This is a genomic window from Bacillus sp. FSL K6-0138, assembly GCF_037982765.1.
In the GTDB taxonomy this organism is placed as follows: domain Bacteria; phylum Bacillota; class Bacilli; order Bacillales; family Bacillaceae; genus Bacillus; species Bacillus glycinifermentans.
This window is the reverse complement of the sequence record NZ_CP150286.1, coordinates 3,173,734-3,230,769: the sequence shown is the minus strand read 5'-3', so window position 1 is coordinate 3,230,769 and position 57,036 is coordinate 3,173,734. Positions and strand designations below refer to the sequence as shown.

Genomic DNA, 57,036 nt, shown 5'->3' with positions numbered 1-57,036 from the left:
GAATAACTGAATTAGAAATGGAAAAGTTATTTTTGTTCATATTCATTCGGGAGGTCGGACTATTGAGAAAAACTTTTTTTGTTGCTTGTATTTGCATCGTGCTCTCATTTCTGAATTCTGTTCATCTGGAAGCTCAGAATATTAACAACAAAGATATGTATGATGCATTTCTCACCTTATTATATCCTTATGCAAGCAAAGTCATTAAACAAAGCTATGGGTTATATGATGCAAAAATAATATCCATTGAACGTGTGAACATGGGGAGAACAGAAGATGAGAAAAGAATAAATGATGGTTCATTCGATTTTATAGTAAAGGTTCAATACAGAACTTTCACTGGTCCTCATCACCCACCTGAAACAATTGAGGAGCTGACCTTTAGAATTAAACCAGATGGTGTGAAATATTGACAAGCAGAGCGGTTTATATAGCGAGGGAGATGCGACGGTTACTTCATTCTGTATGACAACTGTCAGGAAGCGGAACGTATATCGTCCAGGTGTTCTGTTTTAAGAATTCAAAAAAGAAAATCGATTGGAAGCTTTAATTCTGAAAAGGTTCGGATAAAAGAGGGCTTCTCTTGAGATGAAGCCCTCTTTTAAGGCTCTCTAGTACTTGGATACCTCATAGGTCAGACCATTAGACAAGTTCCGTCGTTGTTTTCATTTTTCGAGAAGATGTTATAATGAAAAGCCATGAATTGATTTGAAGAGGGGAGTTTCGATGCATTGCATAACTGCATGCTTAAAAATCAAAAACCTGGGTGAAATAATGAAGGAATTCAAAAAACTTGAGGAAGAAACTAACAAAGAAGAAGGATGTATTAAATTCCATGCTTATCCGCTTGAACCATCAGAACGCAAAATAATGCTTTGGGAGATTTGGGAAAACGAAGAAGCTGTTAAAGCCCATTTCACAAAAAAACACACAAAAAACGTTCAAAAACAAAAAATAACGGAAGTAGAATGGTTAATGAAAAGCAATGTAAATGATTAAAAGGCTCCTTAACATGCGACATTCAATGACTAGAATCAACCACTTGTAGTTAATTGGTAAATTGTTGTCCAACTCTGCCAACAATCAGACATCATCAGATGTCCAACAAAAGGCTCTGAAATAAAAGAGCTGATCAGAATCGAATATACTCGTTCAGAAGGCGACAGGAGAGAGGCCTCTGGCTCTTAGCACGGTCAGTAAAAAGCCATTCTTGAGATTCGAGAATGGCTTTTTATTTTTTTTCACGATTCAATCGGGGTTAAAAAATCCGACTGTATATGGTCATCTCCCATTAAGTAAATATTTTTTATCTATAAACAAGACCGCCATCGGTCAATATCGCCTGACCAGTAATATAATCCGAATCATCTGAAGCTAAAAAAGACACTAAATTAGCAACATCTTCAGGTGTTTGATATCTTTTTAGAGCAATTTCTGAGGAGAATTTTTCAAAAGCTTCCCCTGGTTTAAGGTCACTGCTGTATTTCACCATTTCTTCATCAATTCTATCCCACATTTTTGTTTTTGCAACGCCAGGACAGTATGCGTTTACAGTTATTTTATATTTTGCCAGCTCTTTAGCGGCTGAATGTGTGAAAGATTTTACAGCATGTTTAGTCGCAGAATATGTGCCAAGCATTTCAAATGATTCGTGACCTGCTATGCTGCAAGCATTAATGATTTTTCCTTTTGTTTCTTGCTGAATAAATTGTTCAGCGGCAGCTTGAGTGCCAAAAACCACGCCATTTACATTAATTTTGAATAATCTATTAAGCTGTTCTTCAGTAATTTCCAAAAATGGAGAAACTGCATCGATACCCGCATTGTTTACAAAAACATCTAAACGGCCAAAGGCATCTACCGATTCTTTAACTAAATTGAATTGATCCTCTCGTTTAGATACATCCCCTTTAACACCGATAACATCAAAGTTCTTTTCTTTTAATTCTGAAACAGTTTCGTTCAGTAATGCTTCATTTATATCATGTAGTACGACACGAAAACCGTCGTGGCATAGTCTCTCCGCTATGCCTTTCCCTAATCCTCCAGCAGAACCGGTAACAATAGCTACTTTTCTCATGGAGATCTCTCCTTTTGTTAGAAAATTATGATAGGTTTTGTCTATTTTAGTATAACAAAACATACGGGACGAGTCCGAAGCAAAGCTAATGTATAACTTGACATTGTTGCTTTGCTGCAATGATTAAGTATCTCTCTTTGTTTAACAACAAAAAAGAGGCGCGTTTTTTATCTGATCGCCATTTTTGCTCCTTTTTTAGCTTACTCAAGGCATCAATGTACGATTTCTTTTTATCCCGCGTATAGTTTAATGATGAAAACAAAGTTAACTTGGCAAGAAACCTTCGTTAGGCAATTGCACAATTATCCATAGACAATCTGCAAGAACGCAAACAGTCAAATACAATCTTAATAATATAAAAAAGGAGTGATAGGCTTGTTTCATCGTCAATATCCTGTACCCGCATATTCCTATCCTATAAACCCGTCTTTTCCCATAAACCCATATCCCGTTTATGCCAGTGGCCGTCCGTGTCCCGTATTGCCTCCCGGGGCCTGCCAATATATATTGAATGATGAAGGTTATTGTGAATTGGTTTGTATCCAGTAGAAGCATGCTCTTTAAATGAGGAGTATTGCAGCTTTCCGCCAGTGATCAGCTATCGGTGAAGGCAAAATTGCGTATGTGACCCACAAGGGGCTGCAGCCCTTGCCTCTACAAACGCCGAGGAAGCGCTGCCCATATATGATATCGATCATATAAACCACTAATAAAAATATTTTCAATAGAAACTGAACAAATGGCAGCCTTTATGAATCCTCGCATGCCGATGGAAATGGCGAAAGCGTTGGCTTCATTTCGATACCGCGCGGCAAAAGAGAAGCGTGCTCAGACGTCTACAGCAGTTCAAGAGTTGACTTGCAATTCTCCGACAAGCTTGAAGCAGTTTTAGAAGAGAATACTCGAAGGCGCTTTGCTGCTCGCATCTATCAAAGTAAAAATGCAATTGATAATGCAAGAAAGACAGACAGTTCCTAAAAAAGAACCTGCCTGTCTTCTGCTTACCCTTTTAAAAGAAATTCGTTGCCGTCTTCATCGCTGAATTGCACGTATGTGCCCCATTGCATTTCCTGCGGCTCTCCTTTAAACTCCACTCCATTCGCTTTCATCTTTTTATATGTTTCGAGAACATGATCGCATTCAAATACGATGGATGCTCTCATATTTTCAGAGCCTTTCATCATTGCCTTCGGGTAAATGACTAAACGAGTCTGGGCATTTTGCGGGGCGACTTCAAGCCAAAATGCTTCCGGTCCCATCGGGTGTTCTGCCACAACGTCAAAGCCTGCTTTGTTGGTCCAAAAATCCTTCGCCTTTTGTTGATCCTCAACGTATACTGCAACAGTTCCTACATTCGTGATCATCAGAAATTCCTCCTTCAATCAATGTCAATTCCTATAGTAGTAAAATCCGCTTTATTCATCTTGTAAAAAAACGACGTTGGTTCTTTTTTTCTAATATCCAGTTTTTATACTCTTTCGGAGTCAGACCTATACATTCTTTAAAGTCTTTTGAAAAATGAGCATAGTCATAGTAGCCGAATTCGTGCATACAATCATGAAGGTCTATTTCGGGAGCGAAAAATATCTTCAACCGGACTTGATTAAACCTCGCTACTTTGCTGAGCTTTTTTGGAGACAGACCCGTCAGCTCCAGTACTTTTCGTTCAAATTGCCTTTGAGAATAATGACTCCTTGAAACCAAAGTTTGTATGTCTTGTTGAACAGGGAATTCATATAATTCAGTTAAAATTCGAATAAAATGTTTATCAACAAAATGGTTTTGTTTGAATGTATCTAACATAAATTCATGAAGTAGCGTCATTTCTTCTATTTCAACGCCCTTTAATCGGCTCTCCATTTGTTCAATGATGCTTTGTTTAAATAGTGAGTCAAGAGGCAAAAATTTGTCCCTCAGTTCCTTTATATCTGTATCAACCCAAAACTTTAACCCCCAAGGTTTTAGACGAATGCCGAATAAGCGGATGTTGCCGTGTGCGGTTAATCGATGGTAATGCGTTAATGACCCTATTAAAAAAGAAGTATCCATTAATTGATTTTGAACTTTGTACTTTGTGCCAAAATGAAAAATCATTTCATAGCATCCATCCGGCCAAAGTACTTCCTCATTGTCGGATTCATCATATTCCCTATTTAAATACCAGAAGCATTTGATATACGGTTCTAATGCAGCTGGCGGTTTTTTCTCTTCATACCTCATTTGTTTTGCTCCATTATGTAATGATCGTTATTCCGAATTATTATAATCCATTCTCTTCTATAAGATCTTTCACTTTAAAATATTTTTATTTTATCCAGCCTTACTTGTCCTGAAAAAGCTCTGCAAATTGAATATGAAGGAGGAAACGTAAAGGAGAACGACTGGGAAGCAATCTCGTTTAGGTTGGCAAGCCGGCAAATCAAAAATCCAAAACTTTATTCATTCGTATTCCGGGCGCGGAAAACTCACCTCGAGGGGAACCAGCATGAATCGCGTATGACAGTTATCCATGCATTGATGATGAGCGATCATTAGCCGGTCGAACTCAGGCTGTTCATCGGATGGGATGATCTGACTCCGGCTGCAGGAAATGCCTTACATACGGGAAATAAAAATGTTGCGATTTATACAGAAAAAAATGGTTTGAAAAGTTGACGGCCTTTTTTGCGACTACATATAGCATATCCCCCAGATTTCTTTATTATTATGGAAAATCCTTCATCATACTGGAATTTCCTTACATCGTTTTTGGCATTAAGAAAATCATAAAGGATGTGATCAATTAAAAAGGAGGATTTTTTTCTGATGACCAAAAATAATCAACAACAAAATCAGCAAAAGCAAAAACAAAAGCATGCCCAAATGCTTGGGGCGAATATTACGGATACTGAGCTTGCCCAAGAACTCGGCAGCCTTCAGCAGCAGCTTGCTCAATTAGAGCAAAATGTATCCCAGCTTGGAATGTCTCAACAACAAAGCGGCCAGGCTCAGCAAGGTTCTCAAACGAATCAGGGAATCAATCAATTAAAGCAGCAAATTCAGCAATTCAGTTCTCAATCTCAGCAGCAAATGCAGCAGACTGATCAACAAATTCAGCAAAACATCCAGCAGGCTGTTCAACAGCTTAATCAAGCTCTTCAAGGGATTCAAACCAATCAGGCGATGAACCAAATGAGCCAAGCTCTTCAACAGGCTCAACAGTCATTCAGCCAACAGGGCAGCAAGGTCAACAAGGGCAGCAAAAGCAGCAAAACCAACAGGCATCGCAATAAAGTCTTAAAGCCCTTTTCTGGAAAGAGAGGGCTTTTTTGATTATCGTTCAATTTGAAAAAAATGGATCGGATAGAATGCGGAAAGTAATTCATTCTACATGTAGATACATCAATTTTACAAGCGAAGGAGGAAGAAAACATGACTGTCGTCAATCAAGTGAAACAGGCCATTGCAAGTCTGAAAAGCGCCCAGGCCAGCTTTGAAACATTTTCATTGAATACTGATAATCAGAATGCAAAGCAGCTTTATCAGCAAGCTGCTCAACAAACCCAGACGCTTGTTGATTCGCTTGAACCGCGTCTTCAGCAAATTCAACAAGAAGAGCCTCAATATAAACAGCAGTAGGTTGAAAAAGGTTGGTGAAGTGCCAACCTTTTTCTATAAACACATGCGATAAGGAATGAGAATGACGACCCTTTGAGAGATCAAGGGGTTTTTTTGACCCGCAGCATTCACCTATATTTAACCGCCCGAGTATCTTATTGTGAAAAGACGTTTTATGGAGGGGAATGGCGTGGGCTATTTTGTTGAAGTCGAATCAGGGGTTCATTTATATGTGGAGGATATAAATCCTGAAAGCAGCGAAGCGGTCGTTTTTTTGCATGGCTGGCCGTTAAGCCATAAGCAATTTGAGTATCAGTTTAACGTTCTGCCGGCACAAGGATACCGCTGCATAGGCATTGACTGGAGGGGGTTCGGACATTCGGATAAGCCGATGGACGGCTACCGTTACAACCGCTTGGCTGATGACATCCGCATTGTGGTTGATGCCCTTCAGTTAGACAGCTTCATACTTGCCGGCCATTCTACAGGGGGATCTATCGCGATCAGGTATATGTCCCGGCACAAAGGCCACGGCGTTTCAAAACTCGTCCTGATCGACGCTGCAGCTCCTGTAGGCTTTACGAAAGAGAATGCTGACCATTTGCTTAACACAGCGCTAAATGACCGACCGAAGATGATGCGAGAAGTAACGGAAACGTTTTTTTTTTCAATATATCACACAACCATTCTCAGACTGGTTTTTTCATCTCGGCTTACAGGCAGCGGGATGGTCGACCAAAGCTGTCATCGTTATGCTGAGGGATGAGAAGCTGTATGCCGATTTGCCGAAAATATCTGTTCCTACTTTAATCATTCACGGCGTTCATGACAAAGTCATTCCGTTTGCACAAGCCTGCGAGCTGCATCAAAACATAAGGAATTCAGAGCTCGTTCCGTTTCAATACAGCGGCCACGGGCCTTTCTGGGAAGAGCGGGAAAAATTCAACCGGATCTTGACGCAGTTTGCTTAGATGATTAAAGAAAGTCTTTAACGTTTGAGGCAATTTGTAGGATAATATCAACGACATCTAAAAAAGAAAACAAAGCCGTTTTTGCTTTGCTGAAAAATCGGCATTCGTACGAATGAATAGCAGATCAGCATTAGTCTATTTTACAAACGCATATTCATAGCTTGAACGAATTCATGACAAAACGTTTGGATGAACCGGTCACAAATGGTGAACGACGCGAATTGATGACAGCTGCATCGAAATGATGACAAAAAGGCCTGCTTCCGAAAGAGGGGGCGATTCATAGAATCATTGAAAGCAGCGGCGGTTTTTGAAGAGGAATGACTGGATGCAAAGGGAGGGGAAGACAGAATCATTCTCACTCCAAAATGAAGTAAAAATCGAGGAAAAGATATGAAAAAGTTTTACAAACGATTACTGTATGGATCTATTTTCTTATGTATCATAGGAGGAATCATCGCCGGCTTTCTCGAAGAGGGGATGAAAAAAGGAGATGAACTGAAACTCGGCACATCGATTTACGGTGCTGACACGATTGAAAATTGGAAGGAAGCCAAGAAAAAAGGGAGATTTACTGTATTTAACGAAGATGGCGTCACCATAAAATCAATCCCGAGGTATCAACGGGTAAAAACCGTGAAGCTCATCAATAAAGAGGACATGGCTTTGCTGGAAATACTGGACGGCGCTTATAAAGGAACAAAATGGTGGGTGAAAAAGTCGGATATAAAAAAGGAAAAAAGCACAACCGGCAGCCATACTCATAAATTCCGAAAAACGAGCCACAGCCACCATCATTGATGTATAAGAGTGAAGAGAATACACCCTCTCGTTTTAGATGAATGATTACATATAGTCAGGTTATAGGAGGTTTATCATGACTGAAGATTTTTATTGTGATGAAGTGCTGAGCGGGAAAACAAAGGTCAATAAAGTGATGGAAACCGAGAATGTACTAGCCTATTATCATACAAGACCTTTTTATCCTGTTCATATTGTGGCCATCCCTAAGAAGCATATCCCTTCTTAGATCACGTTGGAAGAAGAGGATCAAGAATTATTACTCGAATTACTGGATGTTATTAAAAAAGTGGCTCAAATGGTGACGGAAGAAAACGGTGCTTGCAGAGTGATCACAAATTTGGGCGCCTACCAGGATTCAAAACATCTTCATTGGCATATCGTTTCAGGAAAACCTTTGAGATAAAAATACGCTATTTGGCGCGTGGTTGTACGCGCTGCACACTTAGCCCGCACGGATGGAAAAAAGTTATACAATCGGCCGGAACCGGTTTTTCTTTATTTAACAAGCTATTACAGAGGATTTTTTCCTCTGTTTTTTATTGCGGGGCATACCGATGGCGAACGGCATGAAGATTAACGGGCCATCGCCTCCCATCGGTCCGGATCCATGAGTGAGAGTCGCACATGAAAAATGATATCGTCTGCACTGAAAGTTTCCTACAGGGGGGATAAATGTTGACTCAATATTTTGTGAAACGACATTTGAATCAAAGCTTTGATCACGGTTTGATTCCTCAATTGCTCTATATTTGCAATGTTGGCGATACCCATACAAGATTACCCCGAACGATGCACATGCACGATGATGTGATAGAAATCATTTTTATAAAAGAGGGGAATGGCACGCATATCATTGACGGCCGTAATACCGTATTATGAAAGGTGATATTTTAATATATAATAACGGTGTTCTTCACGATGAATACGCTGAATCTGAAGCGGATATGAGCGTTTTTTGCTGCGGCATTACGAATGTGAAAGTGCCCGGCTTGCCGAGAAATCATTTGGTTTCCGGCGAACATTCATGCGTGCTGCACAGCGGGGAGCATAGATCGGATATTGAATCATTGCTGGAGATGATGTATTTGCAAATCTCTGAAGAAAAACCCGGTGCAGAGGAGATTTGCAGCTACCTTCTTTGCGCATTGATTGCGATCATTTTGCAGATTCCAAAGGAAAACGCAGCACTATCAAAATCAGAAGAATCAGAATTGACAAACGTAATTAAAGCCTATATTGATGAGCATTATTCCGAGGATATCACGCTGCAATTGCTGTCGCAAAAATTCCACATCAGCTCATATTATTTGGTTCATGCTTTTAAGAAATCCACCGGCTTTTCGCCCATTCAATATATTATCCGACGCCGAATCGGGGAAGCGCAGTCGCTGCTTATTAACACAAATGACAGCGTGACAAAGATTGCCGGCACGGTTGGCTATGATAATATGAGCTACTTTACGACCCTTTTTTCTAAAATCGTTGGCATATCTCCGAAAAAATACCGCCAGCACTGGACGAAAAACAAGTCTTCCAAAAACTAAAGTCCGTCAAACAAGATCGTGAACATTTTCGGTCGAAATAGCAGAAAAAGCTGCTTAAATAAAACAAGAATATGAAAGCGTTTCACTTAAGCCGGGCTTAAAATAAAAGTATCGGTTTTGGAGGTGTTTCAAGTGAGTATGAAAATTTCCGGAGCCCCGTGCTGCTGGGGTGTCGACGATCCGAAGAACCCTTTTCTGCCGCCGTGGGAACAGGTTCTCTCAGAGGCATCACAAGCGGGATTCGACGGGATTGAATTAGGACCGTATGGATATGTGCCAATGGATGTCAAGAGGGTTCAAGCAGAGCTATCTAAACACGATTTGACCATCATTGCGGGAACCATTTTTGATGATCTCGTATCAGAGAGCAACGTAGAAAAGCTATTGCATCAGGTCGACGATATTTGTTCATTAATTACGAAGCTGCCGCGTTCGCCGCTGAAAGACGAAATCCCGTTTCCGCCTCCGTATTTGGTCATCATCGATTGGGGGCATGAGGAAAGGGATTATCACGCAGGGCATCCCGATCAAGCCAAAAGGCTGTCTGAAAAGGATTGGAGCAAGATGATGCGGCATATCGCTGCTCTTTCAGAACGGGCGTGGAACCGCTATAGGGTGCGGCCGGTCATCCACCCGCACGCCGGCGGTTATATCGAATTTGAAGACGAGATTAAGAAATTGCTGAAGGACATCCCGTATGAAACGGCAGGGCTCTGCCTTGATACCGGGCACCTGTACTATTCGAAAATGGACCCGGCCCAGTGGCTAAGAGACTGTGCAGACCGGCTTGATTATCTTCATTTTAAAGATATTGATCCCGATATGTATCAACAGATGATGGGCAAACGAATCCGCTTCTTTGACGCCTGCGCAAATGGAGTGATGTGTCCAATCGGTAAGGGAATCATCGATTACGGCTCGATTTATTCTTTATTGAAAGAAATCAATTATCGCGGATATATCACGATTGAGCAGGAGCGCGACCCGAGAACCTGCGCTTCGAGTTTACTTGATGTAAAACAAAGCATTGACTATGTAAAGAATATCGGTTTTTAGATGACGGCAAAAGGAGGAATGAAAGATGATTCAAGGTGAAAAAAATGTTGAGCAGCCGATACGCTGGGCGATGATAGGCGGGGGACGCGGAAGCCAAATCGGCTACATTCACCGTTCATCTGCGCTTCGCGACCATAATTTTGAATTGGTGGCCGGCGCCTTCGATATCAATCCAAATCGCGGAAAAGACTTTGGCGTCAATTTGCACGTTGAACCTGAGAGGTGCTATGCCGGCTACAAGGAAATGTTTGAAAAGGAAGCAAAACGGGAAGACGGTATTCAGGCTGTTTCAATCGCAACGCCAAATGGCACGCATTATGAAATGACGAAAGCGGCTCTTTATGCAGGCCTGCATGTTATATGTGAGAAGCCGCTGGGCTTTACGGTGAAGGAAGCAATCGAACTGGAAAAGCTCGCGAAAAACAAACAGCTGGTGGTCGGCATTACATATGGATACGCAGGACACCAGATGATTGAACAAGCCCGCCAGATGATTGAAAACGGAGAATTAGGTGACATTCGCATCGTAAACATGCAATTTGCACACGGTTTCCATTCCGCACCCGTAGAAGCGGCAAATGCTAGTACGAAATGGCGCGTTGATCCGAAAATGGCGGGTCCGAGCTATGTTTTGGGGGATTTGGGAACACATCCGCTATATTTATCAAAGGTTATGCTGCCAAACTTCAAAATAAAAAAACTGATGTGTACACGCCAAAGCTTTGTAAAAAGCCGGGCGCCGCTCGAGGACAATGCATATACCATCATGGAATATGAAAACGGTGCTATCGGGACGGTGTGGTCTTTTTGCGTGAATGCCGGTTCTATGCACGGGCAGAAGATTCGGGTTATAGGTTCAAAAGCCAGCATCGAATGGTGGGATGAACATCCGAATCAGCTAAGGTATGAAGTTCAGGGTAAACCGGCCATGATATTAGACCGCGGCATGAATTATCTTTATCCGGAAGCGCTGGCAGACGACCGGATAGGAGGAGGCCATCCTGAGGGCTTGTTCGAAGCGTGGTCAAATTTGTACACCCGGTTTGCCAAAGCCATCGCTGCGGCCGAGCGCAGAGATTGGCGCGAAGACCTTTGGTACCCGGGAATTGAGGCGGGAGTAGAAGGCGTCAGGTGGGTTGAGAACTGTGTACGATCTGCAGATAACGGCGCTGTGTGGGTTGAATACCAATGAGAAAAGGCGCGAAGGAAACAAAAAACCTTACGACCTGCCGATCGTAAGGTTTTTTCGTTACATTTCTTTGGATGCAGCGGCTTCCGCTTGCGATTCCTGGAGTTCTTGATTCATTTTTTTGGCATCTTCCAAATACTCGGTTCTGAATCCGCTCTTAACCGCCCAAGTGTAAAAACCTAAGGAAACAACGGCGATCAACAGCATGTCCCAGCCGTAATGAACCACATTTAAGCCGCCGAATTTGTCGCTGCCCAAGAAGGAAATGAGCATCATCGCCAACAGGTAGAAAGCCATCCACATGCCGGCTTTGAAATGCTTGCCAAAGCCTTTCCAGCTTGCTTTTGCCTGATAGTAGAAATAAACGGGCAGACCGATCAGGATAATGAATAAAACTTGTCCTGTCAGCGGCCAGCGCGCCCAGTACAAGACAAGCGACGCGAAAATAAATCCAAGCGGCGCGATTATGCTTAATCCTTTCAGGCGCAGCGGTCTGTGTAAATCGTGTCCAGTCCGTCTCAACGTCATGACGGTCACAGGACCTGTAACATAAGAAATCAATGTTGCAACTGAGATGACTTCTGCTAAGGTACCCCAGCCTCTAAATAAAAACAGGAAGATAAACGATACAATCAGGTTGAAAATCATCGCCTGGCGCGGTACGCCATAGATCGGATGAAGTTTGCCCAATATGCTAGGCAGGTATTTGTTCTTTTCCATTCCGTAAATCATCCGCGATGTTGTCGCCGTATATGTGATGCCTGTTCCCGACGGGGAAACAAAAGCGTCTGCATACAGAACCAAGACGAGCCAGTTAATATTTAAAGCGATTGCCAAATCTGCAAATGGAGAGTTGAAATTCAAATGGCTCCATCCGTTTACAATCATCGAAGGGTTAACAGATCCGATAAATGCGACTTGCAGCAGCACATAGATCACGGTGGCGACCAAAATAGATCCGATCACGGCAATCGGAATCGAACGCCCGGGGGTTTTCGCCTCGCCCGCCATGTTAACCGGGCTTTGAAATCCGTTAAATGCAAACACGATACCTGACGTTGCCACGGCAGTCAGCACACTTGCCCATCCGTTTGGCGCCATGCTTTCGCCGGCAGTGAAATTGCCGCTGTGAAAACCGGCAAATAAAAGAGCGCCAATCGTAAGACCCGGAATCACGATTTTAAAGACGGTAATAAACGTGTTAGCCTTGGAAAACAGGCTGACCGTCCAATAATTTAATAAAAAGTAGATGATGAGTAAAACAGAAGCAATGGCCAGCCCTTCAATCGTCAGCTGTCCTTTATCGACCAAACGGCTTGTCCATTTTGCCCATTCCCAAGGCCAGGAGCTCATATATTGAACAGAAGCGACAGCCTCTACCGGAATAACGGATACAATCGCGATCCAGTTCGCCCACGCAGAAATGAATCCGACAAATGAACCGTGGGAATATTGCGTATATTTCACCATTCCTCCCGCTTCCGGAAACATCGCACCAAGCTCACTGTAAGACAGTGCGATAAACAATATGACAATCATTCCGATAATCCACGAAAATATAGCGGCCGGACCTGCGATCTGCGCGGCTCTCCACGCTCCGAACAGCCAGCCTGAGCCGATCATTGAACCAAGACCGACCATCATAAGTGAAAACGTTCCCATCTTTCGTTGTAAATTCATATTGATGTCACCCTTCATGTCGTGTAATAAAATATAACATTCATTTTCATTATTATCTTTCGAAATCTTCTGCCTTGTCAATATCTTTTTTTTTGGATGAAGAAACATGATCATTTCGAAGCCCGAAAAATAACTGAAGGGAAGCGATTTGAGGGGAATTTTAGTATATCAATATATCTTAAAATCGATCGGAATTTTGGAATATAGATATTTGGCAGATGCCGTCCTTAAAACGGGGAAATAGTCGGATCGATAAAGATTTGCATGTCAGGCGATGGTGCTATTTGAGCGGAAAGATGGACCGGGCTCAGACAGCAGGGCGGGAACGTTTCTTTAGCCATTTTTGATTGCATTGATGGTGTTTCTCCTTTTGCACGCTTCCTTTTATCCTGCGCTTGATAAGGCGGGATCCATAGCCTTCTGAATTTAAGTTTTGTCATGCGTTTCCCACCTCTATATGAAAGTATTTCTTGAAATAAAATGTGAGAAAGGAGTAATGTAATGGCGAAATTTCGGGGGGAACTTTGCTTTGGCAGGGACTGGTTTTGTGCAAATGATCCATTATCTTGAGGCAAAAAAAATCATAGCTGAATCACCAAAGCGGTTTGAGGCAATCGGAACATACAACCATCAACTTGGACAATGTGAAACTTACAGTATTTTTAATACGATATAAAATTTTCCCTTCCATAGCTGAAGGTTTTGGTTTGTAAACACAGCGTAAATGTACGGTAAGGACATTACTTAAGCAAAGCACCCGAATGAATCGGGTGCTTTCTTCCTTTTTAGAGCTCGATAACAAAATACTCTTAATTATTCTCTGTTTTTTCAGTTAGCACAGCTTTTTATAGTATTGTTTTTAAATATTTCACTTTTTTCATTAAAATTGAGCAGATTTGTCCAGCGCATTGATAAACGTCTTCACGTTTTTCTTATCCTGCATAATGGGGGAATAAATATAGGAAAGGGTTCTGTTAAACGTTTGGTTTTTCAGCTTGATTAAGGAAAGGTTTCCGTGCTGGACGTCTCTGTCGATGACGCTCCTAGACAGCAGGGAAAGCCCGATGCCCGTCATCAAGGTTTCTTTTATGCCTTGATTGCTGCTGATCATAAGAAACGACTTCACTTTTAAACCGTTTGACCGAATGACGTGATTAAGGTATTCGCGGGTTCCTGATCCGACTTCCCTCGTTACCCATGTCTGATTCTGAAGATCGGCCATCGTCACTTCCTGTTTTTTTGCGAGCGGATGATCGCTTGAAGCGGCGATGTACAGTTCGTCCTGCATGAAAGCATGGACGGAAAGATCTTTTTCGTTTGTCTGCCCTTCAATTAAACCGATGTCAACCTTATACAGACGGACGGATTGCACGATTTCTTCCGTATTGCCGATGACGACTTGAAGTTCAAGCTCCGGATAGTCGTTTTGGAGGTCAAACAGCAAAGCGGGCAGAATATACTCGCCGATCGTAAAGCTAGCCCCGATTTTCAACTCGCCTTTAATGGAATTGTGATGGTCGAGAATGTCCTGTTTTGTCTGTTCATATATCGTGATCATTTGTTTTGCCCGGTCGTATAGAATTTCACCTGTAGGGGTGATCTTTAACAATTTCGGTGAGCGTTCAAACAGCTTTGTCTGGAATTCTTTCTCAAGGTTTTTAATGTGCATGCTCACGCTTGGCTGCGACATAAGCAGAATTTCGGCAGTTTTTGTAAAGTTTTTCACTTCGGCAAGGGTGACAAATGTCTTTAGCGCATCATAATGCAAAAGAATCCCACCTTATCTATTAAAAATATTAATAGCTGCAATAATTAATATATATTTTACTAATGCCGCGTATTCCAGTAAACTTTAAATTAGAATCTTTTTTAGGAAATGTTCATCAGACCGCAGGTTACGAGTCATACGAAGATACGCGTTGAACATTTTTGCGTCATTAAAACCGATTTGATTGATGGGAATAGTGGTGCTTGTTATTTTTTTATTCCATAGCGAGGTGGATATCGTTGCAACTTCAGGTAATGAACAGTCCGTTTAATCAGGAGCAGGCAGAGCTCCTCAACCGTCTTCTGCCGACATTGACAGAATCGCAGAAAGCCTGGCTGAGCGGTTATCTGGCGGCGTCCCAGTCCTTTGAGGCAGCGGCCGCGCTGGAGGCGCCGACGGCGGAAGCTCCGGCGGCTCAACCGGTGCAGTCTGTTTCAAAAGAAGTGACCATTCTTTACGGATCACAGACAGGAAATGCCCACGGACTTGCAGAAAATGCCGGCAAAAAACTAAAGGAGCACGGCTTCGAAGTAACCGTTTCATCCATGAGCGACTTTAAGGCGAATCAGCTGAAAAAGATCAAAAACCTGCTGATCGTCGTCAGTACGCACGGTGAAGGGGATCCGCCGGATAACGCGCTGTCCTTCCATGAGTTTCTCCATGGCAGACGGGCGCCAAAGCTTGATGATCTCCGTTTTTCCGTATTGGCCCTCGGAGACACTTCGTACGAGTTTTTCTGCAAGACGGGAAAAGATTTCGATCAGCGCCTTGAAGAACTCGGCGGGAAAAGGCTTTATCCGCGCGTTGACTGTGATGTTGACTTTGACGAACCTGCGTCCGCCTGGCTTGAAGGCGTTCTCGGCGGTCTGAGTGAAGCCGGGGGACAAAGCGGAAGCCCGGTACAAAGCCAGGCTGCAGCTCCTCAAGCCGCTGAAACGGTCTATTCGAGAAAAAACCCGTTTCGGGCAGAAGTGCTGGAAAATATCAATCTTAATGGACGCGGTTCAAACAAAGAAACGCGCCATCTCGAACTATCGCTTGAAGGATCAGGCCTCACATATGAGCCGGGTGATGCGCTCGGCATTTATCCGGAAAATGACCCGGAGCTTGTTGAGCTTGTGTTGAAGGAGCTCAAATGGAATCCTGAGGAAGTCGTCACCGTTGATAAACAAGGGGAGCGCCTCCCGCTTAAAGAAGCGTTGACTTCGCACTTTGAAATCACTGTTTTAACGAAAAAGTTTCTTCAGCAGGCTGCTGGATTTTCTGAGAATGAAAAGCTGCAAGAACTCACGTCGCCGGGAAACGAAGCACAATTAAAAGAGTATCTACAAGGGCGCGATTTGCTTGATTTTGTGAGAGATTTCGGGCCGTTCAGCGCATCAGCGCAGGAGTTCGTTTCGATTCTCCGGAAAATGCCTCCGCGTCTTTACTCAATCGCGAGCAGCTTTCAAGCGAACCCTGACGAAGTGCATTTGACGATCGGCGCCGTCCGCTATCATGCACACGGGAGGGACAGGAAAGGGGTATGCTCCGTTTTGTGCGCCGAACGCCTTCAGCCGGGGGATACGCTGCCGGTATTCATCCAGCCGAACAAACACTTCAAGCTTCCGGAAAATCCTGATGCGCCGATTATCATGGTCGGACCCGGCACAGGTGTCGCGCCGTTCCGCTCGTTTATGCAGGAGCGCGAAGAAACCGGGGCAAAAGGGAAGTCATGGATGTTCTTCGGCGACCAGCATTTCGTTACAGATTTCCTCTATCAGACGGAATGGCAAAAATGGCTGAAAGACGGCGTGCTGACAAAAATGGATGTCGCATTTTCCCGCGATACGGAAGAAAAAGTGTATGTACAGCACCGGATGCTTGAGCACAGCAAAGAACTGTTTGAGTGGCTTCAAGAAGGGGCGGTATTCTACGTTTGCGGCGATAAGAAAAACATGGCGCATGACGTTCAAAACGCTTTGCTGGACATTATCGAAAAAGAAGGCGGCATGAGCCGTGAAGAAGCGGAAGCTTACTTAGCCGAGATGAAGCAGCAAAAACGCTATTTGCGCGATGTATACTGATTTTGACTGAAAGGGGTTTTTCCAACATGGGGAATCAAATATTAAAAGCGCCTGAAGGCCCGCCAAGCGATGTTGAACGCATCAAAAGGGAAAGCGACTATTTGCGCGGCACCTTGAAGGAGTCGATGCTGGAGAAGATCTCAGCCGGAATTTCCGATGACGATAACCGTCTGATGAAGCATCACGGCAGCTATTTGCAAGATGACCGCGACCTTCGCAATGAGCGCCAAAAGCAGAAGCTTGAGCCCGCGTATCAGTTCATGCTTCGCGTGCGCATGCCGGGCGGAGTGGCCACGCCTGAACAATGGCTTGTCATGGATGAGCTTGCCCGCCAGTACGGTAACGGCACACTGAAGCTGACGACGAGGGAAACCTTTCAAATGCACGGCATTTTAAAATGGAATATGAAAAAAACGATTCAGAAAATCAATTCGGTATTGTTGGATACGATCGCGGCATGCGGCGATGTCAACCGCAATGTGATGTGCGCTTCAAATCCGTATCAGTCTGACGTTCATGCCGAAGTCTATGAATGGTCGAAAAAATTGAGCGATGACCTGCTTCCTAAGACGCGAGCATATCATGAAATTTGGCTTGATGAGGAAAAGGTCGCCGGAACGCCGGAAGCGGAAGAAGTCGAACCAATGTACGGACCGCTTTATTTGCCCCGGAAATTCAAAATCGGAATTGCCGTTCCGCCGTCAAACGATATCGACGTGTTTTCGCAGGATCTCGGTTTTATCGCGATCGTCGAAGACGGCAAGCTTATCGGCTTCAACGTGGCGATCGGCGGCGGAATGGGCATGACGCACGGGGACAAAGCGACATATCCGCAGCTTGCCAAAGTCATCGGCTTTTGCAAACCGGAACAAATCTATGATGTAGCCGAAAAAACGATTACGATTCAGCGCGACTACGGCAACCGCTCCGTCCGCAAAAACGCCCGCTTCAAGTACACGGTTGACCGCCTCGGGCTTGAAACGGTCAAAAACGAGCTTGAAAGCCGCCTCGGCTGGAGTCTCGCTGAAGCAAAACCGTTTCAATTTGATCGTAACGGCGACCGCTTCGGCTGGGTGAAAGGCGTAAAAGGAAAATGGCATTTAACGCTGTTTATCGAAGGCGGACGCGTCACAGACTACGATGACTACAAGCTGATGACCGGCCTGCGCGAAATCGCCAAAGTCCATACAGGCGAATTCCGGCTGACTGCGAATCAAAACTTGATCATCGCCAATGTCTCAAGCCAGAAAAAGAAAAAAATCAGCGAGCTGATCGAGCAGTACGGCTTGACAGACGGCAAGCATTATACGGCGCTACGCCGCAGCTCGATCGCGTGCGTCGCGCTGCCGACGTGCGGACTGGCTATGGCAGAATCGGAACGCTATTTGCCTGTTTTGATTGACAAGATCGATGAGATTATCGAAGAAAACGGACTTCGCAATGAAGAGATCACGATCCGGATGACCGGCTGTCCGAACGGCTGCGCCCGGCACGCGCTCGGCGAAATCGGGTTTGTCGGCAAAGCGCCCGGCAAGTACAACATGTATCTCGGCGCCGCGTTTGACGGCAGCCGCCTGAGCAAAATGTACCGGGAAAACATCGGCGAGGAAGAGATTTTAAACGAACTTCGCACGATTCTTCCGCGCTATGCAAAAGAGCGCGAGGAAGGCGAGCGTTTCGGCGACTTCGTCATCCGCGCGGGCATCGTTAAAGAAACGACAGACGGCACGAATTTTCACGATTGATGAAAAACCGCCTTGGCTTATTGGCCGAAGCGGTTTTTTTCGGGTATGACACAGGCTTTATCGGACTGTACATTGGCTCAAGACCTTGATAAACTCATGCGCCGCCGGGGAGATTTCATCGAATGAGTGCGCAATAATGCCGATCTCGCGGGTGATTCGGGGAAAGATATCCTTTTTGACCAGCTCATGTGATACAGACGAAAGCGTAAAGTTTGAAATGATGCCGATTCCTAATTGATGTTTGACCATATTCATCAATGTTTCTGCGTTTTGGACCGTCAAGGTTTCCCTTAATTCGATTCCGTGCTGCTCTAGCGTTTGCGATACGGCGATTTCATGGCCGCCTTTGCAAAATATTATATCGTCCCGGTACGCTTTAAGGTCGACGAGTGCAGCGTCCTTTAAGCCTGCATGCTCCTCAGGGATGACGGCTACCATGTAATCGCCGAACAATACTTGACGGTCAAACGGTTCAAACGGGGATGTGACGATCCCGAAATCAACCGTTCGATCCTCTACCCATCCTTTGATCTGCTCTGACGTCCCTTCGGTTATTTCGATGTGAACGAGCGGGTATTGCGCTCTAAATGCCGCGATGGCCTGCGGCAAAAGATTCGTCGAGACGGCAGGGAACGAACCGATCTTCACCTTCCCGCTTAACAGTTTGTTTTCCCGGTCGGCCACTTGCTGCATTTTGCTTTCGATTGCTTTCATTTGCCTTGCCAGCAGCAGTATTTCCTTTCCGACATCAGTCAGGATTAAGCCATTCTGTTTATCCCTAATAAATAATCGGACATGCAGCGCGTTCTCCAGATTTTTAATCGCTTTGCTTACTGCCGGCTGTGAGATGAACAATTCTTTGGCGGCTTCTGTAATATTCAGTTTTTCTGCGACCTTCACAAATATGTGCAGGTGATTCATATTCATAACCAATTGGTTATACCCCCGATAATTAATATGTATTTCAGTTATATGTAAAGGTAGCATATCATAAAAACGAGCACAACATTTTACAAGAAAGGCGGCTGGATTTTATGATCAAGGTCATACTTGGAATCGTTTCGGTTACGCTCATTTGGGGCTATACATGGGTGACAATGAAACTGGCGATCCACGACATTCCCCCGTTGCTGTTTTCAGCTTTGCGGCTGTTCATCGGAGCGGTTCCTTTATTTTTCATTCTCTTCATCAGAAGGAAAAAACTCTCGATCGGAAAAGCGCATCTAAAAAACTATATCATCATGAGTCTGCTAATGGGTCTCGGATATATGGGGATCTTAACGTACGGCATGCAATTCGTCGATTCGGGAAAAACGTCTGTTTTGGTGTATACCATGCCGATTTTTGTTACCGTGATCAGCCATTTTACATTAAACGAGAAAATGAACGTTTATAAAACGCTCGGCTTGATATGCGGTTTCATCGGGCTTTTATTCATATTCGGCAAAGACAGTTTCAATGCCGGCCACGGTGCGATCATAGGGGAGCTTTGCGTCCTTACGGCGGCGCTCAGCTGGGGGATCGCGAATGTTTTCAGCAAACTGCGATTCAAGGATATTGATATCATTCATATGAATGCCTGGCATCTCATGATGGGAGCTGTCATGCTGCTCGCCTGTTCCTTTATATTGGAACCTGCTCATGCAATCGAGTGGTCAAGCAGCGCTGTTCTGTCATTATTATTTAATGGTTTGTTTTCGACCGCTTTTACATTTGTCGTTTGGTTTTGGGTGCTCAATCAAATCGAAGCGTCTAAGGCATCCATGGCTTTAATGTTCGTCCCCGTGCTCGGACTCTTGTTTGGGTGGCTGGAGTTGCATGAGCAGATTACGATCCAGATCATGATCGGAGCAGTCTTGATATGCTGCGGGATCTTCATGAATACGTTCAAATTTGCCCAAAACAAAGCATGAATTTTCTATGTCGATACATCTCCCTCTAAGAAAGATATGGTAATATCAAATGGGGGGATGAAAAATGAAAATTGAACATATTGCAATTTGGACGAATAACTTAGAGGAAATGAAAGATTTTTATACGCGGGTTTTCAACGGCACGGCAAACGAAAAATACGTCAATCCGAAAAAGCAGTTTGAATCATATTTTATACAGTTTGAATCAGGAACCCGGCTTGAGCTGATGAGGCGGCCGGATGTCGCAGACGGAAGCGGGGAAAAAGAAGGCTATGCGCATATGGCGTTCTCTCTGGGTTCACGTGAAAAGGTAGATGAAACGACCCGCCGGTTAAAAGAGGAAGGCGTCCGTATCGCCGGAGAGCCCCGGTTGACCGGAGACGGCTATTATGAAAGCGTCATTCAGGATCCGGACGGCAACCTTGTTGAACTGACGGTATAACGGTGAAAAAAGCTAATGTCTTTTTTAGACATTAGCTTTTTTGTTTAGATGGCGGCATCCAGCTGATTGATTTTCCACTTGTTGTTTTCCTTTACGAATGTGATTTTTCTTTTTGCAGAAGGCGATCCGTCCTTGGCAGGCACGGTAAATTCATACGTGCGGGCATTGCCTTTTTTGGAGATCAGTTTGAATGTTGCTTTCTTCCAATCTAACAGGTTGTCCCCGTCGCCGACCGGAACGGCCATTTTTCCTTTATAACTGATGATATTGTATTTTTTTAATCCGGTCGTGATCGCATCTTTTGTGAAAACGGGGGTCAAGTAATTCGTCAATTTTGCTTTCGTGCCGAATTCACTGCACATGTAAACATAAGGCAAATTTTGATATTCAAACGTTTTCGTTACGCATGTCGAGTGTTTTGCTTTCGGATTGTGGCCGGTCATTGTATTCCAAAAATGTTCGCGTGCCTGTAATGTCATCGTCAAAACCTGTTGTTTCGTTAAGTCACCTGATGTATGTTTCGCGGCAATTGTCGTATGGATCGGCAGAATCAAGAAGGCAGTCAAGGCAAAAACGATAAATTTTTTCAATGTAACTCTCTCCTTAAGAAAAATAATATCTCTTATGTTACAAATGTTACAATAATTACGGTTAGATTACAATATGTTTTCGAAGAAAATTTTTCCGTCCGCTGTTTTGCTGAAAAAATCTTTTTTTCTCCTTGATAAATGATATAAAATGAGACTTCGGCAAACATCGGCGGTAGGGTCTGTCCACAATACCAATACCCCATTCCCTTTAAATATAAACAGTTTGATCGATTTTTTAAAAATTTAAAATTTTTTATAAAATCCAACTATATCAGTAAACAAACTGTAACTGAATTCACACCGATCTGTCACGGGGATGACATTTTGCTGTGTTACGATTTTCCCTGTTAGTTTCAAAAGAGCTAACAAGGGAGGATTTTAACTTATGAAGAAGACAATAATGTCCTTGGCTGCAGCCGCAGCTATGTCAGCGACTGCATTCGGAGCAAGCGCCTCAGCAAAAGAGATTAGTGTTGAAAAAGGGGACACGCTCTGGGGGATTTCCCGCGAATACGGGATGAACCTAAAGGACTTGAAAAAATGGAATCAGCTTTCCACAGACATTATTTTGCCTGGTCAAAAGCTGAACATTTCTTCTCAAGAAGAAAACTCAGATCAAAAGCAGTACACCATCAAAGCGGGAGATACATTATCAAAAATCGCTCGAGAGTTCGGTGTTTCTGTGAACGATCTTCAAAAGTGGAACAACCTCAAATCGGACTTGATTTTTGCCGGGAAAACGCTGGCGGTAACCGGAGGTGGGACGGGTCTGAAAGCACCTGTTAAACAAGCAGCCGTCCGAAGCGAACAGCCTGAGGCGCCTGCAAAACAGAAAGCAGTCTCAAGCAGCAAGCCAGAATCGGCTGCAAAAGAAATCACCGTTACAGCAACAGCATATACGGCAAACGACGGCGGCATTTCAGGCATTACGAAAACAGGAGTCGATCTGAATGCCAACCGGGATGCCAAAGTAATCGCGGTTGACCCGGACGTGATACCGCTAGGTTCCAAAGTGTATGTTGAAGGCTACGGCGAAGCGACCGCTGAAGACACCGGAAGCGCCATTACCGGGCATAAAATCGACGTATTTATTCCAAATAAAGCAGACGCGCTCGATTGGGGCGTTAGAACGGTTAAAGTGAAAATATTAGATTGATATAGAAAGGCACGGATTTGTATTCCGTGTCTTTTTTATATGTCATACGTTTGCCACCTATAAATGAAAGCGATTTCTTCTCTCGAACTCCAATTCGGTAGCAATGGAATGGGTTGTGGGCAGTTCTCCTTCTACGGCGAGCAGAAAGATTGAATTGCACGCCAGAAACGGCATGATCAAAGCCTCTGGAAGCATAACCGGTCCCCAAACCTTTACAGGCTACGCCGAGTATCTCGAAAGCCCGACGGGAAAAAGATTCCGGCTGGAACGATTGTCGCACTTGAAGGCGATAAGATAAAGGCGACAATCTCTTCGGCGTCATCTCGGAAACCGCCGGTGTGGTCCTCGGGGAAGCAAGCCTTCACTGGTCAGGCCGCTACGTCAAGAATGAGTTTGGCGGATATGTGTATGAACTGCAAGCAGGCCCTGACGGCGAAAAGGTCATGGCCCTAAAGAAAATCCGGATTACCGCCCTGACCAAGAATACGAGTCAAGAAACGATCGCGATGAATGGAATGTGGTCGGCCTTGCCGGACAGGTGTATATCAGATGTGGCGAAACAGTCAAGGCAGACGATTTGATTGTAGCAGACTCGGGAATCGCAACGAAAGCAGATCAGCCGGAACAGCGCTGGCAGGCCATGAGGATTACGTCGGAATATGATGCTCAGCGCGGATATGGAATTGCCCTCGTATTTATTCGCTGAAAAAAAGCAGTCCGGCTTGATCCCGGACTGCTTTTTTTACATATGCTGCACCTCTTTATTTTTGGCCTTGATCAGAAAAGAGAGCGCCAGTGCGACAACGGCGAACCCTATCGCGACAAAATAAGCCGTATGAACGCCCGCTGTCATCCCCTGCATTTGCAAATCTTTTTCGCTTGTAATCGCAGATTGCCGGATAAACCGGTTTGAAACGGTTGTCAAGATTGTCGTGTATAAAGCCGGGCCGATCGCGCCTGATACTTGGTTGACCGTATTCATAATCGCTGAACCATGCGGGTACAAGGGCTTGGGCACCTGGTTTAATCCGAGCGTCATGACAGGGGCCATCGTGAAACCGACGCCGAGCGTAAAGCCCGCGTACAGCATCATGGCGGCAGCCATCGATGTGCCGCTTGAGATCTTTGTAAACAGCAGGAGAACGCAGATGACAATGATTAAACCGGCGAGAAGAAGCGGCCTGAAGCCGAGCTTATCAAAAAGGCGTCCTGCAACAAGAGAAGTCAAAGCAAGGACCAGTCCGCCAGGCAGCATCAGCAAGCCGGTAGACAAAGGCGAAAGGTCGAGCGCCATTTGGAAGTAGAGCGGCAAAATCAGCATCATCGAAAATTGCAGCATCATGATGAGCCACACGAGGACGACTGTCGTTGAAAACACCTTGGACCGGAATGGCCGCATATCGAGCATCGGCTCTTTTAATGTGAGCTGCCGGCGTACAAATAAGACTAATCCGATGATCCCCGCCGCCAGTCCGATGACGACCTTCGGGCTGTTCCAGCCGGCTTCTCCCGCGTTGCTGAAGCCAAATACGATTCCACCGAATCCGATGGTAGACAACATGATCGATAGAATATCAATTTTCGGGTTGGTCTGTTCGGTCACATTTTCTAAGCGGAATGCCGCATAAATGATCATGAAAAGCGCAACGGGCAGCATCATGAAAAAGACGACCCGCCATGAATAATGTTCGACGATGAAGCCTGAAATGACTGGACCGATAGCAGGCGCAAATAAAATCACAAGCGTCATCATCCCCGTCATCGTTCCGCGCTTCTGCGGCGGAACGAGTGTCAGGATGACATTCATCACCAGCGGTAAAATAAGTCCCGTCCCCGAACCTTGAATAATCCGCCCTGTGAGGACGAGGGGAAAGACGGGGGCAATGCCTGCCAAAAGGGTTCCCGCTGTAAATAAGCTCATCGCTGTAAGAAACAGCTGTCTTGTCGTAAAGCGCTGCATGAAAAAGGCAGTAACCGGCACGGCGATTCCGATCATCAGCATGTATCCTGTTGACATCCACTGTGCCGTATTTGCTGATACGTTAAAGTCTTCGATCATCTTCGGCAATGCAACATTCATTACCGTTTCATTTATCAAAGCGAGGAAATTGCCCACGATTAAAATGGCGATGATCATAAATGTGCTTCTATTGGTATGCTCCATTTCATTTCCCCTCCTTGATTATCGTTTGAATGTGTTCGGCGGCGGCGCTTAACGGCAGCCCGCTTTTTTTCGTGACGGACAGCACATAAGCGCCTTCTATCATGGCTTGTATCGCGATGCTCAGCGTTTTGGCTTTTTCTTTCTGAAAGCCGGACCGTATGAGCTTTTCTTCGTAAACAAGCCGCCAGTCTTCGTAAACTTGATCACACGCTTGTCTGAGCGTTTCGCTGAATGACCATGTTTCTGAAGCGAAAGAGACGATCGGAATGTCCTCGTAATCCTCCATGATGTATTCCTCAAACCCGTCGGCCATCGTCTGAAGATAGGCTTGAAACGCTTCTGCAGGATCCGGTGATCGGCTGATCGCAGACCTGATAAATGCTTTAACCGCTTCACCGGTCATTTTGATGGCTTCTGCTGCAAGCTCTTCTTTGCCTCCGGGGAAGTAGTAATAAAGCGAGCCTCTGGGAGCGCCGCTTTCTGCCGTGATTTGATTTAAGCCTGTCGCATGGTAGCCTTGCTTGCGGAATAATCGCGAAGCCGTGCGTAAGATGTTGTCCCGGCTGCTTGTTTTTTCCTTCATCCGTTTTATCACCTTTCATTTTATACTGATCGGTCTATATAAATTATAGCGAAAAAAAGAGCCTTTTCTAAAGGCCCTATTTTGAAATGATTGCAATGGACTATTTTTTTCAGATATTTTCCGCCTTGTTCTTTTCGTCAATGTCTTCAAACGCCTGCTGGATCACGAATAAAAACATACAGGCTATGATTTCAACATCAAGAGGGATCGTGATGCTGTCCATCATCTCATCGGCAATGTGAATCGCGAGCCAGGTAAAGAAGCATTCGATTGCAAATGTTATGAATTTATGCCCGATCAGCAGGGCGAGAATTTTTTCGGGAATTTCAAAAATAAAACCGATCACAAAGCTTAAAAGAATAAACAGCAGCAGGGAGCCCGGCGAATCATAGGTAACGCCGAAAATCGCGAAAAAGCCGGTCACTCCGAAAAAACAGGTGCCGACGAGTAGCGCAAGGGCAAATATGATCAGAAGAAAGATGAGCGTAACGACAAGCATGTTCCCGAGTATATTTTTCATCATTTGGCATTCATTCCTAATCTGACAGTATACTTCTGATCATAACAAAAAAATTAGAAAATGTAATTTACAATCATCAAAACTCCCGATAAACTACATGAAAAAAGGCAATCAGGAAAGGGAAAAACAAAGAAATGAACAGGGCTTCCGCTGATCGATACGCAAATTTCAAGGAATTGTCACAAAATGAAACCGAAGGGGTTGATTACAGTGTTTTTGCACGCACTGCGGGGAAAGGCCTGCTTGTGATGTCTCCTCACGGCGGCGGCATTGAGCCTGGAATCAGCGAAATTGTACGGGCTTTTGCTGATCGCGCTTCCGTATATTTGTTTGAGGGAATCAAACCGCGCGGGAACAAGGATCTGCATGTGACAAGCGCCTGCTTTGATGATCCGCTTGCCGTCAAGATGGCTGCGGATCATCAATACGTGCTGGCTTTTCACGGCTATTTTGACCCGTCACATTGCCATACATTAGTCGGGGGGACGGACCGAAAACGCGCGGCGATCTTCGTCAATGCGCTGAGAAGGCACGGCTTTTCAGCGGAATTGCAGGAAAGAGGCGCCCGTTTTTCGGGAACATCCCCGGAAAGCATCAACAACCGGTGCAAAACAGGGCTGAGCGTGCAGTTTGAAATCAGCACAGCCCAGCGGAAGGCGATGTTCGGCCGCTTCAGCTTAAAGGGAAGAGACGGTTCACAAAACGGCGTTTTCCATCAATATATAAAAGCAGTCAAAGAAGGGGCCGCGGCTGCCTATGGCTGAGCTTAGTTTTTCAGCAGATACGGTGACCGCTTTTCGGCGGCGATGCACGTTTTTGCGTTTTTTCCAAAAGGGTAAGGGCGTCGGGCGCTTTTTCGATAGCGCGTGAATTCGTCTTCCTCATCATGAAGGTCAATGGTCCGGTCTTCAGAAGGATCTGCTTTACGAAGGCTGGCCGTCCATGCTTGGTTAAACTGGATACCGATCTGCCTTTTTTCAAATAGTTCGACTCGTTTGGCGGCAAACTCTTCCGTTACATTAAAGAGCTCGGCGATCATGTTTGCCGCGTGGCAGCGAAGCTCGGGAAAATCCAGTTTCAGAAGCATGAAAGTCGGAACGCAAAAGTGATACATGAATTGATTCGCTTGAAATTCCTGCAGCTCTCTGAACAGTTTGTTCATGTTCAACTGATTTCCGGCATGCTTTAATACGTGGCACAGCTCGTGGGCAAAGTCTTCCCACTGCTTTTCTTTGGAGAGCCTGCTGTTGAGTATGATGCTGTACATGCCGTCATGCTTGATCATCATGCTGTTCACGTCTTCATAGTGCACCCAAATATTAAGGTATGAGGCGATGCGGCTCATATCAATGTGATAAGGCTCCGTAAAACCAAACTTTAGATACATATTTTTTATGTATTCTTCTAGATGTGACAAATAAAATTTCAATACGAGACACCCTTTCGAACAAGTGTTCTGTTTTTCGGCAAAGAAAAGCCCACTGAGGGCTCTGTACGCTTATACAAAAATATAAACGATGAGCACCCATTTCGGCAAATCCTTCCTTTTTTGTTATTTTATCGCACTCATCAGTTATTTTTTGATGGAAATTCCTCATTTATCCGTTTTGTTTTTCCCCGGGCTTCCGCTTCTTCTCTTTTTCCTTCAAATATTGGATAAACTCGATCGCCTGCTGCCTGCTTTCAGGAGAAAACTCTTTCATGTCCCGGTAAGCGATTTGAAGATCTGGATCGTCAAACGTGTCTTTAAGAGAGCGGTCATGCTCCGCTCCGGTCAATAAATAGTCTATTGTCACTTTATAGTAATCAGCCAGTTTTTTCAAGGTTTCATAGTCCGGCTCGCTTCTTCCGTTTTCATAATGGGAATAGCGCGCCCTTGAAACGCCGATCTGTTTCGCCACTTCTTCCTGTGTCCGTTTGCCTCTCAAATGTTTCAGTCTGCCGCCTAACATACAATGACCTCTCTTCCCTCAATTCGGCATTATGCTTTTATTATAGATACAAAATGTATCGAAATAAACATATGATAAAAAAAGTATCAAAAAAGTATTGATGATAAGAAGTGTATCATTTATAATCGTATTCATACAGATACGAATTGTATCACACAACAGGGGGTGAAGCATGTGCGGAAATGTTTAATCGAAGAGCGCTCCAAGCGGGGATTGACGCAGAAGCAGGTTGCCGAACGGCTGAACATTTCCGAAGTTTACGTCCGCAAAATCGAAAAGGGTGCGCGCGCAATCCCGGCAGGAACACGATGCTGAAGTTTGAAACGCTCTATTCCGTATCAGAGCGGGAGCTGTTTCCTGATCTTTTTCAGATAGGTTTTAATAAAATTCGTATCATTAATAAATCGATCTAAGAGGGAGGCGCCAGGGATGAACATCGAACATCCAATGATTACCGAGATACGGGCATACGGCTATCTGAAAGAGTCAGTGCGAAAAGCATATCCGAAAGGACCATTTTGGACAAGCGTTTTTATTTCAGGAGGCCCTGACGGAAGGAGGGAGACCGGATGAAGAGGATCTTGATTCCATACAGCGGGGATCGGTTCGATCAATGGAGGCTCGGTGAAGCGGGAGGCTCCATCGCATTTACGAAAGAGGGAATGCCCGTATTTCAATTCGAAAATAAAGGACAATATGAGCGGTATCTCAAGCTTAAACGACAGGAGGAAGCCAAATGACCGGGCATCATAGCAGTGAAGGGAGCTATCCATTTTCGATTTATTCGGGCCTTTTGACTCCGGGACATTTTGAAAAGATCGGACATGCGGTTTGGCTGTTTTTATGGTGCATCAGCTCAACGACGCGGGAGGTTGAACGGGATGGAGTGACATGGGGAATCGTTCTCGGACATAAGCCGCTGAAAGCGGCAGAGCTCGGGCTCGTTTTCGGCGTGAACGAAAGAACGGTCAGAAGATGGCTTTCCCTTCTTGAGAAAAATGGCTACATATCGGTAAGGAGAGCGCCTTACGGCTTCATTCTGTCCGTCAAACATTCGAAAAAATTTCTTCATCAGCGAAGGGCCGGACATGTCCGTTCAGAAGCGGAAGAACGGACAAATGAGCCTGCCAGTTCGGACAGACCCGTCCGCTTAAATAAAGATATGACACAGATCGGCACAAATAATGCATCAGACCCAGTTGAGACGATAGCTGAACGGTTTGCCGCCCTCAGGTCGGCCCAGGAAGGACGCCTTGTCCATCCTTCGCCGAAGGATTATCAGGCCATCGCCCGGATTGTCGCCCGCGGCGTGCCGCTGCCGCAAACAATCAAATGGCTTGAACGGTGCTTCAGCGAGTACGAAAGCCGGCGAAGAAGCAGGCAGGAGACGATCAAGGTCTTCGGTTATTGCGAGAAATACATCATGGACCGCATCACAGCTATGGAAACGAATGCGGAAGCAAGGAGGGATAACATTGGCAAGGCGAACGATCGACGACGTTTTGAAAGAGCTGAAAAACAGGAGCCGTCTATCACAGGCGGACAAACCGGACGAATCCGCCGCAAGCACGTTTGACTGCCCAAGATGCAAAGATGAACTCGGATTTATCGAACGGCGCGGGGACATGGAAGTATGGGTAACCTGCGCCTGCCGGGAATGGCGGAGAGCGCAAAGGCTTTTAAAATCGAGCGAGATTACGGAGGAATTTAAAAAACTTAGCTTTGAAAACTTCCAGACAGCGGGCAAGCACCAGTCTGTAAAAGACGCGTGCGAATGCGCCCTTGAATACGTCCAAGCCTATCCGGATGTTCACGGGAGCCGCAGAAACAGCATTGCCCTTTTAGGGAGCCCGGGATCAGGAAAAACGCATCTGCTTACGGCGGCAGCCAACGATCTGATGCGGAGACTTCACGTTCCTGTCCTTTATTTTCCCTTTGTCGAGGGATTTAATGATTTAAAACGGGATTTTGCTTTGCTTGAAGATAAGCTCAACCGGATGAAGCAGATCGAGGTTCTGTTTCTCGATGATCTGTTTAAGCCTGCAGGCGGAAAGCCGAGGGCAACCGAATGGCAGATTGAGCAAACGTATTCGATCGTGAATTACCGGTATTTGAACCACAAACCGATCCTGCTTTCAAGCGAGCTTGACGCCGAAGAGATCGTCCGCATTGACGAAGCGCTTGGAACGAGGCTCCTTGAAATGTGCCGGGACTTTCTCGTCGTCCTGAAAGGGAACTCTTTTGAAATCAATCATAGACTGGAGGGAATGGTCTGATGTGCCGATTGTGCAAAGGGCGGAATTCCGTTCATCAGGACATCGGCTGGGGAGTGTCTTATAGGTCTTGCCCGCATTGCAGCATATCGCAAAGCGGCGATTTAACCGAATCGATCAAAAAGCTCGAAACGCTGATAGCAAAAATGAAAACAAGGGTGAAGCAAGGTGTTTGAATGTTTGAAAGCCTTGATTCTGATCGTGCTGACGTCTGCTAAAAGAGACGTGCAAATCAGAAGATGGCATGAAGAAGACGGAAAGTGAGGAAGGAAACGCGTGGAAAAATCTTCGGCGTACAGCCCATTGCCATGGCGCGTCGTCAAAACGGATAAGGATGTCTATATTTATTCCGCATACAGTGAAGCCGAGAAAAAACGGTTTCCATATTCAAACGGGAGATTAATCGCAACAGTCGGCGATTATACAGCTTTTTCACAAAAGAAAAATGCTCAATTAATCGCCGCTGCGCCGGAACTGTTGATCGCGGCAAAACTGGCACTCGCCTATTTCAACGAAAGGGCCCGCTCAGACTCAATAGAAAGCAAATTGGCGCACGTTTTACAAAAGGTGATCTCAAAAGCGGAAGCACATGAAGAGGAGGAATGCAATTGAAACAGCCGACACCATTAAAAGCGATTCATGAAACAACCGTCGGTAGCCGGATTGAAGAAGGGAAAGTGACGGTGATCGTGCTTGACGGCGTAAAAGGGGCGGCATGGCAGACAGAGGCGCCTGAACACGGAAAAACCGTGATCGAAACGAGAAAAGGCGACCTTGCAAGAGTCGAGTTTGAAATCGGCTATAAGTTTTAGTTAACACATAATACGTCCAAGACGGAAAGCCTGCGGACACTGATCAGAATGCACAGGAAGCGTGTGCAGCTGATTGGTGTCCTTTTTTATTTCAAAAAACGGAGGATAACAAAAATGGAAGATTTGCTTTTTGAATAGAAAAGGACATTAAAAGCGACAAGAACATTATACCGGCCTCTTCAGGACGAAGAGGGACTCACGGCGGAGCAGCTGAAAGATAAAAAGCTGCTCAGAAGCATGATCACAGATTTAGAATATGTCGTCGACTGGCTTGAAAACGGTAGAGAACCGGGAATCAGGCGGGCCATCGACAGACGGGATTCTTACAAGCGGATGCTGATCAAAGATCCGCGAATCATCGACACGTTTACTGAAGGAACGAACCGTTTTGAGCCGGACCATGAGGTGTCGGTAGCCGACAAAGCCCGGATCGAAGCGGCTCTATCCGTCCTGACAGCCCGGGAAAAAGAAATTTTTATATTGCATAAGGTTGAACGCTTTTCCTATGAACGGATTGCAGCTATGCTCGGCATCAAAAAATCAACCGTACAGACAAACGTGAAGCGTGCACAAACGAAAATGAAAAAACAGGTCAAACATTCTGCCGATTGTCCGGCGTGAAAAAATGATCATCCTTTTGTCATACGTTTGCCACCTATAGGTGAAGTGAGTAAATCGTGCCAATCAGCTTCGACGAAAAACAAACTAGTGATTGGAAAAAGACGAATTGATAGAGGGGCGGCATCCTGCGGTACCAAGAACGAAGGACACGAAAGAGGTGAGGTATTCAGGTTCTGTCGACAATATGAATGAAATATTTCAATTCGGCCATCAGCCATGAACTCGGGGGTTCCAACAAAAAGGTCACGCAGGAAAAATCGCGGCCGCCGGTGGGACAAGCTCTATTCAGTAAGAAGGGCTGAAATAAGCGTCAGACGCTGTTTTGTAAAATGTTCAATACCGACCCCAAGTCACCACCAAAAAGTGAATATTCACCAGTCTGCACCCAAGTACTGTGCGGATTAAAACATCCTTTTTGCAGAGTCGATCGTTCCTTATGAGCCTGTCATAATTGCCGGTCTTTCCGACCCTTGAGGAAAAGAACCATGTGTTGGTGATTTTGATGTTTCGGAGAAGCTGAAAGAAACAAGCCGATTTCCTTACTTTACATCCAACTAAAAGGAGAAATGTATTATGCCTTGCTCAAATGAATATGCTAGTTATGTTTTAAAGATTTGTACAGATGCTGATTCCTACTCACCAAAAGCAACTAGACGTTGTTGCAAAATACGGGGGCGGTAGTATTGCGAACTTTAAGTATACGCTTTCGGCTGAAGTTTGGAATAAAGATTATTGGGAATCTCGTAAGTTGCTATCAGGAACTTTTAAAAAACAGACACCGACAAGAGTGTTTAAAATTTCTCAACTTAAATTGAAGAAAGGAAAAAATTAAAGGGTATTTTCACGATACCGTTAATGGAGGGAATTTCCAAGTGAAAACACCTGCTTTTATTGTTAAACGGTAAGTTTAAATCCCCAAACATCCTCGGCATAAGCTGAGGGTGTTTTTTTATTATTTAAATTTAGAAGAAGCACCAATAAACGAAAATCCGGAGGAAAAATATACGGTCTTTTGCCATGACAGACCATTGAAGCTGAAGAAATCAAAGTTCCGATGACCAACCGTTTCGCCGATTAAAAGGGAGTGCCAAAACCGGTAACGGCAATTCAAAAGATGCATAACCAGTGCTTTTAGGTTTATGTAAGAGTATTTTTTAAAAGGGAATTTTGATATTGGTGGAAAAGTATGATATTTTTGCACTTATGAAAAACATTACCTATTCACTCATCATCGGACTATTCATTTTAATAAGCGGCTGTTCTACTGCTGAGACTTCAACAAAATCAGCACCAAGCGACAGCTACCATCCTTTCATGATTGCCCACAGGGGAGCTTCGGCAGTAGAACCGGAACATACGCTGTTATCCTATGAACGTGCAGTCAAAGATAAAGCGGATTACATTGAGATCGATCTCAGGCAAACGAAAGACGGAAAGCTTGTTGCCATACATGATAAGGATGTTGCCAGAACGACAAACGGAAAAGGAAAAGTTCAGGATTTAAAGCTGTCAGAACTTAAAAAGCTTAATGCCGGCAAGGGACAGAAAATACTAACTATCGAAGAAATAATCAAGAAACTCGGGAAGTCTACAAATTATTACATTGAAACGAGAGAAGGCGAAAATGGGCACTTGGTCATGGAGAAGCAGCTTGTTAATATACTGGAAAAATATGATTTGATTTCTGAAAACAAAGCTGTTGTGGAATCCTTTAGCGAACAAAGCTTGCAGAAAATCCGGTCAATCAATAAAAACATTCCATTGACCCGTCTCCTTCGCGATGACGAAGTCAGCCGTTTAACGCCTGATTCGTTAAGAAAAATGAAAACGTACGCTTCCGCAGCCGGACCGAATGCCAAATTGGTCAACGAAGCCGTTGTCAACATGTTTCATAAGGAAAACATGCAGATTCATGTATTTTTTGATGCGGAGAATGAAAACAGCTTAACAAAGAAAATGCTTCAATTAAAAGTCGATGGATTGTTTACCAATAATCCAGCTTATACTCATAAACAATTAGATCCGTCTATATAGACGGATCTTTATTTTGCCTCGTTCCTTAGGAGGTGGACAGGAGGAATGCAGCATGCCGCAAACGCCGGAATTAGACGTTTTTCAAAAAGAGATGACAGAGCTGAAAGCCGATCACAAAACGCTCGAACAGCGCGTGACCACGCTGGAAAGGTCGTCTGAACGCCACGATCAGCAGATTATCTCGATTAACGAAAAGCTCAACAAGATTGAAGAAAATACAACATGGATTAAGCGCAGCATTACGGGCGCGATCATCACGGCGGTCAGCACCGGCATCATCAGCGGAGCCATCGCCGTTTTTTATAACCTTTTGCAGAAATAGGAGGAAAACGCAATATGAAAAACTTTGATAAAGGCACAGTGGTTCGCACGGTGCTTCTTTTGATTGCATTGGCAAACCAAACGTTGATCATGATCGGTAAAACGGCTTTGCCGATCAGCGAGGAACAGGTCAACACATTGGCAGATGCCTTCTATTTGGCGGGTTCCATGGTGTTTACAATCGTCACTTCACTTGTCGCCTGGTATAAAAACAACTATGTCACTGACAAAGGAAAGCTGCAAAAAGAGGTGCTGCAGCAAAAAGGGTTGGTGAAATAGACTGCCCGCTGGGCGGCCTTTTCATTGGGAGTGGTTTAATTGGTTAAGGTTGTGAAAAACTTTGTGAAAGTCAATCAGCACACCCGGCCTGGGCTTAAATTGTCGGGAGTGAAAGGCGTCGTGATGCACTGGACGGCAACTCCCGGGGCATCCGCGCTAAATGAGCGGAATTACTTCAACGGCGCTTGCATTGCCGCGGAACGCTACGCCTCGGCCCATTATTTCGTCGACCGAAACGAAGTGCAGCAGATCATTCCGGAGAATGAAGTCGCTTACCATGCGCATGACGGGAACCGCTGCTATGTGAGCTTTCTTAAGCCGAATGCCAACACGACGGCAATCGGCGTCGAAATGTGTGTCGAAAAAAACGGCAACATTCATGGCGACACCGTTCAGAATGCTGCCGAACTGGTCGCGGATGTATGCAAGCGCTACGGGCTTTCGACTGACAACATCGTGCGCCACTATGATGTGACGAACAAAAACTGTCCGGCGCCATGGGTAAGCGATTCAAGCAAGCTTGCGGCATTCAGAAAAAAAGTCGAGAGCCTTCTGGGGAATCAAACGGTAGCGAAAACAACGGCGGCAACGAGCCAATCAAGCAAATCGACAGGGACGATTCTGAAAAAAGGCTCATCAGGCTCAAGCGTAAAGACGCTGCAAAAACGGCTGATTGCCGCGGGCTTCCCTTTGCCGAAGTACGGTGCCGACGGCTCTTACGGAAATGAAACCGTACAGGCGGTGACGTCTCTTCAAAAGCAAGCAGGGATCACAGCTGACGGCATTTACGGCTCTTCCACCGAAAAAGCGCTGGCGGCTATTGAAAAGAAAACAAGCAAAACATCTTACCCGCTGCCGTCGGGCATCTATAAAGTCAAACGCCCGCTGATGAAAGGGACGGCCGTCCGCCACATCCAAGAAGCGCTGGCGGCTCTTTATTTTTATCCGGACAAGGGAGCCAAAAATAACGGGATCGACGGATTTTACGGCCCGAAAACGGCGGATGCGGTGAAACGGTTTCAGTTGATGAATGGATTGGGGGCTGACGGTATTTATGGCCCGAAAACAAAGGCAAAACTTGAATTATTATTAAAATAAAAAAGTTCTCTTTCATGAGAGTCCTGCGGGGTTCCAACTGCTCCTGGATGAATTCCGGGAGCTTTTCTATAAATAAACATGATAAAACAGCCATCATTAACGGAACGTTCAAAATTCAATTCATTTTTACCGAAAAAAATAAGCATTGTGCCGGTCACCCTCCAACTCAATTCATTCTTAAATGTACATATAAAATTCGGTTTTTATTTTAGAATTTTCAAAAAACAACTACCACACTACCATGCATGTATGGTAGCATATGGGGGAAGGGAGGTGCATCATGAATATCACTCAGTCAAGCATACGATCTGCAAGGGATCAGGTTTATTATTGGCTTAAGGAAGATATTATGAAGTTTCGGCTGATTCCGGGGACGCACATTTCGGAAAAAGAAATTTCCGGGAAGTATGAAGTCAGCAGAACGCCGGTCAGGGAAGCTTTTCTTCAGCTTGCAAAAGAGGGGCTGCTTGAAATCTATCCCCAAAAAGGAACGCGAGTATCGTTAATTGACCTCGATCTCGTGGAGGAAGCGAGATTTATGAGGGAAAACCTTGAAAAGGCGGTTGCCGAATTAGCGTGCCGGGATTTCCCGGAGCAAACGATGATCGAGCTTGAGCAAAATGTAAAGATGCAGGAGATGTCGATCGATCAGAAAAATTATGAGAGCCTGTTTGATTTGGATGAAGCATTTCACAACTTGATTTTTGAAGGATGCCGCAAAGCGAATATTTGGTCAGCGATCCAGCAAATGAACGTTCCGTTTCGGAGAATCCGGTTTTTAAGACTTGCTGCAGATTTTAACTGGGACACGATTTATGAGCAGCATGCGGCCCTCATCGAAGCAATCAAAGCGCATCAGCCGTCAGAAGCCCGCCGAATTGCCGAAGAGCATTTAAAGCTTGTTATTGTGGATAAGGAAATGCTGATCGAAGAATTTCCCGGTTATTTCAAAAAGTAAGCGCTTTAAAAAGGAGTGACGAGCGTGAGAGCCGCGGTAATGACAAAGCCTTTTTCGATTGTGTTTCAAGACGTTCCATGCCCTGAACCGGCCGCCCATGAAGTCCTTGTCAAGGTGAAGGCGGCCGGTATTTGCGGGAGCGACGTACATTTTTACGATGGTTCGAATCCTTTCGGCCGGTATCCGCAAATCTTCGGACACGAGCTGTCTGGCGTCATTGAAAAAACGGGAACAGCGGTAAAAGAACGGGCGCCGGGGGAGCGGGTTGCGATCGAGCCGGCCATTTCATGCGGCAGCTGCTACCCTTGCCGAAAAGGAAGGACGAATGCCTGTGTAAACATCGATATGATCGGCTCGGTGCGAAAAGGAGGGTTCGCTGATTTTATCGCCGTCCCTGAAACCCATGTTCACCCGATTCCGGATGATATGGATTTTGCCACAGGCGCCTTGTGCGAGCCGTTTGCTATCGGGGCGCAGGCGATCAAGCGAGCAGACGTTCAAGACGGCGAGACCATTGTCATCTTGGGATTGGGGCCGATCGGGTTAACGATATTGGCTCAGATCAAGAAGCGGTTTCAGGCGGACGTTATCGCCGTCGATCCCGTGCGTAAAAGGCTGAAGCTTGCCGAATCATTCGGCGCAGACGCCGCCATTCAGCCGGCTGACGTAAATGCGGAAGAAGAGATATTGAAGCTGACGAATGGAGAAGGAGCCGGAATCGTCATCGAAGCGGCGGGAGTTCCTGCGACAATCGAACAGTCGATCCTGTTGGCGGCAGCGGGAGGGAAAATTGTGATCGTCGGCTTAACAGGGGAACCTGTCACGATTCCCGGGCTCCTTTTGACGAAGAAAGATATCGATATTCATGGTACAAGGCACAGCATCGGTCAATTTCCGGAGGTCATTCGGTTTTTGCATGAGAATTCAAAGATCGCTGAATCTTTCATTACCGACGTCATGCCGTTTACAGAAATCGAAGCGGCGCTGAGAAAAGCGAAAAACTGTCCGGACCAGGTGACAAAAATGATACTATCCTATTGAACTGGGGGATCTGTGATGAAAATGGTTTTCAGATGGTATGGAGAAGGCAATGATACCGTTACCCTCGAGCAAATCAGGCAAATTCCCGGTGTTGAAGGAATCGTATGGGCGCTTCATCATCTGCCTGCAGGCGAAGAATGGCCGCTGGAAGACATTGTGGAGGTCAAGCGGATTTGCGAGAAGCACGGGTTTCACATCGATGTTGTTGAAAGCGTTAACATTCACGAGGATATAAAGCTTGGACTGCCATCAAGAGACCTTTACATTGAAAGATACAAGCGTACAATTGAAAACCTGGCCAAGGCGGGCGTCAAAGTAATCTGCTATAATTTTATGCCCGTTTTTGACTGGCTCCGCACCGATTTGTACAAAGAAGCGGAAGACGGTTCGACCGCTTTGTTTTACGAACACGCAAAAGTCGACCAAATCGACCCTTTTGAAATCGTCGATAAAATCGCAAATAACGTGGAATTTACGATGCCGGGCTGGGAGCCTGAGCGCCTTGAGCATCTGACAAAGCTTTTTGAAGCATATCAAAACGTAACAGAAGACGATTTGTGGAATCATCTTCACTATTTCTTGGAGCAAATTATACCTACCGCCGCACGCTGCGGGATCAAAATGGCGATTCATCCGGATGATCCGCCGTGGCCGATTTTCGGGCTTCCGCGCATCATCACCTCTGAAGAAAGCATCGGCCGGGTGCTCAGGCTTGTGGACCATCCAAGCAACGGCGTCACCCTTTGCAGCGGCTCCTTAGGCGCCAATCCGAAAAACGACATGATCCGAATCATCAAAACGCATCCAGATCGGATTCCGTTTGCACATATCCGCAATGTGAAAGTTTATGATAATCAAGATTTTATCGAAACGTCGCACAGGACGGAGGACGGCTCTGTAGATATTTGCGGGATCGTCAAAGCCTATCATGAAACCGGCTTTTCCGGATATGTACGCCCCGATCACGGCCGCCACATCTGGAATGAAGCATGCAGGCCTGGATACGGGCTGTATGACAGGGCGCTTGGGATCATGTATTTATGGGGAATTTGGGATTCGCTGGAAAAAGAAAAACGGGGGGCTTCACAATGCTTGAAATCCATCAACAGTTAAAGGGGAAAACGGCGGTTATTACCGGCGGGAGCGGAGTGCTATGCGGCGCAATGGCGCGGGAGCTCGGCCGCCAGGGCATGAAGGTGGCCATATTGAACCGGAATGCTGAAAACGGGGAGCTTGTCGCCGCAGACATTCAGAAAGCCGGAGGCGAGGCGATCGCGGTCGAATGCGATGTCCTCGACCAAAAAAGCGTCGAACGGGCAGAGCGTCTCGTAGCACAACGTTTTGGCGGCTGCGACCTCTTGATCAACGGAGCCGGAGGCAACCATCCAAACGGCACGACATCGAATGAAACCCTGCATCCCGACCACCTCTTGAATGAAAATATCACAACGCTATTTGACCTGCACACAGCCGATGTTCGTTCTGTTTTCAATTTGAACTTTCTCGGATCTTTCATTCCAACCCAGATATTTACGAAAAAGATGCTGAACAGAAAAGGGGCATCAGTGATCAATATATCCTCAATGAGCGCAAAAGTCCCGATGACGAAAGTTCCCGCATACAGCGCCGCAAAAGCCGGCATCGAAAATTTTACGAAATGGCTTGCCGTCTACCTGGCTGAAACGGGCATCCGCGTCAACGCGATTGCGCCGGGCTTTTTTTTGACAAAGCAAAACGAGCGGCTCCTTCTCGATCAAAACGGCGGATTGACGGAGAGAGCGGAAAGCATCATTTCACATACTCCGATGAAACGGTTTGGCCGGCCCGAGGATTTATTGGGAACGTTGCTGTGGCTGGCGGATGAGGAGATGTCGGGCTTTGTCACCGGCATTACGGTACCTGTGGACGGCGGGTTTTTGGCCTACTCGGGCGTATAGGAGGGTGAACCGATGAAACGAATCGTGTGTGAGGAGCCTTACCGCTTCAACATGACTGAAATAAAAGAGCCTAAGCCGAAGCAGGGAGAAGCGCTCGTCAACATCAAGCGCATCGGGGTATGCGGCACGGACTTTCACGCCTATTGCGGAAGGCAGCCGTTCTTTTCGTATCCAAGGGTGCTCGGTCATGAGCTGGCGGGCGAAATCGCCGAGATCCGCAATTCCCGAGGGTTGTTGAAGACCGGCGATCGGGTGACAGTCATTCCTTATTTGGAATGCGGCAATTGTGCCGCGTGCCGCAGCGGCCGTCCCAATTGCTGCATGAACCTTAATGTGCTCGGCGTCCACATTGACGGAGGAATGCAGGAGTATTTGGCAGTCCCTGCAGACCATTTGCTGAAAACGGATAATCTGACACACAGCGAAGCGGCTGTCGTCGAGTGTTTAAGCATCGGCGCCCACGCCGCAGAACGAGCGGATATTCGAAAAGGGGAGACGGTGCTGGTGATTGGAGCGGGGCCGATCGGCCTCGGCGTAATGAAATTTTCCAAATTGAAGGGGGCGAACGTGATCGCGATGGATCTGCGAGAAGACCGCCTGGCATTCAGCCGGATGTGGGCGGAAGCCGATGAAACCGTCGTCGCGGGTGAAAACGCGGCCGGAGAGATCAAGCGGTTGACAGCCGGCGATTTTCCCCAGGCGGTTTTTGACGCGACAGGCCATGCCGCTTCCATGAATGAGGCTTACAAGTACGCCGCTTACGGGGGACGCCTTGTCTATGTCGGGCTTGTCAATGACCGCCTGTCGATTCCGGACCCCGAGTTCCATAAAAGGGAGCTCGCGATTTTGTCCAGCCGCAATGCTTTGCGGAGCGATTTTGCGGCGGTCATTCGTGCCATTGAAAACGGTGCGGTTGACACAGAACGGTTTATTACAGGATACCTTCCATTCAGCGAAGTTGCCGGCGGCTTTGAATCAGCGTTTGCACCGGAGGAAAATTCTGTGAAGATGATGATCAATCTGGCAGATTAACGTTTCATAAAAAAAGCGGAAAGAGGGGTTGCCCATGTTCTCAAACGGCAGGGGTTTTGTGCTTGTGATGCTCTTTTTAGCCGGAGTGATTAATTATTTGGATCGTTCGGCGCTGTCTGTCGCCGCCCCGTTCATTCAGGAAGACCTGCACATCAGTCCCGCCCAGATGGGGATGTTGTTCAGCAGCTTTTTCATTGGATATGCGATCTTTAATTTTATCGGGGGCTGGGCTTCTGACAAATACGGGGCAAAGCATACGTTGTCGGCGGCAATGGTTGTCTGTCGGTGTTCAGCGGGTCCATTGCGCTTACGTACAACTTTGTGTCGCTCTTTATCATCCGCGTCATCTTCGGCATGGGAGAAGGTCCTCTTTCAGCAGCTACGAGCAAGGCGGTCAACAATTGGTTCCCGAAAAAAGAAAGGGCGAGGGCGCTCGGAATGGCCATGTGCGGAACGCCGCTCGGAGGGGCGGTGTCAGGGCCGATCGTCGGGCTGATTGCGATCCATTGGGGCTGGAAAGCTTCCTTTGTGCTGATTATGCTGATCGGTCTCATTTGGACTTGGTTTTGGATGAAGTTCATGAAAGACAAACCGGACGCATCTCAAAGTGCAGCCGCTGAGAAAGAGAGGAATTTGCAAAAGGGCGGCGGCATTCCGCTGTCCTTTTACTTAAAACAGCCGACCGTTCTTTTTACCGCGTTTGCTTTTTTCTCGTATAATTACGTTCTGTTTTTTTTCTTAACATGGTTTCCGAGCTATTTGACGACAGCCCGCGGGCTGAGCATCCACGATATGAGCATTGCGACTATCATTCCGTGGGTTGTCGGATTTATCGGTCTTGCATTGGGCGGATTTATTTCGGATTATATTTTCAGCATCACGGGCAAGCAGATGTTTTCTAGGAAAGCGGTTCTCGTCGTTTGCCTTTTGGCCGCGGCTGTATGTATAGGGTTTGCCGGAGTGGTGACGACGACGGCAGGAGCAGTTGCATTAGTCGCGCTATCGGTTTTCTTTTTGTATGTGACCGGGATTACCTACTGGGCGATCATTCAGGACATCGTTCATCCCGACCGTGTCGGAGGAGTCAGCGGATTCATGCATTTTCTCGCCAATACGTCAGGCATTATCGGTCCAACCGTCACGGGATTCATCGTAGAATACAGCGGGGCTTTTACGAGCGCATTTTTGCTGGCCGGGGGTCTTGCAGTGGCGGGATCGCTTTCTGTCGCCTTCTTTGTAAAACCGATCAAGGCTGATCGGCTGCCGCAATCCGTAACAGCAGATGAACAGGAGCATTCTTTGGGATAAAGGGGCACCGGGCTAAAGAGCGATGCTTGGAGCCCGATGTTTCTTTTTAGTTTTCATTGGAATGGTGAGGTACCCTGATGTTTCATTTCGCATCATGACATCAACCAGCATAGTCAAACCGGCATAGAGAACAGTCGCGGCCAATGAAAGTGGAATGATAAATATACTGATTATCGTGGTCAGGATTATTTTCACGTACTTGCTGCCTTTCTGTTTATAAAGGATCCCATATATTTCCGTGTTCGGACTAAAAGAAACCTGGCAATATATTTTTATATGATCTCCCCATTAAAATCGGATGGGTTAACGTCTGTAATACCTATATGCAATATTGAAATGTATAAAAAACAGCCAGTCGGCGGTACAATTTACCGCTAACCGGCTGTTTTGATAAAGGTGATTTATTTCCGTCTAGAAAATACGAGTTTTATCCGAAGGGCTTTCAAAAAGATATCAACTCTTCTTTTTCCCTCTGTTTAACGCCTTGATCACCTTCTCGCTTCTTTTCCTGAGGAGGGCCGTATAGTCTGAGAGGCCAAATTTTGCAAAATCGACATGTTTCACATGCTTCTTTATTTTTTTCACACCATCACCCGATTGCAGTCATTTTGGTTTATTGTATGTAAGATCGGGGAAAACGGAATAAGGACGGGAGAAATTTCCCGTCCTCTCTTATCAGGCTTTTTTTCGTTTATACTCATCGATCAGCCGGGCATTTTGCCTGAAAATCCGTTCGGTGTGGGGGCTGACTTCGTATTTGGCGATGTGGGTTTTTGATTGCTTTTTGAATACTTTACATGTGCCGCGCCCCGTTGAACGGTCTTTGTCTTGCTGAAAAACCGGCTCCATCATTCGTCACCTTCCTCTTCGTTTGGTAGCAGAAGATCATAGATGCTGGTTAAAGAAGTAAACAGCAGATAATCAAACTCAGTGACAAGGTCCTCGGATGTCAGTTTCATCACATAGTCGTATTCATGAATCGAGAATGGAATCAGGACCATTTTTCCGTTTTCTTCGTAATACACGTCTTTCCGGTCGAGCTTTTCCTGAACAGCGAAACGGTTTTCCATATGTTCGAGCAAATGATCTTTGCTCTCTTGTGAATTATATTCGCATAGTGCGGCGGATATATTCATTTTTTCGGCAAACCGTTTGATGAGTTTTTCAATGCCTTCAGCGTAAGCTTCTATATCTCCATAGTAGATGTGGATCGGTTCGTTTTTCAATAGGTATTGGTACGTTTTGAGCCTGTTTTGATACGTGTGGAGCAGGTCGTTGTTTTCTTCAAGAAGCTCTCTTGTGTCTGTGGCCAATTCGTTCGTGCCGAGTTTTTTGAAGTAGGCGTTTAAGAAAATAAACGCATCAGTCAACGTAAAAAAGACGGCGACGATCAAGTAATGGAGCCAATTGCTGAAAATGGACTGCGGATCGTACGTCCAGTAAAGCGCGGCGCCGATCACATAAAGGAGATACCATGTTTTCCGGATTGCGATCGTTTTTTCTTTCATCTTTTTTTCAAAACGCCAGACGGCAAAAACGTACAAGGCTAAGGCGAGGACGATCACCCAGACTGAAAATTGATAAAAAAGCAGCATAGCTTGTTCCCTCTTCCCGAGAAAAAGTGCAATACTGCTTCTATACATATGAGGGAAATCTCTTAAACATGAAAACTCCCGCTAAAGACATTCTTTAGCGGGAGGCTCAAGTTGACTAAAAAAACAAATCCAGTATAAAGTAGGCAAACGCGCCGAGGGTTCCTGCAATCGGAAGGGTAATCACCCATGTGACGACCATTCGTTTGGCCGTGCCCCAGTTAACGCCTTTCACCCTGTGGGCGGAGCCGACTCCGAGAATAGATGAAGAAATAACGTGAGTCGTGCTGACAGGCAAGTGAATGACCGTGGCCCCAAAGATGATCGCAGCGCCCGTTAAGTCGGCGGAAACACCGTTGACAGGGCGGAGCTTCATGATTTTGCCGCCGACGGTTTTAATGATTTTCCAGCCGCCGACTGACGTTCCAAGCCCCATGGCCAAGGCGCATGCGAATTGCACCCAGAAAGGGACCTCGTGCGTGTTGTGCATGCCGCCGGCAATCAATGCCATCGTAATGATCCCCATCGATTTTTGGGCGTCGTTCGTTCCGTGTGTGTAGGATTGCAGCGCCGCTGTTGCGATTTGCACCCGGCGGAACTGCTTGTTCGTTTTGGCAAGGTTGCTGTTTTTAAATATGAGCTTGACGATGGTATAGATGATATATCCTACAACAAAGGCAAGAATCGGTGATAAAATAAGTGCTTCGATAATTTTAATAAATCCGCTGTATTTAATCGCGCCGAATCCTGCTGATGCGATGACAGCCCCGGCAATGGCCCCGATAATCGCGTGGGATGAGCTGCTCGGAATGCCGAAGTACCACGTCACGAGATTCCATGTAATTCCGGCGATCAGAGCGGCGAGAATCACCAGTGATCCGTTGTGCAGTTTAAAAGGGTCAGCGATATCGCTCGTAATCGTTTTCGCAACGCCCGTAAACGTCATGGCGCCCACGAAGTTCATCACAGCTGCCATGATAATGGCGTGCCTTGGTTTTAAAGCTTTTGTCGAAACCGAGGTGGCGATTGCATTTGCAGTATCGTGAAACCCGTTGATAAAGTCAAATGCCAAAGCAAAGATGACAATCAGTATGGTTAATACAAATAATAGATCCATTATAATCCCTCGTTACGCATTTTTCATTATGATGGTTTCCAGATTGTTTGCTACACTTTGGCACGAATCCGCGATTTCTTCAAGCGTTTCATAAATTTCCCGGTATTGAATGACTTTAATCGGATCCGTTTCCGTACCGAAAAGATTTTTTAATGATTTGCGGTGGAGATTATCGCAGTTATGCTCGTATTCTTTAATTTTGATGGCGTGCGGCTGAATTTCTTTGAGACGGTTGTCCGCCATCAATTCGATTGTGATCAGGATTTCTTTTGCACATTCTCTGATATAGCCGCTGAATTTATCGATGTGTTCATCAGAAGACGTAATCGAAAAGATTTCCATCATTGCGGAGAAATGTTCGATGCCGTCGAGCACATCGTCAAGGCTGTTCGTCAGCTGAAGGATGTCTTCGCGCTCAATAGGCGTGATAAAAGCCTTATTCAGTTCCTTAATCATCGTATGTACATAGTTATCACCTTTTGTCTCATACTCTTTTAAGGTATCCGCGAATTCTTTAAGGGTCGTTTGATTCGTCACTTTATAGTTAACAAAATACTCGGCAGTTTCGTCTAAATTTTTTGCAATTTCCGTCAAAAGCACAGAAAACTTGTCTTTTTTTCTTTTTAACATTTGTAACCCTCCATTGTTTAAATGAGACAATGCACACATCAAAATATTATATAACTTTTTGTCGAAAAAAAACAGGTGCAGTCGAAAAAAACAATCAATTTTCAAGTGTGTCTATTTTTTGACAAAACGGTGAACGTAACAATGATGTGTTTCGTTATGAACTAGTCTGTTTGTCCTTTTATTTGATTATGCCTAAAGAATGATGATAAAACCATTTTTAAAACCGGGAAATTAGATTCAAAAAATATTGAAAATTATGATTCTTCTTTATTTTCAGCTCAATTTCTTTTATAGTGGAAACAAACTGGAAAGGGAGTGAGCTGATGAGACGTTTTGCTTTCATTGTTTTGGTCTTTTGCTTAACGGTTGGTTGCTTTTTCAGTCCAGTTTCAAAAGCAGAAGGTGTAAGAGATGAAGGGGAAAAAGTTGCCGTAGGAACAGACGGAATGGTCGCAACAGCCCATCCGCTGGCGTCAAAAATCGGTGCCGATGTTTTGAAAAAAGGCGGAAATGCGATTGATGCGGCGATTGCGATTCAATTTGCCCTGAATGTCACAGAGCCGATGATGTCGGGACTCGGAGGCGGCGGGTTTATGATGGTATACGACGGCAAAACGAAGGAAACCTCGATCATCAACAGCCGTGAGCGGGCTCCCGCTGGCGCTACTCCGGATATGTTTTTGGACGAAGACGGAAAAGTCATCCCTTTTTCACAAAGGTCGACGCACGGAAATGCAGTCGGTGTGCCGGGTACGCTGAAGGGGCTTGAAGCTGCGCATAAAAAGTGGGGCACGAAAAAGATGAAGGACCTCATCAATCCTTCGATCAAGCTTGCCAAAGACGGGTTTCCAATCGATTCGGTACTGGCTGACGCGATTGATGAATATCAGGACAAGCTGAGCAAAACGGCAGCGAAAGAAATTTTTCTTCCTGACGGAAAACCATTGAAAGAGGGAGACATTCTCGTTCAAAAAGATTTGGCGAAAACGTTTACGTTGATTAAAAAAGAAGGGTCAAAAGCGTTTTATCAAGGAAAGATCGGTGAAGCGCTCGCAGGGGTCGTTCAGGATTTCGGGGGTTCGATGACGCCGGACGATCTGTCGCGCTATGAGGTAACGACCGACAAGCCGATCTGGGGAGAATATCACGGCTACGATATTGCGAGCATGCCTCCTCCGAGCTCAGGCGGAGTTTTCATGCTGCAAATGCTGAAGCTGATCGACGATTTTCATGTGTCCCAGTACGATCCGAAATCATTTGAAAAATATCATCTGCTGGCTGAAACGATGCACTTGTCATATGCCGACAGAGCGGCATACGCCGGAGATCCCGAGTTTGTCAATGTCCCGCTGAAAGGGCTCTTGAATGACGATTATATTAAGGAGCGGCAGAAGCTGATCAGCCTCGACTCGGTAAACCGTGAGGCGAAAGAGGGCGATCCGTGGAAATACGAATCAGGCGAGCCGAACTATTCGATCGTGAAGCAGCCTGACGATAAAACGGTCGGGGAAACGACACACTTTACCGTAACAGATCAATGGGGCAATGTCGTTTCTTATACGACGACGATTGAACAGCTCTTCGGAACGGGAATTATGGTGCCCGGCTACGGATTGTTCTTAAACAACGAGCTGACCGACTTTGATGCAGTTCCGGGCGGAGCCAATGAAGTGCAGCCGAATAAACGGCCGCTTTCCAGCATGACGCCGACGATTGTGTTTAAAGACGACAAACCTGTGCTTACCGTCGGTTCGCCTGGCGGAACGACGATCATCGCCTCGGTATTCCAGACGATCCTCAATTATTTTGAATACGGAATGAGCCTGCAGGATGCGATTGAAGAACCGCGAATTTACACGAACAGTCTCTCATCATACCGCTATGAAGAAGGGATGCCTGAGGATGTCAGGCTGAAGCTCAATGAGTTCGGTCATAAGTTTGGGACGAGTCCCGTGGACATCGGAAACGTGCAGAGCATTTTCATTGACCGGGAACACAAATCTTTCCTGGGCGTCGCCGATTCGAGCAGAAACGGGACGGCGGTCGGCGTCAATATTAAAAAGTCTGCAAAAGCTAAAAAATAGAATGTCAGAAGGTTTGATCCGGTTTATCTGCGGGTCAAACCTTTTTAATTTTGAAAGATTTCTTTAAAAATTAGTTGACTTGTAGGAATACTTTGAATATGATGAATATAAATTTGAGCTAATAGATGCCGATCGGACAGCCGAAGGCCCTTGACATGTTTTCATGTCAGGGGCTTTTTTTATTGATCGGGAGCGCTAAAGGGGGGAGCCCGGGTTCGCATTTCGGAAAAGAAGAGTAGCGAAAACGCCTATATCAACATATAAAAATAACATTTAAAGGAGGGCAATTTATGAAACTGTTCAACATTTCTATACTGTTCATCGTTTTTACACTGATCGGAGCGGGCTGCTCAAGCGAAAATACCCAGTCTTCCGATTCGGGTTCTGTCGAGCTTTTGAATGTTTCGTATGATCCGACGAGGGAGCTTTATCAGGAATATAATCAGGCCTTTAAAGAGTATTGGAAAGAAAAGAGCGGCCAAGACGTGACCATCAAGCAGTCACACGGAGGATCAGGCAAACAGGGGCGCTCCATTATCGACGGATTGGAAGCCGATGTGGCCACACTTGCTCTCGCTTATGACATTGACAGCATCGCGGACAAAGGCCTTCTGTCAAAAAAATGGCAAAAAGAGCTTCCCGACAACTCAACCCCTTATACATCAACGATTGTTTTTCTTGTGAAAAAAGGCAATCCAAAGCAGATTAAAGACTGGGATGATCTGGTCAAGGACGGCGTATCAGTCATCACCCCGAATCCGAAAACATCGGGGGGCGCGAGGTGGAACTACCTCGCCGCATGGGCATATGCTGATAAGGTCTATAGCGGAGACGAGAAAAAAATAGAGTCGTATATGAAAGAGTTGTACGGCCATGTCGAGGTGTTGGATTCGGGAGCCCGCGGCGCGACGACGACATTTGTTGAAAGGGGCTTGGGCGACGTGCTGATCGCCTGGGAAAATGAGGCCTATCTCACGCTGCATGAGCTTGGAAAAGATAAGTTTGAGATCGTCTACCCTTCGATCAGCATATTGGCGGAGCCGCCAGTTGCGGTTGTTGATAAGGTTGCAAAACGGAAAGGGACTGAAAAAGCAGCGAAAGCATACCTGGAATATTTATATTCCGAAAAAGGCCAAGAGATTGCCGCCAAACATTACTACCGGCCTCGGGATAAAAAAGTGCTTCAAAAATATCAAAAGCAGTTTCCGCACGTAGAGCTGGTGAACGTAAATGACGGCTTCGGCGGCTGGAAAAAAGCCCAGGAAACGCATTTTAACGACGGAGGTTTGTTTGATCAATTGTATCAAAAGTAACGCAAGCTGGAGGTGTTCACAATCAAAACAGCAGGTGCGACAAGAAGAAAAAACATATTTCCCGGTTTTGGAATCAGCTTAGGCATTACGATGGCCTATCTCGGCATCATCGTCCTGATTCCGTTAACGATGGTATTTATGAAAACAGCCTCAATGGGGTTTCTCGACTTTTGGCAGGCGGTCGCCGAACCGAGAGTTCTCGCCTCGATCCGGCTTACGGTTATGACCGCTTTGGCGGCCGCCCTTGTCAATGCCGTATTCGGCCTGTTAATCGCCTGGGTGCTGACCCGCTATACCTTTCCCGGAAAAAAGCTGCTTGACGGGCTTGTCGACCTTCCGTTTGCGCTGCCGACCGCGGTCGCGGGAATTGCGCTTACATCGCTCTACTCGCCAAACGGATGGATCGGACAATTTTTGCACATAAAAGTCGCTTTTACGCCGCTTGGCATCATCATCGCCCTGGTGTTTATCGGCCTTCCTTTTATCGTGAGGACGGTTCAGCCGGTGATCGAGAACATCGAGAAAGAAATCGAGGAAGCATCGGCCATTCTCGGGGCGGCTCCGCGGCAGACTTTTTGGAAGGTGATTTTTCCCCAGCTGCTGCCTTCTGTAATCACAGGGTTTTCTTTGGCGTTTGCCAGGTCCCTCGGCGAATATGGCTCAGTCGTTTTTATCGCCGGCAATATTCCGTACAAAACGGAAATTGCGCCGCTGATTATCATGACAAAGCTTGAGCAATACGATTACAGCGGGGCAACGGCTGTTGCCTGTGTTATGCTGATGATTTCGTTTTTATTGCTGTTGATGATCAATCTGTTTCAATGGCGTGTATCAAAGCGGTGGGTAAGGAGTTGACAAAATTGAACGCACAGACGCATATGCAAAACGCAAGTCAAACGAGTCCATCTTCAGGCGCGAAAACGGTGCGGGCGTTCTCCATCGCCATCGTCTATCTGTTTTTATCCGTCTTTTTGCTCATGCCTCTTGCCGCCATTTTTATTAAGGCTTTTGAAAAAGGAGCGGATGTGTATTTCGCATCGATTTCAGATCCGGGCGCTTTGGCGGCCATCAGGCTGACGCTGCTTGTGCTGGCGATAACAGTGCCGCTTTCTGCCGTATTCGGCATCGCAGCCGCCTGGCTTGTCACAAAATACGATTTTAAAGGGAAAAACATTCTTGTCACATTGCTCGATTTGCCTTTTGCGGTTTCGCCCGTGATCGCCGGCCTTGTTTTCGTTCTTCTGTTTGGCACAACAGGGCTGTTCGGTCCGTGGCTGATTGACCACGGCATCAAAATTGTCTACGCTCTGCCTGGAATCGTGCTGGCGACATTGTTCGTGACGCTTCCGTTTGTTGCGCGCGAACTGATCCCTTTCATGCAAAGCCAGGGATCGGCTGAGGAGGAGGCATCGCTGACCCTCGGGGCGGGGGGCTGGAAAACCTTTTGGTACATCACATTGCCGAACATCAAATGGGCCCTCTTATACGGCGTGATTTTATGCGGGGCGAGGGCGATCGGCGAATTTGGCGCCGTCTCCGTCGTTTCCGGTCATATTAGAGGAGAGACGAATACCATGCCTCTCCACATCGAAATTTTATATAACGAATACCAATTTTCAGCCGCGTTTGCCGTCGCTTCATTAATGTCCATCCTGGCATTAATTACGCTGGTGCTGAAGAACATACTCGAAAAAAAGACAAAAACGGCAGGAAAAGGAGCTTAGGTAACAATGGGTATATCAATCAAAAATGTTTCCAAATCGTATGGTGAATTTCATGTGTTAAAAGATATCAATCTTGAAATCAAAAAAGGGGAGCTGATCTCCTTGTTGGGGCCGTCCGGATCGGGGAAAACGACGCTGCTCAGGATCATCGCCGGGCTTGAACAAGCTGATCGGGGAAACATTTTGTTTGAGGGGGCTGATCAGACAAACGTACATGTGAAAAACCGCAATGTCGGCTTTGTTTTTCAGCATTACGCCCTTTTTCGCAATATGACCGTTTTTGAAAATGTGGCCTATGGACTGAAAGTTCGTCCACGGAAAGAAAGGCTTTCGAAAAAAGAAATCAAGCAAAAGGTCGATGAGCTGCTGAACATCGTCAGGCTGAAAGAATTTGGCGAACGGTATCCTTCCCAGCTTTCAGGCGGGCAGAGGCAAAGGGTGGCTCTCGCCCGCGCCCTTGCCGTCAATCCCCAGGTGCTCCTTCTTGATGAACCGTTCGGCGCCCTTGATGCAAAGGTGAGAAAAGAACTGCGCCGCTGGCTCAGAAAAGTGCACGACGAGTTTCATATTACGAGCGTTTTTGTCACCCATGATCAGGAGGAAGCGCTTGACATCTCAGACCGCGTCGTGATTATGAACAACGGAAGGATCGAGCAAGTCGGCACGCCTGAGGCCGTGTATGAAATGCCGGAGAACCCGTTCGTGTACGATTTTCTCGGTACGGTCAACCAATTCAAAGGCCGGCTTGACAGCGGATATATTTACGATGGGAATTTCAAGTTTGAGTTGCCGGGAGATGTGAAAACCGTAAAGACTGCTGCCAATGGTATCGGGTTTGCCAGGCCGCACCACTTTATTGTCGAAAAAACGCCGGACCATGACAGCGGAATTCATTGTAAGGCGGAACACATCCGCGCAATCGGGTCGACGGTTCAGCTTGAGCTGAGGAGAACCGATACAGGGGATATCATTGAAATCGAATTAACGAAAGACGATTTTTTGAAGCTGCAAATCAAAGTAGGCGAGGATTTGTACGTCCGGCCTAAGCAGCTGAAAGTCTTTTGTTCATCGTAAAAACGGGTGATGGGAGCTTTTAGCTCCCATTTTTCGTCATTCAGAAAGAAGGATTTATCAAACAGGAAGCGAAATATACAAAATCAGACTCTGTTCCACAAAATGTAAGCGTTTTCTACAAAAGGGGAGGGTTATTTATTATGATTCACGTGTTGTCGAACGGATTTTACCGCTTTTCCGAGTGGGTGATGAGGCTTGCGCTTCTGAATATGCTGTGGATCGGTTTTTCAGCTGCGGGATTGATCGTATTCGGGCTTGCTCCGGCGACTTGCGCCATGTTTGCCGTGACGAGAAAATGGGCGATGGGCAATACGGATATCCCCGTTTTTCAGACGTTTTATACAGAATTTAAAAAAGGGTGGGGGAGATCGGTCATACTCGGTCTGATCCTGTCCCTTACCGCTCTTTTATTGTACGTCGATTTTCGAATCGCCGCCGTCTGTTTTCTCGATCAGCCTGCCGTTATAAGCTTATTCATCAGCCTTTTTATCATATATGCCATCATCCTCTCCTACATTTTCCCGATCTATGTCCACTATGAGATGAACCAGATCGAAGCGCTGAAATACAGCTTCATGATCGGTTTTGCCCGCCCGCTCGTCTCTTTTTTAATGATCGTAAGTGCGATCGGCTTCGTGCTGCTCACCTTATTTCATGTCACATGTCTCTTGTTTTTCAGCGGCAGCGCTTTAAGCCTCGTATTGACAAAACTGGCGTTTCGCGCTTTCCGCGCGCTTGACGTCCGCCATGAGACCTTCATGCGCGAATGAAGGTGCTAACGTCCAGTGAACAGGTTTCAGCATTTAAAAATTAAAGATCAGTTGTTTATCCTCATTTCCTTTATCATGGCGATTTCGCTGATTTTGATGTTGGGCGGCGTTCAGTACGCTTTCCGCATGTATGATCAGCAAATTTACCGGAAATCGTCGCAAGTTTTGATGATGTCGTCAAAGAGCATTGAAGATGAGCTGAAAAAGATCGAAGACGTGTCATATCAAATCGCGACAGATCAAAACATTCAAACGAACCTCTTAAAAGCGGGACATGACCAGAACAAATACGGCCGCTACCGGATCAAACGGGAGATTTGGGATCAGCTTGCCGAATATACGGGATCAAAGCGGTACATCAAGTCGATCCATTTAGTCGACGCATTTGGAACGGAATACTCGGCCGGGGCAAACTCCTCTGAAGCGTTAAAACGGCAAATCAGCAGATTGACAAAGCAAGCGGCCCGCATGAAAGGGGGAAACGTATGGGTGACAAAGCCCGGCGCAAACGGCGAGCTTTTATCAGTCAGGGAAATCCGGTCGTACAAACAGCTGAATCTTGACCATCTGGGAATCGTATTGATCGTGGCGGACTTAAAAGGCATTGTCGGCGATCTCCCGAAGGATTGGGAGGAAGGCGCTGGCAAGGTTGCCATGTCGGATGAACGGCACACCTTTTTTTCGGACAGCCCTTTACAAAAAATCGACCCGCCCCGTTTATCTTCCCATGTTCAAAACGGATATACAATCGTGAAGAATAACGGCAGCCGCTTTTTTATGTCATATGTCACATCACCCTATGAAAATTGGACATACTGGAGCCTGATTCCCTTTGATGCGATGTTTTCCAAAATCTCTGCGATGAAAGCTATACTCATCTCCCTTTTTATTCTCTTCTTTTTGACAGCCGTCCTGTTCGGCAGAAAAATCGCCAGAGGCTTGACAAGCCCGATCGAAAAGCTGGTCGCCGCGATGAAGCATGTGCAAAAGGGCGATTTTAAAACGCAGCCGCTCTTTAAGCCGCCGCCTGAACGCCAGGACGAAGTCAGCGTGTTGAACCGGACGTTTATTACGATGGTTGAACGGATCAACGAATTGATCGCAGAAAATTACGAAAAGCAGCTGATGATAAAGGAAACGGAATTCAAAGCGCTTCAGGCGCAGATCAATCCCCACTTTTTATACAATACGCTGGAGTCGATCAACTGGCTGGCCAAGACGAACCGGCAGCCGAAAATTTCAAAGATGACCGAATCTCTCGGCTTTTTGCTGCGGAATGCGGTCAATATGAAAACAGATGTCTTAACGATTGAGGAAGAGGCTGACATCGTTCTTCACTACTTCACGATCCAGCAGTTCCGTTTTGAAGAACGGCTGGTGTTTGAAGTGGCTGTCGACCCTCTTGTCAAATCGTGCCTCGTCCCAAAGCTGATTCTCCAGCCTCTGGCTGAAAATGCGATTACGTACTGCCTTGAGCCTGTCATCGAGCCTTGCCGCATCGCCATCAAGGCTTTCGCAAAGGACGGCTTCGTATACTTGACCGTGAAAGACAACGGACCAGGCATGGACAAGAATTTTTTGGAACAGGCAAACAAGGGGCTCGTGCAAACAAAGGGCAAAGGCATCGGACTGCAAAATATCGATGAGCGGATCAAGCTGATGTTCGGCGAAGATTACGGTTTGAACATTTCAAGCGAAAAAAGTAAGGGAACAGAGATTACGATCAAAATACCATTTCGAAGCGGGGTGTGATGATGTACAAAGTTCTGCTTGCAGACGATGAACGTATCATTCTCGAAGGGATCTCAAGCATGATTCAATGGCATTCGTTCGGCGCGTCTTTGGTCGGCGCGGTGCAAAACGGGATGGAAGCATACCAGCTCATCCTGCGCGAACGTCCGCATATTGTGATCAGCGATATTAAAATGCCGGGAATGGGCGGACTTGAATTGATCGAGAAGGTGTCCCGCGACCATCCGTCGATAAGGTTCATTTTGCTGACCGGGTTTGGCCGATTTGAATACGCGAAAAAAGCGATGACATACGGGGTGAGGCATTATTTGCTCAAGCCGTGCAATGAAAGACACATTACGGCATCACTTGCAAGCGTGATCAGCGAATTGAAAAAAGAAGAGTCTACAGAACGGGTGAAATCGGATTTGGAGCTCGTCCGCCCCCACATCCGAAAACACGCTTTACAAGAGCTGATCAAAGGCGGCAAAAAGGCTGCCGAAAGGTATTTGCGTTTTTTTCCCGAGAGGCAGAACATCGCGCTGATTCTGTTTGCCCTTGAAGATTCCGGACGTCTGTCCGCACTGCAAAAGCTCGCAGCAGGCATCCTCGGGTCATCGGTCATCGCATCCGTCCGTATGAACGATGCTGTCGTGTTCGCGGCCGAACCGTCGGAGCTGATCGAGGAAAAAATCGAACGCGTAAAAAAGCAGGCCGAACAGCAATTTCATACCGTGCCGGCTGCAGCATTGAGCGGGAGCGGGGAAATCAGGGATGCTGCCTCATTATACGAAAAGGCGCGCGGCCGGCTCGAAAAACAGCTGATCACGGCCTGTGCTCAGCCATCGGTTTTGGTCCGGAAAATGCTCGATCTGATTCAAAAAGAAGCCGCAAACCCGAAGCTCTCATTAAAATGGGCTGCCCGAAACGTGTTGTACATGAATCCGGACTATCTCGGCAAGCTGTTTAAACAGGAAACGGGCGAGAAGTTTTCGAGCTATGTCACAAAAGTGCGCATCGAAAAAGCAATCGCCATGATGAAGCAAAAAAACGGCATCACAATCAGCAGCTTGGCCGAGGAAGCGGGATTTGGCGACAATCCAAAATATTTCAGTCTCGTCTTTAAAAAATATACCGGCTATACGCCGTCCGAATACCGGAGTAAGAAAGAAAAACCGTGACGAAAGCTGTCGGCAAAGCCGGCGGCTTTTTTGCCGATTTCTCTGTTTTTTTAACATTCTTCTCTGTTTTTTGAGTGTTTGGAGGGGGAGATTTGTCATTAAAATAAATGTAAGCACTTACAAAAAGAGGGGGATGTTGGATGAGGAGAATTGTACAATTTGTTGCATGCGCAATGCTGCTGTTCGGCCTCTGGGGATGCAGCTCCAGCAGTGAAGAGACTTCAGGCGGCGGAGGCAAACAATCGATTACGCTCAGGGTCGCCTGGTGGGGCGGACAGCCGCGGCATGACTATACGACGAAAATCATTGAGATGTATGAAAAGGAACATCCGAATGTCAACATTGAAGCGGAGTTTGCCAATTGGGACGACTACTGGAAAAAGCTTGCGCCGATGTCCGCCGCAAACCAGCTTCCAGATGTGATCCAGATGGATACCGCGTATTTATCACAATACGGGGAAAAAGGACAGCTTGAAGATCTTACGCCTTATGTAAAAGACGGAACGATCAAGACGGATTCAATCGATGAAAAGGTTACAGAAGGCGGGAAGATCGACGGCAAACTATACGGCTTTACGCTTGGCGTCAACGTTCTGTCGGTGATTACGAACGATGATCTTCTCAAAAAAGCCGGCATTACAATCGATGATCGCAATTGGACATGGGACGATTATGAAAAGTTCGCGCTCAAGGTCCGGGAGGAGACAGACCAATACGGATCAAACGGCATGAACCCGCCGGACGTCTTTTTCCCTTATTATCTCAGGACGAAGGGTGAACGCTTTTATAAAAAAGACGGGACAGGCCTTGCCTACGCCGATGACAAGCTGTTTGTCGATTATTTCAAGCGGCAGGTGAAGCTTGTCAATGTCCAGGCTTCTCCGACCCCTGACGAAGGCGCGCAAGTGAAAGGAATGGAAGACGACTTTATCGTAAAAGGGCGGACAGCGGCGACCTGGAACTATTCCAATCAATATTCGGCGTTTGCCCAGCTCACAGATGCACCTCTGTCTCTCAAACTGCCGCCTGGGCAGTCGGACGAAAAAGCGCTGTTTCTGCGCCCGAGCATGCTGTTTTCGATTCCGAAAAGCTCTCAACATAAAAAAGAAGCCGCCAAATTTATCGATTTTTTCGTCAACAGAGAAAAAGCGAACGCCCTCATGAAGGGTGAGCGGGGGGTTCCGGTATCGGCAAAAGCGGCTGAATCTGTCAAAGCAAAATTGAATGAAGAGGAGAAAAAGATTTTTGAATACGTTGAAAGAGCAGCAAAGCATGCGGGAGAAGGCGACCCGCCGGAGCCTGTCGGCAGCGCAGAGGTGATCAAGCTGCTCAAAGATACGTCAGATCAGATTTTATTTAAAAAAATCACGCCGGAACAGGGCGCAGCGAAGTTCAGAAAAGAAGCGGACGAGATACTGAAACGAAATCAAGCGAAGTAAGCCTTATCGTTTAGGAGGATGCAACTGTGAAGAAATGGAATGACAACCTGGCGGGCTATGCCTTTATTTCTCCGTTTATCATCGGATTTCTCTGCTTTACCGTGATTCCGATGGGCGCATCGCTGTTTCTGTCGTTCACGAGCTACGACCTGTTCACAACGCCAAAGTGGGTCGGCTTGGACAATTACAAAACGATGCTGACGGATGATGAGAAGTACTGGGGCTCCCTGAAAGTGACGTTTACGTACGTGCTCGCAGGCGTGCCGCTGCGGCTGGCATTTGCGCTTTTCATCGCTGTGATCTTAAACAGGGCGGAAAAGGGAGTGGGGATTTACCGGACGCTCTTTTACCTCCCCTCGATCATCGGCGGAAGCGTGGCTGTCGCGATTATGTGGCGCAACGTGTTTGGCAACGACGGTGTGATCAATGCGCTTTTGTTTTTTATCGGAATAGATAAGAAGATCCTTTGGTACCAGGACCCGACGAGTGCTTTGTGGACGTTGATCCTTTTGTCAGTGTGGCAGTTCGGTTCATCGATGCTGATTTTTCTTGCGGGTCTGAAAAATATTCCGCCGATGTATCAGGAGGCGGCAAGCGTCGATGGGGCAAACAGAATACAGCGGTTTTTCCTGATTACGCTGCCGCTGCTCAGCCCGATCATCTTTTTCAATCTCGTCATGCAGACGATTTCCGCGTTCATGACTTTTACGCCGGCCTACATCATTTCGAAGGGCGAAGGCGGCCCGCTTGACGGGACGCTGCTTTATTCCCTGTATTTGTTCCAGCGGGCCTTCAACTTCTTCCAAATGGGCTATGCCTCTGCAATGGCATGGGTAATGCTCATTCT

The 57,036-nt window shown here is 46.2% G+C and carries 58 protein-coding genes and 8 pseudogenes (1 of these 66 only partly in view); 49 read left to right on the top strand and 17 right to left on the bottom strand.

The annotated features are described in order from the left end of the window. The first annotated feature begins 62 nt into the window (after window positions 1-62). The gene (locus MHB78_RS17125; RefSeq protein ID WP_046131168.1) at window positions 63-413 is read left to right on the top strand and encodes a DUF3888 domain-containing protein; all 351 of its coding nucleotides are present in this window, start codon (window positions 63-65) and stop codon (window positions 411-413) included. 275 nt (window positions 414-688) lie between these two features. Next, a pseudogene (locus MHB78_RS17120) lies at window positions 689-999 on the top strand (putative quinol monooxygenase). 307 nt (window positions 1,000-1,306) lie between these two features. Here the strand turns inward: MHB78_RS17120 and MHB78_RS17115 are convergent. From MHB78_RS17115 to MHB78_RS17105, 3 genes are all read right to left on the bottom strand, one after another. Further along, on the bottom strand, window positions 1,307-2,080 hold the full coding sequence (locus MHB78_RS17115) for an acetoin reductase (RefSeq protein WP_046131166.1): 774 nt from the start codon (window positions 2,078-2,080) through the stop codon (window positions 1,307-1,309). Between the two features lie 1,001 nt (window positions 2,081-3,081). Further along, window positions 3,082-3,444, bottom strand: a complete 363-nt coding sequence (locus MHB78_RS17110) for a VOC family protein (RefSeq protein ID WP_046131165.1) — start codon at window positions 3,442-3,444, stop codon at window positions 3,082-3,084. A gap of 55 nt (window positions 3,445-3,499) precedes the next feature. Continuing rightward, window positions 3,500-4,300 (bottom strand): helix-turn-helix domain-containing protein, encoded by an 801-nt coding sequence (locus MHB78_RS17105; protein ID WP_046131164.1) that lies wholly within the window; start codon window positions 4,298-4,300, stop codon window positions 3,500-3,502. Window positions 4,301-4,885: 585 nt separating this feature from the next. Between MHB78_RS17105 and MHB78_RS17100 the strand changes: the two are divergent. The 9 genes and pseudogenes from MHB78_RS17100 to MHB78_RS17060 all read left to right on the top strand — a co-directional run bounded on the left by MHB78_RS17100 (window position 4,886) and on the right by MHB78_RS17060 (window position 11,244). Continuing rightward, window positions 4,886-5,352, top strand: a pseudogene (locus MHB78_RS17100) (hypothetical protein). 139 nt (window positions 5,353-5,491) lie between these two features. Beyond that, entirely contained in the window at window positions 5,492-5,698 is a 207-nt protein-coding gene (locus MHB78_RS17095) for a DUF1657 domain-containing protein (protein WP_046131163.1), read from the top strand. Between the two features lie 169 nt (window positions 5,699-5,867). After that, window positions 5,868-6,648 (top strand): annotated as a pseudogene (locus tag MHB78_RS17090) (alpha/beta hydrolase). A gap of 393 nt (window positions 6,649-7,041) precedes the next feature. Then, entirely contained in the window at window positions 7,042-7,449 is a 408-nt protein-coding gene (locus MHB78_RS17085) for a hypothetical protein (protein ID WP_046131162.1), read from the top strand. A gap of 76 nt (window positions 7,450-7,525) precedes the next feature. Further along, window positions 7,526-7,855, top strand: a pseudogene (locus MHB78_RS17080) (HIT domain-containing protein). Between the two features lie 269 nt (window positions 7,856-8,124). Then, the gene (locus MHB78_RS17075; protein ID WP_052948530.1) at window positions 8,125-8,331 is read left to right on the top strand and encodes a hypothetical protein; all 207 of its coding nucleotides are present in this window, start codon (window positions 8,125-8,127) and stop codon (window positions 8,329-8,331) included. Beyond that, the gene (locus MHB78_RS17070; RefSeq protein ID WP_052948529.1) at window positions 8,328-8,996 is read left to right on the top strand and encodes an AraC family transcriptional regulator; all 669 of its coding nucleotides are present in this window, start codon (window positions 8,328-8,330) and stop codon (window positions 8,994-8,996) included. The genes MHB78_RS17075 and MHB78_RS17070 overlap by 4 nt, the downstream gene beginning before the upstream one ends. A gap of 138 nt (window positions 8,997-9,134) precedes the next feature. Continuing rightward, a complete protein-coding gene (locus MHB78_RS17065) occupies window positions 9,135-10,052 on the top strand; it encodes a TIM barrel protein (protein ID WP_231947480.1) in 918 nt (305 codons plus the stop codon). Between the two features lie 25 nt (window positions 10,053-10,077). After that, window positions 10,078-11,244 (top strand): Gfo/Idh/MocA family oxidoreductase, encoded by a 1,167-nt coding sequence (locus tag MHB78_RS17060; protein ID WP_046131160.1) that lies wholly within the window; start codon window positions 10,078-10,080, stop codon window positions 11,242-11,244. Between the two features lie 57 nt (window positions 11,245-11,301). Here MHB78_RS17060 and MHB78_RS17055 read toward each other — a convergent pair whose 3' ends face one another. From MHB78_RS17055 to MHB78_RS17045, 3 genes are all read right to left on the bottom strand, one after another. Then, complete coding sequence (locus MHB78_RS17055) at window positions 11,302-12,921, bottom strand: APC family permease (RefSeq protein ID WP_046131320.1); 1,620 nt, start codon at window positions 12,919-12,921, stop codon at window positions 11,302-11,304. Window positions 12,922-13,148: 227 nt separating this feature from the next. Beyond that, entirely contained in the window at window positions 13,149-13,361 is a 213-nt protein-coding gene (locus tag MHB78_RS17050; RefSeq protein WP_046131159.1) for a hypothetical protein, read from the bottom strand. Between the two features lie 440 nt (window positions 13,362-13,801). Continuing rightward, window positions 13,802-14,689: a LysR family transcriptional regulator gene (locus MHB78_RS17045; RefSeq protein WP_046131158.1), complete on the bottom strand. Its 888-nt coding sequence runs from the start codon at window positions 14,687-14,689 to the stop codon at window positions 13,802-13,804. A 239-nt stretch (window positions 14,690-14,928) separates the two neighbouring features. Here MHB78_RS17045 and MHB78_RS17040 point away from each other — a divergent pair, with 239 nt between their 5' ends. Then, the gene (locus tag MHB78_RS17040) at window positions 14,929-16,755 is read left to right on the top strand and encodes an assimilatory sulfite reductase (NADPH) flavoprotein subunit (RefSeq protein WP_046131157.1); all 1,827 of its coding nucleotides are present in this window, start codon (window positions 14,929-14,931) and stop codon (window positions 16,753-16,755) included. A gap of 26 nt (window positions 16,756-16,781) precedes the next feature. Then, window positions 16,782-18,500 (top strand): assimilatory sulfite reductase (NADPH) hemoprotein subunit, encoded by a 1,719-nt coding sequence (gene cysI / locus MHB78_RS17035; RefSeq protein ID WP_046131156.1) that lies wholly within the window; start codon window positions 16,782-16,784, stop codon window positions 18,498-18,500. A 57-nt stretch (window positions 18,501-18,557) separates the two neighbouring features. On the opposite strand, the gene MHB78_RS17030 is transcribed toward cysI, so the two are convergent. Then, a complete protein-coding gene (locus tag MHB78_RS17030; RefSeq protein ID WP_046131155.1) occupies window positions 18,558-19,433 on the bottom strand; it encodes a LysR family transcriptional regulator in 876 nt (291 codons plus the stop codon). Between the two features lie 101 nt (window positions 19,434-19,534). On the opposite strand from MHB78_RS17030, the gene MHB78_RS17025 reads away from it, so the two are divergent. After that, window positions 19,535-20,413, top strand: coding sequence for a DMT family transporter (locus MHB78_RS17025; protein ID WP_046131154.1), 879 nt, complete (start codon window positions 19,535-19,537; stop codon window positions 20,411-20,413). Window positions 20,414-20,477: 64 nt separating this feature from the next. Beyond that, entirely contained in the window at window positions 20,478-20,855 is a 378-nt protein-coding gene (locus MHB78_RS17020) for a VOC family protein (RefSeq protein ID WP_046131153.1), read from the top strand. A 44-nt stretch (window positions 20,856-20,899) separates the two neighbouring features. Here MHB78_RS17020 and MHB78_RS17015 read toward each other — a convergent pair whose 3' ends face one another. Beyond that, window positions 20,900-21,445 (bottom strand): IseA DL-endopeptidase inhibitor family protein, encoded by a 546-nt coding sequence (locus MHB78_RS17015; RefSeq protein WP_046131152.1) that lies wholly within the window; start codon window positions 21,443-21,445, stop codon window positions 20,900-20,902. Window positions 21,446-21,830: 385 nt separating this feature from the next. Here MHB78_RS17015 and MHB78_RS17010 point away from each other — a divergent pair, with 385 nt between their 5' ends. From MHB78_RS17010 to MHB78_RS16995, 4 genes and pseudogenes are all read left to right on the top strand, one after another. Then, a complete protein-coding gene (locus MHB78_RS17010; protein ID WP_046131151.1) occupies window positions 21,831-22,601 on the top strand; it encodes a 3D domain-containing protein in 771 nt (256 codons plus the stop codon). Window positions 22,602-22,704: 103 nt separating this feature from the next. Further along, a complete protein-coding gene (locus MHB78_RS17005) occupies window positions 22,705-22,899 on the top strand; it encodes a peptidase G2 autoproteolytic cleavage domain-containing protein (protein ID WP_301207906.1) in 195 nt (64 codons plus the stop codon). 40 nt (window positions 22,900-22,939) lie between these two features. Further along, window positions 22,940-23,182, top strand: coding sequence for a peptidase G2 autoproteolytic cleavage domain-containing protein (locus tag MHB78_RS17000; protein ID WP_046131150.1), 243 nt, complete (start codon window positions 22,940-22,942; stop codon window positions 23,180-23,182). After that, a pseudogene (locus tag MHB78_RS16995) lies at window positions 23,110-23,307 on the top strand (peptidase G2 autoproteolytic cleavage domain-containing protein); the annotation flags it as partial. The gene MHB78_RS17000 and the pseudogene MHB78_RS16995, both read left to right, overlap by 73 nt. 36 nt (window positions 23,308-23,343) lie before the next feature. Here the strand turns inward: MHB78_RS16995 and MHB78_RS16990 are convergent. From MHB78_RS16990 to MHB78_RS16980, 3 genes are all read right to left on the bottom strand, one after another. Further along, a complete protein-coding gene (locus tag MHB78_RS16990; RefSeq protein ID WP_046131149.1) occupies window positions 23,344-24,765 on the bottom strand; it encodes an MDR family MFS transporter in 1,422 nt (473 codons plus the stop codon). Between the two features lies 1 nt (window position 24,766). Beyond that, window positions 24,767-25,348, bottom strand: a complete 582-nt coding sequence (locus tag MHB78_RS16985; protein ID WP_046131148.1) for a TetR/AcrR family transcriptional regulator — start codon at window positions 25,346-25,348, stop codon at window positions 24,767-24,769. 109 nt (window positions 25,349-25,457) lie between these two features. After that, window positions 25,458-25,871 carry a YrvL family regulatory protein gene (locus MHB78_RS16980; protein WP_046131147.1) on the bottom strand — a complete coding sequence of 138 codons (414 nt, stop codon included), beginning with the start codon at window positions 25,869-25,871 and terminating at the stop codon, window positions 25,458-25,460. Between the two features lie 131 nt (window positions 25,872-26,002). Here MHB78_RS16980 and MHB78_RS16975 point away from each other — a divergent pair, with 131 nt between their 5' ends. Beyond that, complete coding sequence (locus MHB78_RS16975) at window positions 26,003-26,632, top strand: poly-gamma-glutamate hydrolase family protein (protein WP_046131146.1); 630 nt, start codon at window positions 26,003-26,005, stop codon at window positions 26,630-26,632. A gap of 2 nt (window positions 26,633-26,634) precedes the next feature. Here MHB78_RS16975 and MHB78_RS16970 read toward each other — a convergent pair whose 3' ends face one another. Together MHB78_RS16970 and xre are read right to left on the bottom strand one after the other, a co-directional pair. Next, complete coding sequence (locus tag MHB78_RS16970; protein WP_052948528.1) at window positions 26,635-27,297, bottom strand: ImmA/IrrE family metallo-endopeptidase; 663 nt, start codon at window positions 27,295-27,297, stop codon at window positions 26,635-26,637. Between the two features lie 169 nt (window positions 27,298-27,466). Further along, entirely contained in the window at window positions 27,467-27,820 is a 354-nt protein-coding gene (gene xre, locus MHB78_RS16965; RefSeq protein WP_046131145.1) for an HTH-type transcriptional regulator Xre, read from the bottom strand. Window positions 27,821-27,994: 174 nt separating this feature from the next. Between xre and MHB78_RS16960 the strand changes: the two are divergent. The 19 genes and pseudogenes from MHB78_RS16960 (at window position 27,995) to MHB78_RS16870 (ending at window position 41,534) form a co-directional block, all read left to right on the top strand. Next, window positions 27,995-28,233 (top strand): annotated as a pseudogene (locus tag MHB78_RS16960) (helix-turn-helix transcriptional regulator). 16 nt (window positions 28,234-28,249) lie between these two features. Continuing rightward, complete coding sequence (locus tag MHB78_RS16955; RefSeq protein ID WP_164918146.1) at window positions 28,250-28,393, top strand: hypothetical protein; 144 nt, start codon at window positions 28,250-28,252, stop codon at window positions 28,391-28,393. Next, window positions 28,390-28,560 carry a hypothetical protein gene (locus MHB78_RS16950; RefSeq protein WP_099047026.1) on the top strand — a complete coding sequence of 57 codons (171 nt, stop codon included), beginning with the start codon at window positions 28,390-28,392 and terminating at the stop codon, window positions 28,558-28,560. Before MHB78_RS16955 ends, MHB78_RS16950 begins: the two co-directional genes overlap by 4 nt. Beyond that, window positions 28,557-29,396: a phage portal protein gene (locus tag MHB78_RS16945; protein ID WP_046131144.1), complete on the top strand. Its 840-nt coding sequence runs from the start codon at window positions 28,557-28,559 to the stop codon at window positions 29,394-29,396. Before MHB78_RS16950 ends, MHB78_RS16945 begins: the two co-directional genes overlap by 4 nt. Further along, window positions 29,296-30,096: an ATP-binding protein gene (locus MHB78_RS16940; RefSeq protein ID WP_046131143.1), complete on the top strand. Its 801-nt coding sequence runs from the start codon at window positions 29,296-29,298 to the stop codon at window positions 30,094-30,096. The genes MHB78_RS16945 and MHB78_RS16940 overlap by 101 nt, the downstream gene beginning before the upstream one ends. Beyond that, a complete protein-coding gene (locus tag MHB78_RS16935) occupies window positions 30,096-30,269 on the top strand; it encodes a hypothetical protein (RefSeq protein WP_164918147.1) in 174 nt (57 codons plus the stop codon). The genes MHB78_RS16940 and MHB78_RS16935 overlap by 1 nt, the downstream gene beginning before the upstream one ends. Before the next feature lie 100 nt (window positions 30,270-30,369). Then, window positions 30,370-30,705 carry a hypothetical protein gene (locus tag MHB78_RS16930; protein WP_046131142.1) on the top strand — a complete coding sequence of 112 codons (336 nt, stop codon included), beginning with the start codon at window positions 30,370-30,372 and terminating at the stop codon, window positions 30,703-30,705. Then, window positions 30,696-30,905 (top strand): XtrA/YqaO family protein, encoded by a 210-nt coding sequence (locus tag MHB78_RS16925; RefSeq protein ID WP_046131141.1) that lies wholly within the window; start codon window positions 30,696-30,698, stop codon window positions 30,903-30,905. The genes MHB78_RS16930 and MHB78_RS16925 overlap by 10 nt, the downstream gene beginning before the upstream one ends. A 114-nt stretch (window positions 30,906-31,019) precedes the next feature. Next, a pseudogene (locus MHB78_RS16920) lies at window positions 31,020-31,526 on the top strand (sigma-70 family RNA polymerase sigma factor). A 1,203-nt stretch (window positions 31,527-32,729) separates the two neighbouring features. After that, window positions 32,730-33,560, top strand: coding sequence for a glycerophosphodiester phosphodiesterase family protein (locus MHB78_RS16915; RefSeq protein ID WP_046131318.1), 831 nt, complete (start codon window positions 32,730-32,732; stop codon window positions 33,558-33,560). A gap of 52 nt (window positions 33,561-33,612) precedes the next feature. Further along, complete coding sequence (locus MHB78_RS16910) at window positions 33,613-33,882, top strand: hemolysin XhlA family protein (RefSeq protein ID WP_046131139.1); 270 nt, start codon at window positions 33,613-33,615, stop codon at window positions 33,880-33,882. 14 nt (window positions 33,883-33,896) lie between these two features. Beyond that, window positions 33,897-34,160 carry a phage holin gene (locus MHB78_RS16905; RefSeq protein WP_046131138.1) on the top strand — a complete coding sequence of 88 codons (264 nt, stop codon included), beginning with the start codon at window positions 33,897-33,899 and terminating at the stop codon, window positions 34,158-34,160. A 39-nt stretch (window positions 34,161-34,199) separates the two neighbouring features. Next, entirely contained in the window at window positions 34,200-35,258 is a 1,059-nt protein-coding gene (locus MHB78_RS16900; protein WP_046131137.1) for an N-acetylmuramoyl-L-alanine amidase, read from the top strand. Window positions 35,259-35,538: 280 nt separating this feature from the next. Next, complete coding sequence (locus tag MHB78_RS16895) at window positions 35,539-36,216, top strand: GntR family transcriptional regulator (RefSeq protein WP_046131136.1); 678 nt, start codon at window positions 35,539-35,541, stop codon at window positions 36,214-36,216. 24 nt (window positions 36,217-36,240) lie between these two features. After that, a complete protein-coding gene (locus MHB78_RS16890) occupies window positions 36,241-37,257 on the top strand; it encodes a zinc-binding alcohol dehydrogenase family protein (protein WP_046131135.1) in 1,017 nt (338 codons plus the stop codon). 15 nt (window positions 37,258-37,272) lie between these two features. Then, window positions 37,273-38,370, top strand: a complete 1,098-nt coding sequence (gene uxuA / locus MHB78_RS16885; protein ID WP_046131134.1) for a mannonate dehydratase — start codon at window positions 37,273-37,275, stop codon at window positions 38,368-38,370. Further along, entirely contained in the window at window positions 38,346-39,194 is an 849-nt protein-coding gene (locus MHB78_RS16880) for an SDR family oxidoreductase (RefSeq protein ID WP_046131133.1), read from the top strand. The genes uxuA and MHB78_RS16880 overlap by 25 nt, the downstream gene beginning before the upstream one ends. 12 nt (window positions 39,195-39,206) lie before the next feature. After that, window positions 39,207-40,226, top strand: a complete 1,020-nt coding sequence (locus MHB78_RS16875) for a zinc-binding alcohol dehydrogenase family protein (RefSeq protein ID WP_046131132.1) — start codon at window positions 39,207-39,209, stop codon at window positions 40,224-40,226. Between the two features lie 34 nt (window positions 40,227-40,260). Beyond that, window positions 40,261-41,534, top strand: a pseudogene (locus tag MHB78_RS16870) (MFS transporter). A 675-nt stretch (window positions 41,535-42,209) separates the two neighbouring features. Here MHB78_RS16870 and MHB78_RS16865 read toward each other — a convergent pair. The 4 genes from MHB78_RS16865 to MHB78_RS16850 all read right to left on the bottom strand — a co-directional run bounded on the left by MHB78_RS16865 (window position 42,210) and on the right by MHB78_RS16850 (window position 44,873). Continuing rightward, window positions 42,210-42,383, bottom strand: coding sequence for a type II toxin-antitoxin system SpoIISB family antitoxin (locus MHB78_RS16865; RefSeq protein WP_046131317.1), 174 nt, complete (start codon window positions 42,381-42,383; stop codon window positions 42,210-42,212). After that, window positions 42,383-43,129, bottom strand: coding sequence for a type II toxin-antitoxin system SpoIISA family toxin (locus MHB78_RS16860; protein WP_046131131.1), 747 nt, complete (start codon window positions 43,127-43,129; stop codon window positions 42,383-42,385). The genes MHB78_RS16865 and MHB78_RS16860 overlap by 1 nt, the downstream gene beginning before the upstream one ends. Window positions 43,130-43,244: 115 nt before the next feature. Beyond that, a complete protein-coding gene (locus MHB78_RS16855) occupies window positions 43,245-44,243 on the bottom strand; it encodes an inorganic phosphate transporter (RefSeq protein ID WP_046131130.1) in 999 nt (332 codons plus the stop codon). A 12-nt stretch (window positions 44,244-44,255) separates the two neighbouring features. Next, window positions 44,256-44,873 carry a DUF47 domain-containing protein gene (locus MHB78_RS16850; RefSeq protein WP_006638544.1) on the bottom strand — a complete coding sequence of 206 codons (618 nt, stop codon included), beginning with the start codon at window positions 44,871-44,873 and terminating at the stop codon, window positions 44,256-44,258. 323 nt (window positions 44,874-45,196) lie between these two features. Here MHB78_RS16850 and ggt point away from each other — a divergent pair, with 323 nt between their 5' ends. The 10 genes from ggt to MHB78_RS16800 all read left to right on the top strand — a co-directional run. Beyond that, a complete protein-coding gene (gene ggt / locus MHB78_RS16845; RefSeq protein ID WP_046131129.1) occupies window positions 45,197-46,957 on the top strand; it encodes a gamma-glutamyltransferase in 1,761 nt (586 codons plus the stop codon). Window positions 46,958-47,247: 290 nt separating this feature from the next. Next, window positions 47,248-48,270: a sulfate ABC transporter substrate-binding protein gene (locus tag MHB78_RS16840; protein WP_046131128.1), complete on the top strand. Its 1,023-nt coding sequence runs from the start codon at window positions 47,248-47,250 to the stop codon at window positions 48,268-48,270. 90 nt (window positions 48,271-48,360) lie between these two features. Continuing rightward, on the top strand, window positions 48,361-49,125 hold the full coding sequence (gene cysT, locus MHB78_RS16835) for a sulfate ABC transporter permease subunit CysT (RefSeq protein ID WP_231947481.1): 765 nt from the start codon (window positions 48,361-48,363) through the stop codon (window positions 49,123-49,125). Window positions 49,126-49,148: 23 nt separating this feature from the next. Beyond that, the gene (gene cysW / locus MHB78_RS16830) at window positions 49,149-49,994 is read left to right on the top strand and encodes a sulfate ABC transporter permease subunit CysW (protein WP_046131315.1); all 846 of its coding nucleotides are present in this window, start codon (window positions 49,149-49,151) and stop codon (window positions 49,992-49,994) included. Between the two features lie 6 nt (window positions 49,995-50,000). Beyond that, entirely contained in the window at window positions 50,001-51,068 is a 1,068-nt protein-coding gene (locus tag MHB78_RS16825; RefSeq protein WP_046131127.1) for a sulfate/molybdate ABC transporter ATP-binding protein, read from the top strand. 140 nt (window positions 51,069-51,208) lie between these two features. Continuing rightward, window positions 51,209-51,838, top strand: a complete 630-nt coding sequence (locus MHB78_RS16820) for a YesL family protein (RefSeq protein ID WP_046131126.1) — start codon at window positions 51,209-51,211, stop codon at window positions 51,836-51,838. A 15-nt stretch (window positions 51,839-51,853) separates the two neighbouring features. Next, entirely contained in the window at window positions 51,854-53,590 is a 1,737-nt protein-coding gene (locus MHB78_RS16815) for a sensor histidine kinase (protein WP_046131125.1), read from the top strand. A 2-nt stretch (window positions 53,591-53,592) separates the two neighbouring features. Next, window positions 53,593-54,750, top strand: coding sequence for a response regulator (locus MHB78_RS16810; RefSeq protein WP_046131124.1), 1,158 nt, complete (start codon window positions 53,593-53,595; stop codon window positions 54,748-54,750). 140 nt (window positions 54,751-54,890) lie between these two features. Further along, window positions 54,891-56,189: a sugar ABC transporter substrate-binding protein gene (locus MHB78_RS16805; protein WP_046131123.1), complete on the top strand. Its 1,299-nt coding sequence runs from the start codon at window positions 54,891-54,893 to the stop codon at window positions 56,187-56,189. A gap of 26 nt (window positions 56,190-56,215) precedes the next feature. Beyond that, on the top strand, window positions 56,216-57,036 hold the 5' portion of the coding sequence (locus tag MHB78_RS16800) for a sugar ABC transporter permease (RefSeq protein WP_046131122.1). Its footprint extends 73 nt past the window's final position; only the first 821 of its 894 coding nucleotides appear in the window; the start codon lies at window positions 56,216-56,218; its stop codon lies off the right edge, out of view.

Coding starts and splice junctions, on each gene's coding strand:
- MHB78_RS17115 (WP_046131166.1), bottom strand. CDS start 2,080: ATGAGAAAAGTAGCTATTGTTACCGGTTCTGCTGGAGGATTAGGGAAA.
- MHB78_RS17110 (WP_046131165.1), bottom strand. CDS start 3,444: ATGATCACGAATGTAGGAACTGTTGCAGTATACGTTGAGGATCAACAA.
- MHB78_RS17105 (WP_046131164.1), bottom strand. CDS start 4,300: ATGAGGTATGAAGAGAAAAAACCGCCAGCTGCATTAGAACCGTATATC.
- MHB78_RS17095 (WP_046131163.1), top strand. CDS start 5,492: ATGACTGTCGTCAATCAAGTGAAACAGGCCATTGCAAGTCTGAAAAGC.
- MHB78_RS17085 (WP_046131162.1), top strand. CDS start 7,042: ATGAAAAAGTTTTACAAACGATTACTGTATGGATCTATTTTCTTATGT.
- MHB78_RS17075 (WP_052948530.1), top strand. CDS start 8,125: ATGTTGACTCAATATTTTGTGAAACGACATTTGAATCAAAGCTTTGAT.
- MHB78_RS17070 (WP_052948529.1), top strand. CDS start 8,328: ATGAAAGGTGATATTTTAATATATAATAACGGTGTTCTTCACGATGAA.
- MHB78_RS17065 (WP_231947480.1), top strand. CDS start 9,135: ATGAAAATTTCCGGAGCCCCGTGCTGCTGGGGTGTCGACGATCCGAAG.
- MHB78_RS17060 (WP_046131160.1), top strand. CDS start 10,078: ATGATTCAAGGTGAAAAAAATGTTGAGCAGCCGATACGCTGGGCGATG.
- MHB78_RS17055 (WP_046131320.1), bottom strand. CDS start 12,921: ATGAATTTACAACGAAAGATGGGAACGTTTTCACTTATGATGGTCGGT.
- MHB78_RS17050 (WP_046131159.1), bottom strand. CDS start 13,361: ATGACAAAACTTAAATTCAGAAGGCTATGGATCCCGCCTTATCAAGCG.
- cysI (WP_046131156.1), top strand. CDS start 16,782: ATGGGGAATCAAATATTAAAAGCGCCTGAAGGCCCGCCAAGCGATGTT.
- MHB78_RS17025 (WP_046131154.1), top strand. CDS start 19,535: ATGATCAAGGTCATACTTGGAATCGTTTCGGTTACGCTCATTTGGGGC.
- MHB78_RS17020 (WP_046131153.1), top strand. CDS start 20,478: ATGAAAATTGAACATATTGCAATTTGGACGAATAACTTAGAGGAAATG.
- MHB78_RS17010 (WP_046131151.1), top strand. CDS start 21,831: ATGAAGAAGACAATAATGTCCTTGGCTGCAGCCGCAGCTATGTCAGCG.
- MHB78_RS17005 (WP_301207906.1), top strand. CDS start 22,705: ATGGAATGGGTTGTGGGCAGTTCTCCTTCTACGGCGAGCAGAAAGATT.
- MHB78_RS16990 (WP_046131149.1), bottom strand. CDS start 24,765: ATGGAGCATACCAATAGAAGCACATTTATGATCATCGCCATTTTAATC.
- MHB78_RS16985 (WP_046131148.1), bottom strand. CDS start 25,348: ATGAAGGAAAAAACAAGCAGCCGGGACAACATCTTACGCACGGCTTCG.
- MHB78_RS16980 (WP_046131147.1), bottom strand. CDS start 25,871: ATGATGAAAAATATACTCGGGAACATGCTTGTCGTTACGCTCATCTTT.
- MHB78_RS16975 (WP_046131146.1), top strand. CDS start 26,003: ATGAACAGGGCTTCCGCTGATCGATACGCAAATTTCAAGGAATTGTCA.
- xre (WP_046131145.1), bottom strand. CDS start 27,820: ATGTTAGGCGGCAGACTGAAACATTTGAGAGGCAAACGGACACAGGAA.
- MHB78_RS16955 (WP_164918146.1), top strand. CDS start 28,250: ATGAACATCGAACATCCAATGATTACCGAGATACGGGCATACGGCTAT.
- MHB78_RS16950 (WP_099047026.1), top strand. CDS start 28,390: ATGAAGAGGATCTTGATTCCATACAGCGGGGATCGGTTCGATCAATGG.
- MHB78_RS16945 (WP_046131144.1), top strand. CDS start 28,557: ATGACCGGGCATCATAGCAGTGAAGGGAGCTATCCATTTTCGATTTAT.
- MHB78_RS16935 (WP_164918147.1), top strand. CDS start 30,096: ATGTGCCGATTGTGCAAAGGGCGGAATTCCGTTCATCAGGACATCGGC.
- MHB78_RS16925 (WP_046131141.1), top strand. CDS start 30,696: ATGCAATTGAAACAGCCGACACCATTAAAAGCGATTCATGAAACAACC.
- MHB78_RS16915 (WP_046131318.1), top strand. CDS start 32,730: ATGAAAAACATTACCTATTCACTCATCATCGGACTATTCATTTTAATA.
- MHB78_RS16910 (WP_046131139.1), top strand. CDS start 33,613: ATGCCGCAAACGCCGGAATTAGACGTTTTTCAAAAAGAGATGACAGAG.
- MHB78_RS16905 (WP_046131138.1), top strand. CDS start 33,897: ATGAAAAACTTTGATAAAGGCACAGTGGTTCGCACGGTGCTTCTTTTG.
- MHB78_RS16895 (WP_046131136.1), top strand. CDS start 35,539: ATGAATATCACTCAGTCAAGCATACGATCTGCAAGGGATCAGGTTTAT.
- uxuA (WP_046131134.1), top strand. CDS start 37,273: ATGAAAATGGTTTTCAGATGGTATGGAGAAGGCAATGATACCGTTACC.
- MHB78_RS16880 (WP_046131133.1), top strand. CDS start 38,346: ATGCTTGAAATCCATCAACAGTTAAAGGGGAAAACGGCGGTTATTACC.
- MHB78_RS16875 (WP_046131132.1), top strand. CDS start 39,207: ATGAAACGAATCGTGTGTGAGGAGCCTTACCGCTTCAACATGACTGAA.
- MHB78_RS16865 (WP_046131317.1), bottom strand. CDS start 42,383: ATGGAGCCGGTTTTTCAGCAAGACAAAGACCGTTCAACGGGGCGCGGC.
- MHB78_RS16860 (WP_046131131.1), bottom strand. CDS start 43,129: ATGCTGCTTTTTTATCAATTTTCAGTCTGGGTGATCGTCCTCGCCTTA.
- MHB78_RS16855 (WP_046131130.1), bottom strand. CDS start 44,243: ATGGATCTATTATTTGTATTAACCATACTGATTGTCATCTTTGCTTTG.
- MHB78_RS16850 (WP_006638544.1), bottom strand. CDS start 44,873: ATGTTAAAAAGAAAAAAAGACAAGTTTTCTGTGCTTTTGACGGAAATT.
- ggt (WP_046131129.1), top strand. CDS start 45,197: ATGAGACGTTTTGCTTTCATTGTTTTGGTCTTTTGCTTAACGGTTGGT.
- MHB78_RS16840 (WP_046131128.1), top strand. CDS start 47,248: ATGAAACTGTTCAACATTTCTATACTGTTCATCGTTTTTACACTGATC.
- cysT (WP_231947481.1), top strand. CDS start 48,361: ATGGCCTATCTCGGCATCATCGTCCTGATTCCGTTAACGATGGTATTT.
- cysW (WP_046131315.1), top strand. CDS start 49,149: ATGCAAAACGCAAGTCAAACGAGTCCATCTTCAGGCGCGAAAACGGTG.
- MHB78_RS16825 (WP_046131127.1), top strand. CDS start 50,001: ATGGGTATATCAATCAAAAATGTTTCCAAATCGTATGGTGAATTTCAT.
- MHB78_RS16820 (WP_046131126.1), top strand. CDS start 51,209: ATGATTCACGTGTTGTCGAACGGATTTTACCGCTTTTCCGAGTGGGTG.
- MHB78_RS16810 (WP_046131124.1), top strand. CDS start 53,593: ATGTACAAAGTTCTGCTTGCAGACGATGAACGTATCATTCTCGAAGGG.
- MHB78_RS16805 (WP_046131123.1), top strand. CDS start 54,891: ATGAGGAGAATTGTACAATTTGTTGCATGCGCAATGCTGCTGTTCGGC.